The organism is Streptomyces sp. NPDC000594 (genome assembly GCF_040299965.1).
GTDB lineage: Bacteria > Actinomycetota > Actinomycetes > Streptomycetales > Streptomycetaceae > Streptomyces.
Window position 1 is genome coordinate 228,673 of the sequence record NZ_JBEPCY010000005.1, and the last position, 57,671, is coordinate 286,343.

The window sequence follows — 57,671 nt, forward strand, 5'->3', positions numbered from 1 at the left end:
GCGTACCGCTGCTGGATCGGCGGCGACAACTACGGCATGGGCCTCAACGCCGGCCGGTACATCGGCGAACGGCTCAAGGACCGGCGCGGCGCCCGTGTCATCGAACTCGCCGGGGTCGACAGCCTCGAACTCACCCGCCAGCGCACCCAGGGCTTCGACGACGCCCTCAAGAACTACCCCAACATCACCAAGGTCGCCCGCCAGGCGGCGGAGTTCACCGTCGAGTCGGGCCAGGCGAAAATGGCCCAGCTGCTCCAGGCCGAACGCCGCTTCGACGCCCTGTGGAACCACGACGACGACCAGGGCGTGGGGGCCCTGCGCGCCATCGCCCAGGCCGGGCGGAAGGACTTCCTCATGGTCGGCGGCGCCGGGGCGCGCTCCGCGATGGACGCCATCAAGGCCGACGACAGCGTCCTCAAGGCCACCGTGCTCTACCCCCCGACCATGGCCGCATCCGCCATCGACATCGCCCGCGCCCTCGCCCAGGGCAAGGGCATCGGCGGCATGTCCGAACAGGAGATCCCCGCCTCGATCACCCTCTACTCCGCCGTCGTCACCCGGGAGAACGTCGACCGGTACCTGCCCACCGGCTTCCGCTGACCGCCCCCGCCCGCCATCGAGCAGACCGACGCCAGGAACGACAAGGAGGACCGCATGGACCGTACGGAAGAGAGCGGGAGCGCGGACGGCGGCCCGCCCGCACTGGGCATCGGCATGGTCGGATACGCGTTCATGGGCGCCGCCCACTCCCAGGGCTGGCGCACCGTCTCCCGCGTCTTCGATCTGCCGCTGCGCCCGGTGCTCGCCGCCGTCGCGGGCCGGGACCGCTCCGCCGTGCGCGCCGCCGCCCACCGCCATGGCTGGGCCGCGGCGGAGACCGACTGGCGGGCCCTGGTCGCCCGGGACGATGTGCAGCTGGTGGACATCTGCGCACCGGGCGACCTCCACGCGGAGATCGCCGTCGCCGCGCTGGCGGCGGGGAAGCATGTCCTGTGCGAGAAGCCGCTCGCCAATACGGTCGCCGAGGCGGAGGCGATGTGCGCCGCGGCGGACCGCGCCCGGCGGGACGGACGGATCGCCATGGTCGGCTTCAACTACCGCCGGGTGCCCGCCGTCGCGCACGCCCGTCGGCTGATCGCCGAGGGCCGGCTGGGGGCCCTGCGGCATCTGCGGTTCACCTACCTCCAGGACTGGCTGGTCGATCCGGGTGCCCCGCTCAGCTGGCGGCTCCAGCGGGAACACGCCGGATCCGGCGCCCTGGGCGATCTGGGGGCGCACATCGTGGATCTCGCCCAGTATCTGTCGGGGGAGCGGCTCACCGGGGTGAGCGCCCTCGCCGAGACCTTTGTCCGGGAACGGCCGCTGCTCGCGGTCGCCACGGGCGGCGGCCGGGGTATCCCCTCCGGCGGTCTGGGGCCCGTGACCGTGGACGACGCGGCGCTCTTCAACGGGCGGCTGACGTCGGGGGCGCTCGCCTCCTTCGAGGCGACCCGGATGGCCTCCGGCCGGAAGAACGCGCTCAGGTTCGAGATCAACGGCGAACGCGGCTCCCTCGCCTTCGACCTGGAACGCCTCAACGAGCTGTCGTTCCACGACCACACCGAGCCTGCGGCGTCCTCGGGCTTCCGGCGCATCCTGGTCACGGAGGCGGACCATCCGTATCTTCGGGCGTGGTGGCCGCCCGGTCACGCACTCGGCTATGAGCACACCTTCACGCATCAGGCCCATGATCTGATCCAGGCCATCGCCCGGGGCGTCGATCCCGAGCCCTCCTTCGCCGACGGGCTCCAGGTGCAGCGGGTCCTCGCGGCGGTGGAGGAGAGCGCCCGCGGCAACGCCGTCTACGTTCCCGTACCGCAGGGCCGGTGAGCCCGCACCCGCACCCGTACCGCCCGCACTGTTTGCAGCGCCCGTACCGCCTGCACTGTTTGCACCGTCCGCACGGCCCGTACCGCTCGCACCGTCCGTACCGCCCGCCCCGGCGCGTCCGGGGGAGACCCGTACCGGGAGGCGACCGCCATGCCCCGTCCGTACACCCTCTTCACCGGCCAGTGGGCCGATCTGCCCCTGGAGGAGGTCTGCCGGCACGCCCGCGACTTCGGCTACGACGGCCTGGAACTCGCCTGCTGGGGCGATCACTTCGAGGTCAGCAGGGCCCTCGCCGAATCCGGCTATGTCGCGGGCCGCAGGGCCCTGCTGGCGAAGTACGGGCTCGGCTGCTGGGCCATCTCCAACCATCTGGTCGGACAGGCGGTCTGCGACCACCCCATCGACGAGCGCCACCGGGGCATCCTGCCCGCCCGGATCTGGGGCGACGGGGAGCCCGAGGGGGTGCGCCGCCGGGCCGCCGCCGAGCTGGCGGACACCGCACGGGCCGCCGCCGCCTTCGGTGTCGACACCGTCGTCGGCTTCACCGGATCCTCCATCTGGCATCTGGTCGCGCTCTTCCCGCCCGTACCCGAAGCGATGATCGAACGGGGTTACGAGGACTTCGCCGAGCGCTGGAACCCCATCCTCGATGTGTTCGACACCGAGGGGGTCCGCTTCGCCCATGAGGTCCACCCCAGCGAGATCGCCTATGACTACTGGACCACCCGGCGCGCCCTCGACGCCGTCGGGAACCGGCCCGCCTTCGGTCTGAACTTCGACCCCAGCCACTTCGTCTGGCAGGACCTCGACCCGGTCGGCTTCCTCTATGACTTCCGGGACCGGATCTACCACGTCGACTGCAAGGAGTCCCGCAAGCGCCTGGACGGGCGCAACGGCCGGCTCGGCTCCCATCTGCCCTGGGGCGACCCCCGGCGGGGCTGGGACTATGTCTCGGCCGGACATGGGGATGTGCCCTGGGAGGACGTGTTCCGGATGCTCCGCTCCATCGGCTACGGCGGTCCCATCTCCGTGGAGTGGGAGGACGCCGGGATGGACCGGATGGCCGGGGCACCCCAGGCCCTCGCCCATCTGCGCCGGTACGACTTCGAACCGCCCACCGCCTCCTTCGACGCGGCCTTCGGCAGCGGCGGCGACGACCCGTCCTGAGCCGCCCTCCCCGGCCCTCACCCACAGGAGTCGCACCAGCCGCACCAGTGCCATGAGCGTTACGCCTACCGCACGAGCCAACGGAGCCAGGAGGAACCACCTGTGCACCCACCCCTCGCCAGCCGGCCACGCCCCCGTACCGCGCTCGCCCTGCTCACCAGCGCGCTGCTCATCGCCGGGACCCTCGCCCTCACCCCCGCCGCCCCGGACGCGGCGGCCGCGTCCGCCCCGGCCCCCGGCGGGAGCGCCGCCGAGGATTTCCAGCAGATCCCCCTGGCCAAGGGCGAGGCCGAGACGGGGGAGCCGATGTCCCTCGCCGTCCTCCCCGACCGCAGTGTGCTGCACACCTCCCGCGACGGCGCGCTCCGGATGACCGACAGCTCCGGATACACCCGTGTCGTGGGCAAGGTCCCCGTCTACACCCATGACGAGGAAGGGCTCCAGGGCATCGGGCTCGACCCCGGGTTCGCCGGGAACCGCTGGATCTATCTCTACTACGCGCCCCCGCTGGACACCCCCTCCGGCGACGCCCCCCACCAGGGGACCCCCGCCGAACTCGCCCGCTGGGACGGGGTCAACCGGCTCTCCCGCTTCGCCCTGCGGCCCGACGGGACCCTGGACAACGCCAGCGAGAAGAAGATCCTCGATGTCCCCGCCACCCGGGGCATCTGCTGCCATGTCGGCGGTGACATCGACTTCGACGCGCAGGGGAACCTCTACCTCTCCACCGGGGACGACACCAACCCCTTCGCCTCCGACGGCTACAGCCCCATCGACGACCGCCCCGGGCGCAACCCGGCGTACGACGCCCGCCGTACCTCCGGCAATACCGACGACCTCCGGGGGAAGATCCTCAGGATCAAGGTCGCCGCCGACGGCTCGTACACCGTCCCCGACGGCAATCTCTTCGCGCCCGGCACCCCGAGGACCCGGCCCGAGATCTACGCCATGGGGCTGCGCAACCCCTTCCGCTTCAGCGTCGACCGCAGGACCGGACATCTGTACGCCGGTGAGTACGGGCCCGACGCCGCCACCGCCGACCCCGGGCGCGGGCCCGCCGGCAAGGTCGGCTTCACCAGGATCACCGGCCCAGGGAACTTCGGCTGGCCCTTCTGCGGTGTCGCCGGCGAGCCCTACCGTGACCATGACTTCGCCACCGGCACACCGGGTGACACCTTCGACTGCGCCGCCCCGCGCAATGACTCCCCGCACAACACCGGGCGCACCGATCTGCCCCCCGCGCAGCGGGCCTGGATACCGTACGACGGCGGCTCCGTCCCCGAGTTCGGCACCGGCTCCGAGTCGCCGATGGCCGGCCCCGTCTACCGGTACGAGCCGGACAACCCCTCCCCGGTCAAGTTCCCGGAGGCCTATGACGGGGACTTCTTCGCGGGTGAGTTCGGCCGCCGCTGGATCAAACGGGTCGAGCAGCGGGCCGACGGCTCGCCGGAACGGATCAACGCCTTCCCCTGGACCGGCACCCAGATCATGGACATGTCCTTCGGTCCGGACGGCGCCCTCTATGTCCTCGACTACGGCACCGCATGGTTCGGCGGCGACCACAACTCCGCCCTCTACCGGATCGAGAACGCCACCGGCGGACGCTCGCCCGCCGCCGAGGCCACCGCCTCCCGCACCTCCGGCAAGGCACCCCTGCGGGTCGTCTTCTCCGCCGCCGGGACCACCGACCCCGACGGCGATCCCCTCACCTACCACTGGGCCTTCGGTGACGGGGCCACCTCCACCGCCCCCGATCCCACCCACACCTACCGCACCAACGGCACCTACACCGCCACCCTCACCGCCAGGGACCCCACCGGACGGACCGGCTCCGCCAGTGTCCGGGTGGTCGTCGGCAACACCGCGCCCAAGGTCACCCTGCGACTGCCCGCCGACGGAACCCTCTTCCGCTTCGGGGACGAGATCCCCTTCCAGGTCACCGTCACCGACGCCGAGGACGGCCCCGTCGACTGCGCCAAGGTCAAGGTCAGCTATATCCTCGGCCACGACAGCCACGGCCACCCCATCACCTCGGCCCAGGGCTGCTCCGGCACCATCAAGACCTCGTCCGACGGCGGCCACGACCCCAACGCCAATATCTTCGGCGTCCTCGACGCCGAGTACACCGACGGCGGGGGCGGCGGCCAGGCCCCGCTCACCACCCATGACCAGGCCCAGCTCCAGCCCCGCCACCGCCAGGCCGAACACCACACCGGCTCGCAGGGCGTCCGCGCGTACGACAAACCCACCGCCCACGGCGGCCGGACCATCGGCGACATCGACGACGGCGACTGGATCTCCTTCAAGCCCTACCGTCTCGCCGGAGCCACCCGGCTCACCGCCCGGATCTCCTCCGGCGGCAACGGCGGCCATCTCGAGGTCCGCACCGGCTCCCCGAAGGGACGCATCCTGGGCTCCACCCCCGTCCCCGTCACCGGGGGCTGGGAGAACTTCCAGGATGTCGATGTACCGCTGCGCCGGGCCCCGGGCCGCACCACCGAACTCTTCCTGGTCTTCCGGGGCGGCCCCGGCGCCCTCTACGACCTGGACGACTTCGAGATCACGGACACCCCGCCCGACCGCACCGCCAAACGCGTCCTGGTCTTCTCCCGGACCACCGGGTACCGCCATGACTCCATCCCGGCCGCCGTCGCCGCGCTGAGGGAACTCGGCGAGGGCAGCAGCATCACCGTCGACGCCACCGAGACCGCCGCCCAGTTCACCACCGGCAACCTCGCCCGGTACGACGCGGTCGTCTTCCTCTCCACCACCGGGGACGTGCTCGACGGCGAGCAGCAGCGCGCGATGGAGCGGTACATCGGGAACGGGGGCGGTTTCGTGGGCGTCCACGCCGCCGCCGACACCGAGTACGACTGGCCCTTCTACCGGGAGCTGGTCGGCGCCCACCTCACCTCCCACCCGCCGGTCCAGGACGCGACCGTACGGGTCGAGGACCATGACCACCCCGCCACCCGGCATCTGGGCGACGAGTGGCGGCGCACCGACGAGTGGTACGACTTCACCGCCAACCCGCGCCCCGGGGTCCGGGTCCTCGCCGCCCTGGACGAGACCACCTACACCGGCGGCACCATGAAGGGCGACCACCCCATCGCCTGGTGCCGGAACCACGCGGGCGGGCGCTCCTTCTACACCGGCGGCGGCCACACCACGGCCTCCCACGCCGAGCCCGCCTTCCGGGCCCATCTCCTCGGCGGGCTCCGCTGGGCCACCGGCCAGGCCGCGGGCGACTGCGCGCCCCGTACCGGTGAACGGTCCCTCTTCAACGGCCGGACCCTCAACGGCTGGAAGCAGGCCGGGCCGGGGAGGTTCACCGTCGCCGACGGCGAACTCCGCACCGAGGGCGGCATGGGGCTGCTCTGGTACCAGGCCAAGGAGCTGGGCTCCTACCGCCTCACCCTGGACTGGAAGGTCGCCGGGGACGACAACTCCGGTGTCTTCGTCGGCTTCCCGGCCTCCAACGACCCCTGGTCCGCGGTCACCCGGGGGTACGAGGTCCAGATCGACGCCAGCGACACACCCGAGCGCACCACCGGCGCGATCTACGGGGCCAAGTCCGCCGATCTCAAGGCCCGCGACCGGGCACTGCGACCCCCGGGGCAGTGGAACACCTATGAGATCACCGTGCGGGGCGAACGCCTCCAGGTCTTCCTCAACGGGACGAAGATCAACGACTTCACCAACACCGATCCCGCCCGCAGCCTGCGGGACGGCCATATCGGCCTCCAGAACCACGGCGCCGGCGACCGGGTCTCCTTCCGGGACATCACCCTCAGGGAACTGCCCTCCTGACCCCACCGATACCGATACCGATACCGACGCCGGTCCCGGCCCAGGCCCCGGTTCTGCCCGTTTCCGGTCCCGGACTCCCACCGGGGCCGGGCCGGGGCGGGGAGCCGACTGCGGCCCAGGCCCAGGCCCAGGCGCCGCTGTCGGCTCCGGGCGGTGGCGGGGTGTTCCCGGCCCCCGCCGCCGCTCCGCCCGTCCGCCGCCCACCCGTGACGACCCTCCAGGCCAGGGAGCCGCCGTGCCACACACCACCTTGTCCACCGCCTCCCGGACCACCGCCACCCCTTCCACCACACCGAGCCACCCGGAGCCGTGGCCCGGCCGGGCCAGGACCGGGGTCCGGCCCCGCGGAGCCCTTGACTCCGGCGCCACCACCGCCCTCGCCGGATGCGCCGCCCTGAGTGCCGGACTCCATCCACCCACCGGCATGGTCACCGGGACACCCCCCTTCGCCACCTCTGGCCTCCCCGGCCTCGCCCGCGCCCATGAGGTGGGCCTCAGCAGCCCTCTGCCCGAGCCGGGCTTCTCCTTCGAGGACCCGGACCGCGGCCCGTCCGGCCCGCCCGAGCCGTTCCACCGCCTCCCCGGCTTCGCCGGCCGGCCGCGGGACCCCCGATGACCGCCCCGGCCCATCGGCCCCGGGGGACCGCCCGGGGGACCGGTGGTCTCCGCGACGGGCTGAGGGCCTGGGCGGAACTCCTGCGGGTCTCCGCCCTGCCCACCGTCCCCGGCGACGCCCTCGCCGGCGCCGCCGTCCTCGGTCGCCGCCCCGACCGGGGCACCCTGCTCGCCCTCGCCGCCTCCCTCTGCCTCTACACCGCGGGCATGGCCCTCAACGACTGGGCCGACCGGGACGAGGACGCCCGGGACCGCCCCGAGCGCCCCCTCCCCTCCGGCCGGATCCGCCCGGCCGCCGCGCTCACCGCCGCCACCGCCCTCACCGGCACCGGACTCGCCCTCGCTAGCCGTGCGGGCCGCCCCGCCCTCACCGTCGCCACCGCGCTCGCCACCACCGCCTGGGCCTACGACCTGCGCCTCAAACACACCCCTCTGGGCCCCGCCGCCATGGCCACCGTCCGCGCCCTGGACCTCCTTCTCGGCGCCGCAGCCACCCGCGATCCCGCCCCCGGCCGGCCTCCCCGGGGACTCCCGGGCGACGCCCTCTCCGCCGCCCTCGCCCTCGGCGCCCACACCTATGGCATCACCACCGTCTCCCGCCATGAGGCCCACGGGGGATCCACCCGCGCCCCGCTCACCGCGCTCACCACCACCCTCGCCCTCACCGCCTTCGCCGCCCGCACCCCCGCCGCCCCCGGCGCCCGGGTCCTGAACTCCGCCCTCGCCGCGAGCTATCTCCGCACCGCCGCCACCCCCCTCCTGCACGCCGCCCTCCACCCCACCCCGCCCCTCACCCGGCGGGCCGTCGGCGCCGGGATCCGCGCCCTCGTCCCCCTCCAGGCGGCCCTCGCCGCCCGCCGCGCCACCCCCGCCGGCACCGCCACCGCGCTCGCCGTCCTCACCCTGGCCCCCGCCGCCCGCGCCCTCGCCCGGAAAGTGAGCCCCACATGACCTCCCCTCCGTCATCCGAGCCTCCGGCACCCCCCGCCCTCCGCCTCGGCTACGGCACCAACGGGCTCACCGACCTCCGCCTGGACGACGCCCTCGCCCTCCTCGCCGACCTCGGCTACGACGGCGTCGGGCTCACCCTCGACCATATGCATCTCGACCCCCTCGCCCCCGATCTCGCCCGGCGGGTCCAGCGCACCGCCGACCGCCTCGACCGCCTCGGCCTCGCCGTCACCGTCGAGACCGGCGCCCGCTACATCCTCGACCCCCGGCACAAACACGGCCCCACCCTCCTCGACCACGACCCCGCCGCCCGCGCCCGCCGCGCCTACCTCCTCACCACCGCCGTACGGATCGCCGCCGACCTCGGCGCCCACGCCGTCCACTGCTTCAGCGGCATCGCCCCCCAGGGCACCCGGGCCGACACCGCCTGGAAACGCCTCGCGGAATCCCTCGCCCCCGTACTCCACGCCGCCGACGCCGCCGCCGTCCCCCTCGCCGTCGAACCCGAACCCGGCCATCTCCTCGCCACTTTGGGCGACTTCCACCGCCTCCGCGCCCTCCTCGGCGACCCCCACCTCCTGGGGCTCACCCTCGACATCGGCCACTGCCAGTGGGAGGGCCGGTCACCCGCCGACTGCGTCCGGGAGGCCGCCCCCTGGCTGCGCCATGTCCAGATCGAGGACATGCGCCGGGGCGTCCATGAACATCTGCCCTTCGGCGACGGTGAGATCGACTTCCCCCCGGTGCTCGCCGCCCTCGCGGACACCGGCTATCCGGGCCTCACCGTCGTGGAGCTGCCACGCCACTCCCACGCCGGTCCCGAACTCGCCCGCACCTCCCTCCGCTTTCTGCGCGCCCAGGAGGCAGCCGCGTGAACACCGGCCCCCTCGACCTCCGGCAGACGCGCGCCCGGCTCGACCCCGCCGCCCGCGCCTGGTTCGACCGCGCCCTCACCGAAGCCACCGCCACCGCCGACAGGGCCGCGGCCGGGGCAACGGACGGGACCGCCCCGGGCCAGGACCCCGGCCCCTGGGAACGCCACTTCGCCACCGCGGGCCGCCACGCCGGACACCGGCACGCCGACGCCGTCCGCACCCTGCTGCTCACCGCCGCCCGGCCCGATCCCCCCACGCTCACCCGCCTCTACCACCACGGCACCGCCGACGAGCGCCGCGCCCTTCTCCTCGCCCTGCCGTATCTGCGCCATCTCACCCCGCCCGACGCCGCCCGCCCCCTGGTCGAGGCCGCGCTGCGCACCCATGACACCCGTCTCATCGCCGCCGCCGTCGGCCCCTACGCCGCCCGCCACCTCGACCCGCACACCTGGCGGCACGCCCTTCTCACCTGCCTCTTCACCCAGGTCCCCGTCGATGCCGTCGCCGATCTCGAACACCGCGCCCGGGGCGACCGCGAACTCGCCCGGATGCTCGCGGACCACGCCGACGAACGCACCGCGGCGGGCCGTCCCGTACCCCCCGACCTGCATCGCGTACTGACCCTGACAGACGAGCCGTCCGAGGAGTCCTGATGCGCATCTTCGACCCCCATATCCATATGAGCTCCCGCACCACCGACGACTACGCGGCCATGTACTCCGCCGGGGTCCGCGCCCTGGTGGAACCCTCCTTCTGGCTCGGCCAGCCCCGCACCTCGCCCGCCAGCTTCCACGACTACTTCGACTCCCTCCTCGGCTGGGAACCCTTCCGCGCGGCCCAGTACGGCATCGCCCACCACTGCGCCATCGCCCTCAACCCCAAGGAGGCCAACGACCCCCGCTGCACCCCCCTCCTGGACGATCTGCCCCGCTATCTCGTCAAGGACTCCGTCGTCGCCGTCGGTGAGATCGGCTATGACTCCATGACCCCGGCCGAGGACACCGCGCTCGCCGCCCAGCTCCAGCTCGCCGCCGACCATGAGCTGCCCGCCCTGGTCCATACCCCGCACCGCGACAAGCGGGCCGGACTCCGCCGCACCCTCGATGTCCTCGGTGAGTCGGCGCTCCCACCCGAGCGGGTCCTCCTCGACCACCTCAACGAGACCACCGTGGCCGAGGCCCGGGACAGCGGCTGCTGGCTCGGCTTCTCCATCTATCCCGACACCAAGATGGACGAGCACCGCATGGTCGCCCTGCTGCGGACCCATGGCACCGCACGGATCCTCGTCAACTCCGCCGCCGACTGGGGCAGGAGCGACCCCCTCAGGACCCGTGCCGTCGGCGACGCCATGCTGGCCGCCGGCTTCGGCGACGACGACGTGGACCAGGTCCTGTGGCGCAACCCCGTCGCCTTCTACGGCCTCAGCGGCCGGCTCCGCCTCGACACCGACACCTCCAAAGGCACGGGCACGGGCACCGGCTCCGCTGCCGGGCCCGGCACGGACCCGGGCACAGGCGCGGGCGCCGTCCCCCTCCACCAGGGCAATTCCATCCTGCGCGGCGGAGAGTGAGAGGACGGACGGATGCGCTTCCGGCACCCCGACGGCTCCACGGTCCACCTCGCCTACTGCACCAATGTCCACCCCGCCGAGACCCTCGACGGGATCCTCGCCCAACTCCGCGACCACTGCGAACCCGTCCGCCGCCGCCTCGGCCGCGACCGGCTCGGCATCGGGCTCTGGCTCGCCCGGGACGCCGCCCACGCCCTCACCGCCGACCCCGCCGCACTCCGCCGGCTCCGCCGGGCGCTCGACCGCCGAGGGCTGGAGGTCGTCACCCTCAACGGCTTCCCCTACCAGGGCTTCGGCGCCGAACACGTCAAGTACCGCGTCTACCGGCCCGACTGGTCCGAGCCCGAGCGCCTCGCCCACACCACCGACCTCGCCCGGCTCCTCACCGGACTCCTCCCCGACGACCTCACCGACGGCACCATCTCCACCCTCCCCCTCGCCTGGCGCACCCGCTCCGATCCCCGCACCGCCGAAACCGCCCGCACCGCGCTCACCACCCTCGCCACCCGCCTCGACGCCCTCGAACACCTCACCGGCCGCTCCATCCGCATCGCCCTCGAACCCGAACCCGGCTGCACCGTCGAGACCACCGCCGACGCCATCGCCCCCCTCACCGCCATCGGCTCCCCCCGGATCGGCGTCTGTGTGGACACCTGCCATCTCGCCACCTCCTTCGAACAACCCCGCCCCGCCCTCGAAGCCCTCACCCGCGCCGGGATCACCATCCCCAAGGCCCAGCTCTCCGCCGCGCTCCACGCCGAGGAACCCCACCTCCCCGAGGTACGGGAAGCCCTCGCCGCCTTCGCCGAACCCCGCTTCCTCCACCAGACCCGCACCCGCACCGCCGCCGGGCTCCGCGGCACCGACGACCTCGGCGAGGCACTCCACGACCGGGCCCTGCCCGACAGCACCCCTTGGCGTGCCCACTTCCATGTCCCCCTGCACGCCCCACCCGCCCCGCCGCTCACCTCCACCCTCCCCGTACTCCAGGACACCCTCGCCGTGCTCATCGGCGGCCCCACCCCACTCACCCACCACCTGGAGGTCGAGACCTACACCTGGCAGGCCCTCCCACCCGCACAGCGCCCCCGCAACCGCACCCAGCTCGCCGAAGGCATCGCCGCCGAACTCGCCCTCGCCCGCGAACTACTGACGGACCTGGGGCTCAAGGAGCTGCCATGACCCGGCCCACCCCCCTCCTCGTCCTCGACATCGTCGGCCTCACCCCGCGGCTGCTCACCCATATGCCCCAACTCCGCGCCCTCGCCGGCCAGGGCTCCCGCGCACCCCTGGACACCGTGCTGCCCGCCGTCACCTGCGCCGCGCAGTCCACCTTCCTCACCGGGACCCTCCCCTCCGAACACGGCATCGTCGGCAACGGCTGGTACTTCCGCGAGCTGGGGGAGGTCCTGCTGTGGCGCCAGCACAACGGGCTGGTCTCCGGGGACAAACTCTGGGACGCCGCCCGCCGGGCCCACCCCGGCTACACCGTGGCCAATATCTGCTGGTGGTACGCGATGGGCGCGGACACCGACATCACCGTCACCCCGAGGCCCGTCTACTACGCGGACGGCCGCAAGGAACCCGACTGCTACACCCGCCCACCGGCCCTCCACTCCGAGCTGACCGACCGCTTCGGCACCTTCCCGCTCTTCCGCTTCTGGGGTCCCGGCGCCGACCTCACCTCCTCACGGTGGATCGCCGACGCGACCCGCCACATCATGGCCACCCACGATCCCGACCTCACCCTCTGCTACCTCCCCCATCTCGACTACGACCTCCAGCGCCACGGCCCCGACGACCCGCGCGCCCACCGGGCCGCCACCGAACTGGACGGAGTCGTGGCCCCTCTGCTGGACGACGCCCGGCGGCAGGGCCGGACCGTGGTCGCGCTCTCCGAATACGGCATCACCCCGGTGAGCCGCCCCGTCGACATCAACCGCGCGCTGCGCCGGGCGGGGCTGCTGGAGGTCCACACCCAGGACGGCATGGAGTATCTGGACCCGATGGCCTCCCGGGCCTTCGCCGTCGCCGACCACCAGATCGCCCATGTCCACGCACGCGACCCCGCCGACCTGACGGCCGCCCGCCGGGTCCTGGAGGAACTCCCCGGAGTCGAACGCCTGCTGGACGGCCCCGGGAAGAAGGCCGAAGGGCTCGACCACCCCCGCGCCGGCGACCTCGTCGCCGTCGCCGAACCCGATGCGTGGTTCACGTACTACTACTGGCTCGACGACACCCGCGCCCCCGACTTCGCCCGGACCGTGGAGATCCACCGCAAACCCGGCTACGACCCCGTGGAACTCTTCATGGACCCCGAAGACCCCTATGCACGGCTCCGGGCCGCCACCGCGCTCGCCCGCAAGAAACTCGGCATGCGCTACCGCATGGCGGTGGTCCCCCTGGACCCCTCACCTATCCGCGGCAGCCATGGCCGCCTTCCCCCGAGCGATGACGAAGGTCCGCTCATTCTCTGCTCCACCCCCCGCGCCCTGGGCGGCCGTGTCGCGGCCACCGATGTGAAGACCCTGCTGCTCCGACTGGCAGGACTCCACTGAACCACAGACCACCGACAGCGAGGAGTTATCCACAATGCGTCTCGTCGGCAGGGACTCCGATCCCGGACTTGTCCACAGGCTGAGCCGTCGCGGCATGCTGGGCGTCGCGGCCGGAGGGGCCGCCGCACTGCTGGGCACGGCGGCCGGTGCCGGACCCGCCCAGGCCGCCGCCCCGGTCTCGGCCGCCCGTACCGCCGCCGGATCCACTGCCGCCGGATCCGCCGCCGGGCCCGCCCCCCGCACCGGCCCCGGCCGGGAACGGGGGAGGGGCCGTCCCGTCCTCCCGCCGGGCCGTCTCGGCATCCAGCTCTACTCGCTCCGCGACAAGGTCGCCGCACTCGGCTTCGCCGCCGTCTTCGCCGAACTCGCACGGCACGGCTACGACGAGGTCGAGTTCGCCGGATACACCCAGGGCGGCGGCCCCATCACCCTCCGCCGGCTCCGCAGGCTCGCCCGCGACCACGGCCTCACCCCGATCGGCAGCCATGTCGGCTACTGGTCCACCGACCCCGCCGCGTACACCTTCGCCCAGAACCTCGACCGGGTCCTCGACGACGCCCAGGAGCTGGGCCTCACCCATATCGGCACCCCGGCACCGCCGTTCCGCCACGGCTCCACCGTCGACGCCGTCAAGCGCGCCGCGGAGGACTTCAACACCTACGGCGCGGCGGCCCGGCGGCGCGGGATGAAGTTCTACCAGCACAACCACTCCGAGGAGTTCTCCTTCGCCACCGACCGGCCGTCGGTCCGCGTCTACGATGTCCTCCTCGCCGAGACCGATCCCGACCTGGTCTTCCTGGAGCTGGACATCTACTGGGCGTATGTGGGCCGGCACCGGTTCGGCAAGCGGCCCGACGGCACCCCGGCTCCCTTCGACCCGCTCCGCTATGTCCTGGACCAGCCGGACCGCTTCCCCCTCTTCCATGTCAAGGACGGCGAGCGCGACGAGTCCGTCCGCGACGGCTACCGCATGCGGGACGTGGGCGACGGCGACATCGACTACCGGCGCTTCCTCTCCGCCGTGGGCCGCACCCACGGGGGCCGCCGTGACCACCACTGGCAGGTGGAGCACGACAACCCGGTCGAATCCTTCACCTTCGCCCGTAAGTCCAGCGCCCATCTGCACGGACTGCGCGAGCCCGGCTGCTGACCCGGCGCGGGACCCACCGGCGGCCCCGGGCCGGAACCACCCGGCGGCCCCCGGCGCGGGGACGTCCGACCGTGCCGCCTCCCGTCGGCGCGGCACGGTCGGACGCCGTCGGTACACCGATGGGCTCACCGGGATCGGGGCCACCCGCCGGGACCCGGCTCCGGCTGCTTAACCGGAGCGGCCGGCCAGTTCGGACCGCTGCTCCCCGCCGTCGGGCGCTCCCCCCTTCCGTGTCCGGCCCGCGCGGGTGGGGCTGCCGGTGGTGGGGTTGTCGGCGACGGGGCCGTCGGCGGTGGGAGCGGTGAGCGACTGCCGTGCCCCCGCCACTCCGGTACGGGCTCCCGACCGCTCCTCCGCGCCGTCCGTGACACCGTGGCCGGACTGCCCCGCCATGACGCTCACACCATGGGCCGCCTGGACGGCCCTGCGCTCCTTCCAGAGGTGGTAGAGGGCGATGGCGAGGATGGCCGTCCCGATCACATTGGCGACGAAGTGCCACCAGACCCGGTACGTGGTCAGGGCGGGCCCCGGCGCGATGGCGCCGAACCAGGTGGACGCCCCGATCGCCCGGCTCGCGCCCAGCGCCACGGACACGGTGAGCACCACATGCTCCAGCCCGTGGATGCCCTGCATCCAGACACCCATCCGCGCCCACTTGCGGGACTTCAGATCACGCGCCGCCCTGGTGGTGATGAGGGCGATGCCGGCGAGCCCGGCCAGGAAGATGAAGTTGCCGGTCAGATGCAGGATCTCCATACCGAGCGACGGCTTGGAGGTGTCGATCTGCCCCATGCCCCGCGCCAGGCTGTTGGCCCAGGGCGTCATCCAGGCCGCGTCCATCGGATTGAGGATCCAGTAGACCGCCTGGGCCACATGCTCCTGGAAGTGGCCGATCTGGCCGATGACCCCGAGTCCTATCACCCCGATCGCGGTGCGGTAGAGCCAGCTCTTCACCGGTCCTCGGTTGCCATAGGCGAGCACGATGACAGCCAGCCACATCACGGCGGCCCAGCCGATGAAGAACAGGGCACCGGCTGTGTCCAGCGATGAGACAGTCATGTCCATGCCATGTGAACCGCCGGAGGTTCCCGGTGGGTGTTGCGAGTGGTCCATCTGTTCTCCTTGTCAGAGGGTGGACCGACGCTGGTACGGCTGAAGCGGGTCATTCCGGGTAGCGGTCGGCACACCGGGACAGACGTGCAACGGCCGTTTCACGCTAGAGAGCGGCCCGTGCCGCGACCACTCCTGGCGTGCCCACCTTGTTCACGTACCGCATGGGTGTGTTCACGTAGCGCATGACCCTCGGACGCCCGACCCCGGCGTTCCGGCGCCTTGGGGGTCGCGGGTAGCCGCCTGCATGCGGAGAGTGACGTCCCGGGGTTGTCTGTGACGCCACCCCGCCCCACATCGTGGATCCTCCGGCCGCGCCCGCCCTGACCACGGGATATGTGGGTGAGGGGCACCTCCAGGCCCTGGTATTGTTGTCCTTGTCGCCGCGGGAGACCGGGGCGGTCACCTGGTCCGGGTGGCGGAATGGCAGACGCGCTAGCTTGAGGTGCTAGTGCCCTTTATCGGGCGTGGGGGTTCAAGTCCCCCCTCGGACACCAGTGGTATCCCGCGTGGATATCCAGGTCGGATTTATAGAACTCCTCGCACGGAATCGCCCGTGCGAGGAGTTCTTTTTTCTGGGGAATCCTGTCCGGTGCGGCTGGACCGGCGGTTCCGGTGGGCGGGATTTCGTGGGGTTCTACGTCAGCCTGATGGAGCTGGCCTGGTCGTTCATCGCGTCGCCGACCCAGGGCGTGGTGCGTACGTAGAACTGGCGGGTGCCTCCGAAATTGATCTCGGAGTACAGCTCGCCTTCACAGTTCTCTCGCAGTTGCAGGGAGCTGACACGGTTGTCGAACGCCAGACCCCGCCCGAGGTTGCTGTCGGTGTAGTCCCACTCCCCGTCGTTCCGGCATTGCTGAAGACCGTAGATCACGCGGGAACTGCCCTCGTAGTTCATGTGCTCAAACAAGATGCCGACGACGAGCAAGTTGTTCGCGGCCCGTGAGCCAGGAGTGCGGGCGGTGGCCGTCTCCGTGTTCAGGGTGTCCACGAACTTGTTGTTCTTGGCCGCCTTCTCCTGGGTGGCGTCGGTGACCCGGCCGCCGGTGGCGGCGGCGATGCTCTCCCGGAAGGTGTCGTAACAGGTGGACTTCGCTGTGACGGCGTTGATGACGCAGTGGACATCGGCGGCCTCGGGGGCCTGGGTCGCGGCGGCCGGGGCCGGTGACAGGAGGACGCTCGCGCACGCGGCGGCCACCAGTCCGGTCATGGCTGTTCTCGTTCTCATGGTGTTCCTCGTCTCCATCGGGTGGTTCGATCGGCGGGCGGGCGGCCCCGGCGGGACGCCGGTTCCGGTCCGTCCGCGCCCGTGGCCGCGTTCCCATCCGATCACCGGGGCCGCCGCCGTCACCAGGCGGAAGTACCGGCGGAACTACAGGCAGAAGTAGCGGCGTCCCTGCTTCCGACAGATGATCATGGCCCCCGTCCGGGGGTAGGGACATGAGGGGAACCATGACCACGACCGGGGACGGTGGATTCGGGCCGCGCCTGCGCGCCCTGCGCCTGGGTGCCGCGCTCAGTCAGGAGCAGCTCGCCCACGCGGCGGGGGTGAGCGTGCGGGCGCTCGCGGACATGGAACGGGGCAGGACCAAGGGGCCGCAGTACAGGACCGTGCAGGCGCTGGCCCGGGCGCTGGAGCTGGACCCGGACGAGACCCGGGGCCTGGAGGCGGATGCCGCTCAGGGCCGCCCGCGTTCCGGCCGGGCTCCCGGCACCGCTGCGGTCGGAGTCCTGGCGCTGCCCCGGGACGCCCATGACTTCACCGCCCGTGGCCACGCTCTCACGGTGATCACCGCCCTGGCCGACGGCGCGGAGCCCGAGTGTCCGCCCGTGGCCGTCGTCACGGGCACGCCCGGCCTGGGGAAGACGGCGTTCGCCGTCCACGCCGCCCACCACCTCGCCCCCCGCTTTCCCGACGGACAGCTCTATCTCGACCTGCGCGCCATGGACCCCGAACCCGTCCGGCCGGGCGACGCGCTCGCCCGGCTTCTGACCGCCCTCGGGGTCGCCGAAGGATCCCTGCCCCGGACCGTGGAGGACCGGGCGGCCCTGTTCCGCTCCCTCACCGCGACCCGGCGTCTGCTCCTGGTCCTCGACAACGCCGCCGACGAGAGCCGGGTACGTCCCCTCCTCCCCGGAACCGGCGCCTGTCTCACCATCGTGACCAGCCGCAACGCACTCGTCGGGCTCGAAGCCGTCCATCGCGTCGACCTCCCCCTGCTGCGCCGCGAGGAAGCCGTCGAACTCCTCACCCGGATCATCGGAACCGAACGTGTCACCCGCGAAGCACAGGCCGCCCGCGATCTGGCCGACCGGTGCGGACGGCTGCCGCTCGCCCTGCGGATCACCGGCCAGCGCCTCGCCGCCCGCCCCCAGGAGACCCTGACCAAACTCGCCACCCTCCTCGACCGTGAGGAGCGCCGGCTCGACCTCCTCCAGGCGGGCGACCTCAAGGTCCGGGCCGCCTTCGCCCTCTCCTACCGGCAACTCGACCCGGACTCCCGGCTCCTGCTGCGGCGGTGCGCGCTCGCGGCGGGTCCCGATGTGAGCCCCGAGACCGCCGCCCTCCTCGCCGGTATCCCGCTCCGCGACGCCCGGCTCCGGCTGGAGGAACTCTGCGACCGCGGCCTCCTCCAGGCCGACCCCATGGCCGAGCGGTACCGCTTCCACGACCTGCTGAGGCTCTTCGCCACCGAACAGCTGGAGGCCGAGGACGATCCGGCGGACCGTGACGGGGCCCTGGACCGTACCGCCCGCTGGATGCTCGCCCGCGCCACCACGGCCGCCCTCCACTTCGACGCCGAGCAGCACGGCACACCCGTCGGCGACCCCGACCCCGACAGCGCCCCGGCTGGCCGCGAGCGGGCCCGCGCCTGGCTGGAGGCCGAACGGGACCAGTGGCTCGCCGCCCTCGACCATGCCCGCACCACCGGCCGGCACCGGCAGATCGTCGACGCCGCCCAGGCGATGCACTGGTTCTCCGACCGCACCCAGCACTGGCAGCAATGGGTCGACGTCTTCCGGCACGCCGCCGACGCCGCCCATGCCCTCGGCAGCCGGAGCGAGGAGGCCACCCACCTCAACTACCTCGCCTGGGCCCAGAACCTCTGCGCCCACAACCCTTCGGGCGCCCTCGAAGCCGCCGACGCCGCACTCGTTGTCGCCCGCGCCTGCGACGAACCGCTCCAGACCGGCTGGGCCCTCGGCTACGGCGCCGGCGCGCTGTTCCGCCTGGGCCGGAGGGACAAGGCCGTCGCCCGGCTCCGCGAAGCGGCCGCCTGCCACCGCGACAACCCCGCCACCCAGGCCCGGCTCGCCGAGCTGACCGCCCTCAACACCCTCGGCGAGGCCCTGCGCCAGGACGGCGACGCCGGTGAGGCCCTCGAACACCACCTCCACGTCCTGGAAATCTGCCGGCGGCACCACCCCGGGCTCTCCCCCCAGCTGCTCGCCATCTACGAGGCCACCGCCCTACGGCACCTCGGCAACGACCACGCCGCCCTCGACCACTGGCAGGAAGCCGAGGCCCCGCTCCGGCAGGCCCTGACCGTCTTCGAGAAGGCGGACTTTCCGACCTGGACCGGGCTCATCCAGCTCGAACTCGGCCGCGTCCTGCGCCATCTCGACCGCCCCGACGAAGCCCGCCCCCTCCTGACCGCCGCCCTGCACACCCTCACCACCCACCACCACCCCCTCCAAACCGAAGCCGCCACCGAACTGGACGCCCTCGGCCCCACCCACCGCTGACACCCGGCCCGGCCCCGTACCGGAGGAAGCCGCATCGGGTGTGTCAGGCTTGGACGGTGAGGGCGGAACGTGACAAGGGAGCATGATGGGCCAGGAGTTCGAGCCGATGACCGTCGACTTCTGGTTCGACCCCGTCTGCCCGTACACCTGGATCACCTCACGCTGGCTGGTGGAGGTCGGCAGGGTGCGGCCGGTGGCCATCCGCTGGCGGGTGATGAGTCTCTCGGTCCTCAATGAGCACCGGGACGACAACCCCGAGGGCGAATGGGAGGAGTACATGTGGGCGCCGGTGCGGGTCTGTGCCGCGGTGGAGCAGCGGTTCGGCCGGCGGGCGCTCGGTGAACTCTTCACCGCGATGGGCACCCGCTTCCATCTCCGGGGCGACTGGGGAGACCTCGCGGGCGCCCTCGCCGACGCCGGGTTGCCGCAGGAGATCGCCGAGGTCGCCGGTTCCACCGCGTACGACGGCGTGGTCCGCGCCTCGCACGCGGAGGCGATGGCCCTGGTCGGCGATGATGTCGGCACCCCGGTGATCTCCGTCGCCGGGCCGGGGGGTGAACGGCTCGGCTTCTTCGGCCCCGTCGTCTCGCCGGCCCCGGCCGGGGAGGCGGCCGGACGGCTGTGGGACGGTCTGCTGTTGATGGCCGCAGTTCCGGGCTTCCATGAGCTGAGGCGTCCCCGTACCGAGGAGCCCTGTTTCGACTCCGAGTGAACCGAACCCGGTCAACGGGACGGGGTGAACGGGACCGAGTGAACGGGACGGCGGCGCGCGCCGTCGGCTCCGGTGCGCTCCCCGGTCGTGGGGCCTTGGCCCGTCCCTGGCGGGAACACTCTCAACGGCGCACACCGATTTCGTCGTCCATCCCCTTGTGTCCGGGTGGGGGACCGGAGCGGAGCGCGGAGAAACAGGCCAGAAGGGGAGCGGACATGTCACCGTGGATTCTGAGTGAGTGCGACCACGCCTGGGTGGGCTGGGGCGGCAAGCAGCGGTGCCGCAAGTGCGGTGTCACCCAGCAGTGATTCACCGGGCGGTGGGCACACCGGCGCGGTGCCGGTCAGCCGACGTGGACATGGGGCCGGCGCGCCGGATCGGGTTCGGCGCGCCGCAGGACCTCACGGGTGACCGGTGCCGTCTCGCCCTGGCCGAAGACGAGGAAGCTCAGCAGATGGCTGACGGGGTTTCCCTCGCTCCAGGTGAAGTAGGCGTGCGGGACGGTGCCCGTACGGTCGCGGACGGCGATCAGCACGGCGGCGATGGTGTTCGGCACCGTCGCCCCCGCGACCCGGAGCCGGTGTACCCCGTACTTCTCGTCGCCGTGCACCCACAGATCGGCGGAGAAGTCGGAGGAGTCCCGTACGAACACCTCCAGGAAGAGGACGGGCCGGCGGTCGGGGATATGGGTCTCCTGCCGCCGGCTGTACTCCTTCATCCGGTACTCGGAGGTCGAGTGCTCCGACGGTTCATTGGCGATGATCCGCAACGGCCCGGCCGCCACCGCCGCGTCCACAAACCGGGCCGCCTCGGTGTCGAGGACCACATCCCCCGCACGCAGTTCGAAGGAGCGGTGCACCCGGGAGGCGAAGGAGGTCACCAGGATGAAGAAGATGAAGATCGAAGCGATCTTGATGCCGTCCGGGCGTTCGATGACATTGGCGATCAGGGTGTAGACAAAGACCACGGTGATCACGGCGAACCCCACGGCGGCCCGGGTGTGGCCCCGGTGGCGGGCCGCGACGGTGGAGGCGAAGGCGGCCGAGAGCATCAGGACCAGCACCCCGGTGGCGTACGCGCCGCTCTGCCGGTCCACGTTCGCGTCGAAGTAGACGGTGATGACGGTCGCGATGGCGGTGAACACGAGCACCAGGGGGCGTACCGCGCGGGTCCATTCCGGGGCCATGCCGTAGCGGGGCAGAAAGCGGGGGACCAGATTGAGCAGCCCGGCGAGGGCCGAGGCGCCCGCGAACCAGAGGATGCAGATGGTGGAGATGTCGTAACAGGTCCCGAAGACCTCCCCCAGATAGCGGTGGGCCAGATAGGCGAGGGCCCGCCCGTTCGCGGGGCCGCCCGCCTTGAAGTCGTCCTGGGGGATCAGCAGGGTGGTGGCCAGGCTGGACAGCAGCAGAAAGCAGCTCATGATCAGCGCGGCGGTGGTCAGCAGCTTACGGGTGTCGCGGATCCGGCCCTCGGGCCGCTGCGGGGTGTCCGTCGGGTCGCCCTTGATCTGCGGCATCACCGCGACACCGGTCTCGAAGCCGGACATGCCGAGGGCCAGCTTGGGGAAGACCAGCAGCGCCACCCCGACCATCACCCAGGGTGAGGAGTGACTCGCGCTCAGCGCGCCCCACCAGTCGGAGACCACCACGGGTGCGCTCAGCACCTGCCAGGCCGCCGTGGCGAGCACCACCACATTGAGGGTGAGATAGACGGCGACCAGGACCACGGCGACCCCGATCGCCTCGCGGAAGCCCTTGAGGAAGACCGCGCCGAGCAGCCCGATGAGGGTGAGGGTGATCCACAGATTGGCGCCGTCGAGCCCCTGGGGGGCGTACGGGTTCTCCACGACATGCGCGGAGGCGTCCGCCGCCGACAGGGTGATGGTGATGACGAAGTCGGTCGCGGCGAACCCCAGCAGCACCAGGACCAGGATCTTCCCCGACCACCAGGGCAGCAGCCGCTCCAGCATGGCGATCGAGCCCTCGCCGTGGGGGGACTCGCGGGCCACCCGCCGGTAGACGGGGAGCGCGCCCAGCAGGGTGAGGGCCAGCAGGACCAGGGTGGCCAGCGGGGAGAGCAGCCCGGCGGCGAGGGCGGCGATACCGGGCTGGTAGCCGAGGGTGGAGAAGTAGTCGACACCGGTCAGGCACATCACCCGCCACCAGCGGTGGCCGGGGTGCTCGGTGGGGGCGGTGGCATGGGGACCGGGGTGGCGGGCCGAGGTCTCGCTGAGGCCGTCCAGCAGCCAGGCCCGCCCGCGCCGCCAGCCGCGCGGGGAGGCTTCCCCGGTGCCCCCGGTGCCCCCGGTGCCCCCGGTGCCCCCGGTGCCCCCGGTGCCTCCGGTGCCTCCGGCCGTCCCGGTGTCCCCGGCTGTCCCGCTGTCCGCGGCCGTCCCAGGATCCCCGGAGCCCCCCGCCCGCCCGGCGTCCGCGGCCCGCCCGGCGTCCCCCGTACCGCCGTCGCCGTCGCCCCTTCCACCCGTCACGGTCGCCGCACTCCCACTTCTCCTCGTACCGCCATGCCCCGTACCGCCACTCCTCGGCCACCGGCGCGGGGCTCCCCTCCGTACCCCTCCATCCGGTGATTCGTCGCCACCCGTCCCGCTTCGCGGTGGATCCTGTGCTCATGGTCACCCGTGGGCCTCTCTTCGGCAGCCCGTCATGGTTCCGTCAAGAGCGCTGACGGGGCCGTATGGGACGTGTCAACGGCGCCGGTGCACTGGCCGAAAAGGGGTTTCCTCGAACCGTCCTGCTCCGAGCAGGTCCGTGTCCGTCCCGGCGGGCGCGCATCCGGCGGGTCGAATCCGACGGTCCGAATCCGAATCCCAATCAGGAGCTCACGATGGCCGATGTGGCCTTCGTCCTCGCCACGGTCGCGGTCTTCGCGCTGGTGGCACTTGTCGCCAAGGGGGTGACGAAGCTGTGACCGCTGAGAATGTCGTCGGTCTCCTCGTCGCTGTCGCCCTTCTGGGCTACCTCGTCCTCGCTCTTCTGTACCCGGAGAGGTTCTAGCCCAGATGAGTCCCGTACTTGCCGGCGTGCTCCAGCTGCTGGCGCTCATGGCGGCGCTCGCCCTGGTCTACCGCCCCCTGGGCGACTACATGGCCCAGGTCTACTCCTCCGAGAAGCACCTCCGGGTGGAGAAGTGGATCTACAAGGCCATCGGCGCCGACCCCAACACCGAGATGCGCTGGACCGCCTATCTCCGTGGTGTCCTCGCCTTCTCCGCCGTGGGCGTGCTCTTCCTCTATCTCCTCCAGCGCGTCCAGGGTTCGCTGCCCGGCTCGCTCGGATTCGCCTCCATCGACCCCGACCAGGCGTTCAACACCGCCGCCTCGTTCGTGGCCAACACCAACTGGCAGTCGTACTACGGCGAGCAGGCCATGGGCCATGTCGTCCAGACCGCCGGTCTCGCGGTGCAGAACTTCGTCTCGGCGGCCGTCGGTATCGCGGTCGCCGTGGCCCTGGTCCGCGGCTTCGCCCGCTCCCGCACCGGTGAGCTGGGCAACTTCTGGTCCGACCTGGTGCGCGGCACCGTCCGGATCCTGGTGCCGATCTCGGTGATCGGTGCCATCCTGCTGGTCGCTTGTGGAGCGATCCAGAACTTCTCCGGGATCCACGAGGTCGGCCAGTTCGGCGGCGGCAGCCAGCAGTGGAACGGCGGCGCGGTCGCCTCCCAGGAGGCCATCAAGGAGCTGGGCACCAATGGCGGCGGCTACTTCAACGCCAACTCCGCCCACCCCTTCGAGAACCCCAACGGCCTCTCCAATCTGCTGGAGATCTTCCTCATCCTGGTCATCCCCTTCGCGCTGACCCGCACCTTCGGCCGGCTGGTGGGCAATGTCCGGCAGGGGTACGCGATCCTCGGCACGATGGTCCTGATCTGGGTCTCCTTCACCGCGCTGATGATGTGGACCGAGTTCGCCCACCCGGGTGAGGCGTTCCAGCAGGCGGGCGGCGCGATGGAGGGCAAGGAGACCCGCTTCGGCATCGGCGGCTCCGCGATCTTCGCGGTGGCCACCACCCTCACCTCCACGGGCGCGGTCAACAGCTTCCACTCCTCGTACACCGGCTTCGGCGGCGGCATCACCATGCTGGGCATGCAGCTCGGCGAGATCGCCCCCGGCGGTGTGGGCTCCGGCCTCTACGGCATGCTGATCATGGCGATCATCGCGGTCTTCCTCGCCGGTCTGATGGTCGGCCGTACCCCCGAGTACCTGGGCAAGAAGATCGGCACGCGCGAGATCAAGCTCGCCGCCTGCTACATCCTCGTCACCCCGGCACTGGTCCTCGGCTTCACCGCCGTGGCGCTCGCCCTGCCCACCCCGGGGAACTCCATGACCAACTCGGGGGCCCATGGCTTCTCCGAGATCCTGTACGCCTACACCTCCGGCGCCAACAACAACGGCTCGGCCTTCGCCGGGCTCAACGCCGACACCCAGTGGTTCAACAGCACCATCGGTCTGGCGATGCTCCTGGGCCGGTTCCTCCCGATGGTCTTCGTCCTGGCGCTGGCCGGTTCGCTGGCCGAGCAGCGGCCGGTGCCCGCCACCCTGGGCACTCTGCGTACCGAGAAGCCCCTGTTCACCGGGTTGCTGGTGGGCACGATCCTCATCCTCACCGGTCTCACCTACTTCCCGGCGCTGGCGCTGGGACCGCTCGCCGAAGGGCTCGCTTCATGAGCACGATCACACCCACCAGGGCGCCGAACTCCGAGGCGCCGCCCTCATCCGCGCCCGACGGCGGGCGGGTCGGCGGCGGTCTGTTCGACCCCGCCCAGATGCTGCGGTCCTTCCCCGACGCGCTGCGCAAGCTGGACCCCCGGGTGATGGTCAAGTCCCCGGTGATGTTCGTCGTCCTCATCGGCTCGGTCGTCACCACCGGACTGGCGCTCACCGATCCGACCGACGGCTTCGGCTGGGCCATCACCGTCTGGCTCTGGCTCACCACCATCTTCGCCAACCTCGCCGAGGCGGTCGCCGAGGGCCGGGGCAAGGCGCAGGCCGACACCCTGCGCAAGGCCAAGACCGACACCGTGGCCCGCCGTCTCGAAGGCACCACCGAACGGCGGGTGCCCGGCACCGACCTCGCCATCGGCGACCTCGTCGTCTGCGAGGCCGGCGACATCATCCCCGGCGACGGCGATGTGGTCGAGGGCGTGGCCTCGGTCGACGAGTCCGCCATCACCGGCGAGTCGGCCCCGGTCATCCGGGAGTCCGGCGGCGACCGCAGCGCGGTGACGGGCGGGACGAAGGTCCTCTCCGACCGGATCGTCGTCAAGATCACCACCCGGCCCGGTGAGACCTTCATCGACCGGATGATCAACCTCGTCGAGGGCGCCGCCCGGCAGAAGACCCCCAACGAGATCGCGCTCAACATCCTGCTCGCCTCGCTGACGATCGTCTTCCTGCTGGCGGTGGTCACCCTCAAGCCGTTCGCGGTCTACGCGGGGGCCGACGACGAGACCTCGATGATCGTGCTGACCGCGCTGCTGGTCTGCCTGATACCCACCACCATCGGCGCGCTGCTCTCGGCGATCGGCATCGCGGGCATGGACCGGCTGGTGCAGCGCAATGTCCTCGCCATGTCGGGCCGGGCGGTCGAGGCGGCGGGCGATGTCTCCACCCTGCTGCTCGACAAGACCGGCACCATCACCCACGGCAACCGCCAGGCGGCCGAGTTCGTCCCCGTCCCGGGTGTCACCGTCGCGGAACTCGCCGAGGCGGCGCAGCTCTCCTCGCTCGCCGACGAGACCCCCGAGGGCCGCTCCATCGTGGTCCTCGCGCAGGACCGGTACGAGCTGCGCGAACGCGACCGGGGCGAGTTCGCCGACGCCGTCTGGGTGCCCTTCACCGCCCAGACCCGGATGTCCGGGCTCGACGCCGACGGCCGCAAGATCCGCAAGGGCGCCACCGGTTCCGTCGCCGCCTGGGTACGGGAGCAGGGCGGCCGGGTCCCCGAGGACGCGGACACCCTCACCGACCGGATCTCCGAGGCGGGCGGTACGCCGCTGCTGGTCGCCGTCGAGGACCGCGACGGCGCCCGGGTCCTGGGCGTCGTCCACCTCAAGGACGTGGTCAAGGACGGGATGCGCGAGCGGTTCGAGGAACTGCGCCGCATGGGCATCCGTACGGTCATGATCACGGGTGACAACCCGCTGACCGCGCGGGCCATCGCCGAGGAGGCGGGGGTCGACGACTTCCTCGCCGAGGCCACCCCCGAGGACAAGATGGCCCTCATCAAGCGGGAGCAGGCGGGCGGCAAGCTGGTCGCGATGACCGGCGACGGCACCAATGACGCGCCCGCGCTCGCCCAGGCGGATGTCGGCGTGGCGATGAACACCGGTACCTCGGCCGCCAAGGAGGCCGGGAACATGGTGGACCTGGACTCCGACCCCACCAAGCTGATCGAGATCGTGGAGATCGGCAAGCAGCTCCTGATCACCCGGGGCGCCCTCACCACCTTCTCCATCGCCAACGATGTGGCGAAGTACTTCGCCATCATCCCGGCGCTGTTCGCCGCGGCCTACCCCGGTCTCGACACGCTCAACATCATGCGGCTGGACTCGCCGGACTCCGCCATCCTCTCCGCGGTCATCTTCAACGCGCTGATCATCGTGGCGCTGGTGCCGCTCGCCCTCAAGGGCGTCCGCTACCGGCCCACCAGCGCCGACCGGATGCTCCGGCGCAACCTCGGCATCTATGGACTGGGCGGACTGATCGCCCCGTTCATCGGCATCAAGCTCATCGATATGCTCATCTCCCTCATCCCTGGCATCGGGTGACGACCATGAACACCTCTGTACGCACCACCGGACGGCTGATCACGGCCGCACTGCGGGCCCTGCTCGTCCTGACCGTCGTCTGCGGCGTCCTCTATCCGCTCGCCGTGACCGGGGCCGCCCAGGTCCTCTTCCCCGACAAGGCCAACGGCTCGGAGATCGAGCACGACGGCAAGGTCGTCGGCTCCTCGCTGATCGGCCAGAGCTATCTGCTGCCGAAGAAGGACCCGGACGACCCGGAGGAGGCGGCCCGGATCGATCCGCGCTGGTTCCAGCCCCGGCCCTCCAACGGCCTCGGCTCCAACAGCGTCAACACCCAGTACTCCCTGATCCTCTCCGGCGCCACCAACCGCTCCGGGGACAACGAGGAGCTGATCCAGTGGGTGAAGGACGCCAAGGCGGCCGTGGTGAAGGACAACTCCGTCCCCGGGCACCGCGTCGACCCCGAGGATGTGCCGGCCGACGCCGTCACCTCCTCCGGCTCGGGCCTCGACCCGCATATCTCGCCCGAGTACGCCCGGCTCCAGATCCACCGCATCGCCCGCCACAACGACCTCTCCGCCGAGCGGGTACGGGAGCTGGTGCGCGAGCACACCAGCGGCCGGATCCTCGGATTCATCGGTGAGCCGCGCGTCAATGTGCTGGAACTCAACATCGCCCTGCGGGAACTGACCGGCGAGGAACCGTCGGGCTCCTGACCCCCCGTCCCGAAGCTGTGACCGGCCCCCGGTGGCCGCGGCCGGATGCGCCGCGGACACCGGGGGCCGCTGCCTGGGTGAACGGTGTGGCTCCGCTCTTCGTGCATGGTGTGGATTCCTGCGGGGGAACGTAGGGATCTAGCCAACAACGTAGGAAGGGCCTGGTGGAGACCCTATGCAGAAGACGAACACAGTGCTGCCCGACCGGAGCTGGGTGATCCAGGTGGTCGAGGAGATCCTGAGGAGCGGCCCGGTGGCCGCCGAGGAGAGCTTCTACACCTATGGCGGAACGTCCCTCCAGGCCATGCGGGTCTGCCTGAGACTGGAGCAGCGTTCCGGTGTCGCCGTCGACCCCGGTCTGCTCCTCGCCAGCGATACGGTGGGGGAGTTCGCCGATTCCGTCCTCGCCGGGTGGGACACCCAGGAGGACACCCGATGAGCGCCCGTGCGGAGACGGACGGCCCCCGGGCACAGGCACCGGCCGCCGGTGAACGGGCGCTGATCCACGGTGCCGTCGCCCACTGGGCCCGCCGGACCCCGCACGCCCCGGCGCTGATCACCCCCGCCGGGATCACCGACTACGCCCGGCTGCACCGGGCCGCCACCCACTGCGCGGCGGGGCTGCGCGCACACGGGGTCGGCCCCGGCGATCTGGTGCCCGTCCTGCTCCCCCGTACCGAGGCACTCGTCCCGGTGCTCCTCGGCGTCCTCCAGTGCGGAGCCGGGTACGCGGCCCTGGACCCCCGCTGGCCCGCGCCCCGGCTCAGCGGGCTGCTGGAAGCGCTGAACCCGCCGCTGTACGTGGCCCGTACCGACCTCGCGGGTGTCCGGCGGCCCCGCTGGTCCCCACCGGAGGACCCCTGCGCGACCGCCGGGGGGCCCGGCCCCGAGGGCCTCCCGGGCGGGGTCCTGGAGGGCCTCCCGGACGGGATCCCGGTGGCCGTCACCCCCGACGCCCCGGCGAGCGTCTTCTTCACCTCGGGCACCACCGGAACCCCCAAGGGGGTGATCTCCCCGCACCGCGCCACCACCCGGCTCGCCCCCTCGGCGAGCGCCTGGACCGGCCCCGGCCGGGTCATGGCCCAGACCGCCCCCACCCCCTGGGACGCCTACTCCCTGGAGGTGTGGACACCGCTGATCTCCGGCGGCGCCTCCGCCCTGGCCCCGGGCGACCATCTGATGCCCGGCCGGCTGCGCGCCCTCGTCCGGGAGAGCGCCGTCGACACCGTCTTCCTGACCACCGCCCTCTTCAATCTGTTCATGGACGAGGACCCCGGCGCGCTGACCGGGCTGCGGACCCTGCTCACCGGGGGTGAGCGCATGTCCGTCCGCCATGTGCGGCGCTGCCGTGCGGCCCACCCCGAGCTGGAGATCGTCAACTGCTACGGGCCGGTGGAGAGCTGTGTCTTCGCCACCACCCAGCCCGTCGGCCCGGCCGAGCTGGACCTGCCCCAGGGGGTGCCGCTGGGCACCGCCGTCTCCGGTACCCGCCTCCATGTCCTGCGCGGGGACGAACCGGCCGCACCGGGCGAGACCGGTGAGATCTGTGTCTCCGGCGACGGACTCGCCCACGGCTATCTGGACGACCCCTGGCTCACCGCCGAGCGCTTCCCCACCCTCCGGATCGACGGCGCGGACACCCGCCTCTACCGCACCGGCGACCGGGGCGCCCTGGACCACGACGGCGCCCTCCACTTCCGGGGCCGCGAGGACCGGCAGGTCAAGATAGCGGGCCACCGGGTGGAACCCCAGGAGATCGAGGAGACCGTCCGCGGCTTCCCCGGTGTCGCCCAGTGCGCCGTCCTCACCACCGACGACGGCGGGAGCGCCCTGCGGCTGGCGCTCTTCTACACCACCGAGCCCAGGAAGGGCGGCGGTACCGACACCTCCCCGGCGGCCCTGCGGCACGCCCTGGCCGCCGCGCTGCCCGCCTATCTCGTCCCCCCGCTCATCTCCCGTCAGAAGTCCTTTCCGCTCACCCCGAACGGGAAGACCGACACCCGGGCGCTGCTCGCCCGGCTCACCGACCCGGCGCCGGGCCCCCATCCGGCACCGCGCCCCCATCCGGCACCGCTCACCGATCCGGCGCCGCGGCCGGCCGCGCCCGCGCCGTACCCCGGGGCCGCGGCCCCGCGTACCGGACCCGCCGTCCCGGCCGCCCCGAGGAGCCCCCGATGACCAGGGATCCGGGCCTCCCCGAGCCCCTCGCCTCCCACCCCATGTCCCATGAACAGGAGTCGATCTGGCTCAACGACACCCTCGGCGACGGAGTCTCCCGCTATGTCGAGAACTGGGTCCACCGGCTGTACGGCCCCGTCGACCCGGCCGCCGTCGAGGCCGCGCTCACCGCCCTCGTCCACCGGCACGAGGCCCTGCGCAGCCGGCTGCGGCTGAACGGCACCGAGCCCCGCCAGGAGGTCCTGCCACCGCTGCCCGTCCCACTGGAACGGCGCCGCACCACCGCCCGGGAGCTGGACACGGAGATACGCGCGGCCGTCCGGGTACCGCTGCCGCTGGACCGCCCGCCGCTGCTGCGCGCCACCCTCGTCGACCCGGTCGACCTGCCGGAGACCGTCCTCGCCGTCGCCGTCCACCACGCCGTGGTCGACGGCTGGTCACTGCACCTCCTGGAGGAGGAGTTCAGCGCCCTCTACCGGGAGGCCGTCGGCCGGCCGGGGCCCGCGCTGCCGCCCGTACCCCTCCAGCCAGGGCCGCTCGCCCGGCTCCGGCGCACCGGACCCGACCCCCGCGAGGAATCCGCCGCCCACTGGAAGGAGACCCTCGCCGGCGCGCCCCCCGAGTCCACCTTCCCGCTCGACCGCCCCCGCCCCCGGACCCTCGGACACCGGGGCGACACGGTCCCCCTCGCCCTCGGCGCCCGCACCACCGAACGGCTCCACGCCTGCTGCCGGGAGCTGAAGGCGACCCCCTTCACCCTGCTCGCCGCCGCCCTCACGGCGCTCCTCGCCCGCCACGGAGATCAGCGTGACATCGTTATCGGCACGCCCGTCTCCCGGCGGGACAGCGCCGACACCCTGGCGATGATCGCCTGCCTCGCCGAAGTCCTGCCGCTGCGCACCCGGGTGGAGCCGGAGCACACCTTCCGTGAGCTGGTCGACGGGCTCCGGGACACCGTCCGGGGGGTCCGCGAGCACCGGGACATGCCGCTGACCGGGCTGCTGCGCGCGGCCGGAGCCCCGCGCACCCGCTCCCGCAGCCCCCTCTTCCAGGTGGTGCTGACCCTGGACGACGGACCCGCGCCGGGTCTGAGCCTGCCGGGGATACGGGCCGAGCGGCTGCGTCCCCACAACGGCACCGCGAAGTTCGATGTCCTGGTCCATCTCCACCCCTCGGACGGCCCCTCCTCGGACGGGAACCCCTCGGAGAGGCATCTCCCGGGCGGGCAGCTCGCGGACGGAGGGCTGAGCGGCACCCTGGAGTACGCCACCGACCTCTTCGACCGGGCCACCGCCCAGAGCCTCGCCGACCGCTTCCGCCGCCTGGTGGATTCCGCCGTGACCTTCCCGGACACCCCGGTCGCGGAGCTGACGGCGCTCACCCCGGAGGACCGCCACCGGGCCACCGTGACCTGGGCCCATGGCGCCGACCCCGGGCCGGGGGAACCGCTCGCCCCCGAGGCGTTCCGCCGGGCCGCCCGCCGTACCCCCGACGCCGTCGCCGTCGAACACGGCGCCGAGCGGCTGAGCTACGCCCAGGTCGACGCCGCCTCCGACGCGGTCGCCGAGCGGCTGACGGCCACCGGACATGCCCGCGCCGCCGTCGCGGTGGTGCTGGAACGTTCCATCGAACTGCCGGTCGCCGTCCTCGGGGTGCTCAAGGCGGGCGGCTGCTGTGTCCCGCTCGACCCCCGGCTCCCGCCCGAACGGCTCGCCCTCCAGCTCCGCGACAGCGGGGCGCGCGCCGTTCTCGCGGACCGGGGCACCTCCCGGCGCTGCGTCGGAGTGGTGCCGGGGGCGGACATCCTGCTGGTGGACGAGATCCATCCGGCCCGTGAGCCGCTGGGCCGGCCGGCCCAGGCGGCCCTGGAGAGCGGGACTCCGGACAGCGGAGCCCTCCAACCGGAAAGGGGGGTCCGGGGCAGTGGATCCCCGGTGACCGGCGACGGCGGTACGGGGGACACCGACTCCACCGGCTCCCCGGCAGGCGCGCCCGGCACGGCCCGTACCGAGGCGGGGACGGCCCGTACCACGGCGGGCACCACCCCCGCCGACCCGGCGGGACCCGGCCCCGAGGACCCCGCGTACCTCGTCTACACCTCCGGCTCCACCGGCCGCCCCAAGGGCGTCCTGATGCCCCACCGCGGCCTCGCCACCGTCATCGGCTGGCAGCTCCAGCGCTCCGGCGGCACCCCCCGGCGCACCGCCCAGTTCGCGACGACCGGCTTCGATGTCTCCTTCCAGGAACTCTTCGCCACCTGGGCCGCCGGCGGCACCCTCGTCGTGGTGGACGACACGGCCCGCCGCGACCCCGCCCCGCTCTGCGCCCTGCTCGCCGCCCACCGGGTGGAGCGGCTCTTCCTGCCCTGTGTGGCCCTCCAGCAGATCGCCGAGTACGCCGTCGCCACCGGCGCGCGGATCCCCACCCTCCGCGAGGTCGTCAGCGCGGGCGAACAGCTCTATGTCACCCCCGCCGTCCGGCGCTTCTTCGCCGACCACCCCGGGGCCGTCCTCGACAACCAGTACGGGCCCTCCGAGACCCATGTCGTCACCGCCGGAGCGCTCACGGGCGACCCCGCGCACTGGCCGGAGCGGCCCGACATCGGCCGGCCCGTGCCGGGGGCGACGGTACGGATCCTCGACGCCCGGCTCGCCCCCGTACCCCCCGGCGCGGTCGGTGAGATCTGTGCCGGCGGCCGCAGCCTCGCCCTCGGCTACCACCGGCTGCCCGAGATCACCCGGCAGCGGTTCGTCCCCGACCCCGGCGACGGCGGGGGAGCCCTGCTCTACCGCACCGGGGACCGGGGACGCCATCTCCCCGACGGCCGGATCGTCTTCGTCGGACGCGACGACGACCAGGTCAAGGTGCGCGGCCACCGGGTGGAGCCGGGCGAGGTCGAGGCGGCGCTCAAGAGCGTGCCCGGCATCGCAGACGCCGCCGTCACCGCCGATGTCCCGCCCGACCGGCGGGTCCGGCTGATCGCCCACTACGTCCCCTCGGGCGAGGGCGCGCCGGACGCCGAACGGCTCCGCCGGGCGCTGCGCGAGCGGCTGCCCGAACCCCTGGTGCCCGCCGTTCTCGTCCCTCTGGCCGGACTGCCGCTGACCCCCACCGGCAAGGTGGACCGGGCGGCCCTCACGGTGCCGCGCGAACCGGAGCCCCGGACCGCCGCGGCCCCCCTGCGCACCGCGACCGAGCACCGGATGGCCCAGCTCTGGGCCGAGGTGCTGGGATGCGGCCGGGTCGGGGCCGAGGAGGACCTCTTCGCCCTCGGCGGCGACTCGCTGCTCCTCGCCCGGCTGCTGCTGCGGATGGACCGGGAGTGGGGCGTCCGGCTCTCCCCGGCCGCCTTCGACGCCTCGCCCACCGTCCGCGCCCTGGCCGCCCTCGTGGACGCCGCCGGGGAGCCGGCCCCGGCCGCCGGAGCCGCCGCCGACCGCGCAGCCGACCTCACCGCCGACGCCCGGCTCGACCCCGCGATCACCCCCGCCCCGGTCGTCCTCCCCGTCGTCACCGACCCGGGCGAGGTCCTGCTCACCGGCGCCACCGGCTTCCTCGGCACCTTCCTCCTGAGCGAACTGCTGCGCACCACCGACGCCACCGTGCACTGTCTCGTCCGCGCACCCCACCGGGGCGCCGGGGCGGACCGGCTGCGCGCCGCGCTCGACGGCTACGGGCTCTGGGACGAGACCTTCACCGAACGGATCCAGGCCGTCCCCGGCGATCTGGCCCTGCCCGGACTCGGGCTCTCGGCCGATGCCTTCGACACCCTGGCGCGCCGGGCCGAAGCCGTCTTCCACGCCGGGGCCGAGGTCCATCTCACCCGCCCTTACGCACTGCTGCGGGCGGCCAATGTCCGGGGCACCGAGGAGGTGCTGCGGCTGGCCGCCCGCCATCGCTCGGTGCCGCTGCACCACATCTCCACGGTGGGTGTCTTCACCGGCGTCGCCGACGGCTCCACGGCGGTCCGCGAGGACGCCCCGCTGCCGCCCGGGGAGACGGTGCCGGGGGGTTACGCCCGCAGCAAATGGGCCGCCGAGGTGCTGCTGGAACAGGCCGGGGAACGCGGTCTGCCGGTCTCCGTGCACCGGCCGTCGAGGATCTCCGGCGCCGGGGACAGCGGGCTCTGCCAGACCTCCGACTATCTCTGGCTGCTGCTCAAGGGCTGTGTCGAGGCGGGACTCGCGCCCGCCGCCCCTGGTGAGGGCTTCGACCTGATCCCGGTGGACGCGCTCGCCCGCGCGGTGCTCGCCCTCTCCCGTAACCCCGGGGCGACGGGCGGCACCTTCCATCTGGCGGCGGGCGAACCCACCCCGCTGGGCTGGATGGTCGCCCGGCTGAGGGAGGCCGGGTACGCCATCGAGGAGGTGGCACCCGTCGAGTGGCGGCGCGCGATCGAGGCCGACCCGGCCAATACCGCCTTCCCGCTGCTGCCGCTGATCAAGGCGGCGGACCCCGAGGGGGGCTCCGGTGACGGCGGCGCGGGCGGCGAGAACGGGCTCTTCGACACCGCCGCCACCCGGACGGCGCTGCGCGGGAGCGGGGCCGGGCTGCCCCGGGTCGACGCCCCGCTCTTCGCCCGCTACGTGGAGAGCTTCGTCCGCCGGGGGTTCCTGCCGCCGCCGCCGGGACGGAGCGGCTGACCAGTGCCGGGCGGCCCGGCGACACCGGGTGGTCGCGCGGTGCCGGGCGGATCTCCGCCCGGCCCATGACACCGGCCAGGGGCCCCGGGGGGCCCGGGCCCCTGGCCGGGCCGCTCCCGCGCGGGCCTTCAGGGCGCGGTGACCGCGTCCACCAGCCGGGCCAGGGCGGCGGCGAGCGCGTCGAGCCCCGGTCCGGCCGGGCCGCCCGGCTCCCGCAGATAGCCGTCCCGGCGGATCTCCACCATCAGCGCGCCCACCGCCGGCTCCCGGCCGTGGAACCGCAGCGGGACATAGGTCCCGGCGAACGGCGTGTCGACGGCCGTGCCGAAGGGGGCGAACGCCTCCACGGCCGCCGCCCGCAGCGCCCCGGGGGTGTGGAACGGGTCGGTCCCCAGACAGACCGGCGGCCGGGGCCCGTCGCCGTGCAGCTCGTACGGCAGGGCCCGGCTCGGGTACGAGTGCACATCCACGATCACCGCCCGCCCGGTGGCCGCCAGCCGGTCCGCCACCGCCGCCGTCATGGCCTCGGCGTACGGGGTGAAGTAACGGTCGATCAGCGGCGCCGGGTCCAGCTCCGGCGCGCGCAGCGGCTCCCGGTGCGTGGTGCGGGTGTAGACCGCGCCCATGCCGACGGAGAGCATCTCCTCGCGCTCGTCGGGGAACCGCTCCGGGTCCACCACCAGCCGGGAGAGCCGGTTGACGAACCGCCAGGGCGTCCGGGCACACGCCCCCGCCGCCCGCTCGGCCAGTTCCGCCGTGTGGGCGTCGGTGATGTGGTCCAGCTCCCGTTCCAGCGCCGCGTCGTCGAGGACGATATCGGCGCGCACCTGCGGCGGGATCGTCCGCGCGGAGTGCGGTACGTGGAGGATCACGGGGGACGCCGCCGCGCCGGGCAGCAGCTCGAAGGAGGGGGCGGGGGATGCCATGGACGGATCCTTCCTGGGACGGGACGGGGCGGGACGGCCGGGAGGGGCCGGGGAGACGGCCGGGGAGACGGCCGGGGGCCGGGACCCCGGGGTGGGGTCCCGGCCCCCGGGGGTGCCGTGCGGGGTCAGCCGCCGGGCGTGCCGTGGCCCGTGGGGGAGGGGGAACCCGTCCCCGGGGCGGAATCCGGCGCGTTGTCCGGCGCGCTGTCCGGGGTCACCTGCTCCGGTACGACGGCGGAGGGCACGGCCCCCGGCGCCTCCGGGACCGCGACGGAAGGTACGGCCGGTGCCTCCGGGACCGCCGTGGCGGCGATCGGGGCGGCCCCGCCCATCCGCCGCTGGAGCAGCGGCAGCACCAACGGCTCGGTCCAGCGCGCCGCCAGCGGACCCAGGATCACCAGGATCAGCACATACGCCGTGGCGATCGGACCGATCCTCGGCTCGGTGGCCACCGCGAGCCCCGCGATGACGATGGAGAACTCGCCCCGGGCGACCAGCGTTCCGCCGGCCCGCAGCCGGCCCTTGGGCCCGATGCCCGCGCGACTCGCCGCGTACCAGCCGGTCAGCACCTTGGTGACGACCGTGACCACGGCGAGCAGCAGCGCCGGCAGCAGCACCGGCGGGATCTCCGTGGGGTCGGTCGACAGTCCGAAGAAGACGAAGAAGACCGCCGCGAAGAGGTCCCGCAGCGGTGTCAGCAGCTTCCGCGCGCCCTCGGCGACCTCGCCGGAGAGGGCTATGCCCACCAGGAAGGCGCCCACCGCGGCCGACACCTGGAGCTCCTGGGCGATGCCCGCCACCAGCAGGGTCAGCCCCAGGACCACCAGGAGCAGCATCTCCGGGTTGTCGGAGGAGACCGCGCGGCTGATGACCCGTCCATGGCGCAGCGCGAGATAGAGCACGATGCCGACGGTGCCCAGGGCGATCAGCAGGGTGATGCTGCCGCCCGCGAGGCCGACCCCCGCCACCAGCGCGGTCAGCAGCGGCAGATACACCGCCATCGCCAGATCCTCGATCACCAGGATGCCGAGGATCACCGGGGTCTCCCGGTTGCCCAGCCGTCCCAGATCGGTGAGGACCTTGGCGATCACACCGGAGGAGGAGATCCAGGTGACGCCCGCCAGCGCGACCGCGGCCACCGGGCCCCAGCCGAGCAGCAGCGCCGCCACCGCACCGGGCAGGGCGTTGAGGGCGAAGTCGACCAGACCGGAGGGGTACTGCGTCTTGAGGTTGCCGACGAGTTCGGAGGCGCTGTACTCCAGGCCCAGCAGAAGCAGCAGCAGGATGACGCCGATCTCGGCGCCGACGGCGATGAAGTCCTCGCTCGCGCTCAGCGGCAGCAGACCGCCGGTGCCGAAGGCGAGACCGACCAGAAGGTAGAGCGGGATGGGGGAGAGGCCGACGCGGCCCGCGAACCGTCCGATGAGCCCGAGGCCCAGGATGATCGCGCCCAGCTCGATGAGGAGCGCGGTGGTGTGGTGCACCTCAGCCTCCGGAGATGATCTCGGCGAGGGCGTCGACGCCCTCACGGGTGCCGACGGCGACCAGGGTGTCGCCGATGCCGAACCGGAAGTCCGGGCCCGGTGACGGGTGCGCCCCGGTGCGCCGCAGGACGGCGACGATCGAGGCACCGGTACGGCTCCGGGCGGCGGTGTCGCCGAGCAGGCGGCCCGCGAAGGGGGAGCGGGAGCCCACCGGGATGTGCTCGGTGACCAGGTCGATCCCGTCGGTGCGGACGGCGTCGATGGGTTCCGGGTCGATGAGGTGCGCCAGCGCGGTGGCCTCCTCGGAGGAGAGCGGCACCTCCAGCTGACAGGCGTCGGGGTCGTCGGAGGCGTAGAAGCCGAGGAAGCGCCGTCCGTCGTGGTGGACCACGACGGAGATGTGCCGGCCTTCCTCGGTGGTGAAGTCGAACTGCGTGCCGACTCCGGGCAGGGGGGTGCGGCGGGTGCCCATGCTCGCCTCCCGAGGCGTGGGTCGTCCCGCTCACCGTGGCGGGTGAGCGGTGAATGGGTGTGAGGTGTACGCAACAGTCTACGGAGAAGATCACTCCTGGTCACCGCAGGGGCGGTCACCGGGGCGGATCCGATGCCGGAGCGTGAGCATCGGCCGGGTGACACCGGGGTGTTGGGGGTACGGGCGGCCTGCGCGACCCGAAGGTCCGGCTCCGGCCCGAGGCCAGAGCGTCCGGCCCGAGGTCAGAACGTCCGGCCGGAGGTCAGAGCGTGGCGTGCGACAGCGGGTCGGTCAGCACATCCCGTACCACCAGGGCGGCCGCCCCCCGTGCCGCGTCGGCCGCCGCGGACGACGGCCGTAACCGCATCCCCGCGCGCGGCCACAGCCCGGAGACCACCCGCGCGGACAGCTCACCGGCGGCGCGGGGCACCAGCCAGGGGGAGAGCGGCCGGTAGATCCCGCCGAGGACCACCGCGGCCGGGTCGAAGAGATTGACCGCGCCCGCCAGCACCCGGCCCAGCATCAGACCGGCGCGCTCCAGCGCGGCCACCGCCCGCTCGTCGCCGCCCCGGGCCCGCCGCTCCAGCTCGGCGACGGCCGCGTTCCCCGCGCCGTACGCCTCGTCCACCCCCGCCGCGCGCAGCAGCGCGAGCTGACCGGCGTACTGCTCCAGACAGCCGCGGGCGCCGCAGCGGCACTCGGGCCCGTCGGGGGCGACGGCGGTGTGCCCGATCTCCCCCGCGAAGCCATGGGCGCCCCGGAGCAGTTCGCCGCCGAGGACCAGCGCGCCGCCGATGCCGATCTCCCCGCTGATGTAGAGGAAGGTACGGACGGGGCCGAGGCCCCCGAACCACAGCTCGGCGAGGGCGGCGAGATTGGCCTCGTTCTCGGAGCGGACCGGCAGCACGGGGCGCCGGGGCCGCAGCGCGGCGAGCGCGGTGGCGAAGGACTCCTCGGCGGGGACCCGCGCCCAGCCCAGATGGGGCGCCTGCCGTACGGTGCCGGCCGCCACCAGACCGGGCAGCGCCAGCGCGGTGCCGACCGGGCGCAGCTCCTGCTCCTCGGCGCTGACCAGGGCGCGGGCGGCGATCTGGGCGGCCCGCCGCAGCACCTGGGCGGGCGGGGTGCCCCGGTTGTCGAGATGCTCGACCAGCCGGACCCGGTCGGTGCCGGCGAGGTCCACCACACAGACGGTGACCGAGCCCACATCGATCTCGACCCCGATCCCGGCGATCCCGGTACGGGCCACCTTGAGCACGGTGCCGGGGCGTCCGGCCTGGCCGCTGAAGGTCTTCCCGGACTCGGAGAGGAACTCCAGCTCCAGGAGCTGTTCCACCAGGGAGGAGATGGCGGCGCGGGTGAGGCCCACCCGGGCGGCCACCCCGGCGCGGGTGATCTCCCCGGCGTCCCGGACGGCCCGCAGGACCAGGCTCAGATTGTGCCGCCGCACGGTGTCCCGGCCCGCCTTGGGCTCCAGCGGGTCACGGCAGACGGGGACGGGGGGCCGGACGTGTACGGGTCTTTCCGCCACCGGCTCAGCCCTGGGGCCCGCGGTATCCCAGGGACGCCTCGATCCGTCCGGCCAGCCCCTCCCGGCGGCGGGTGCCGCGCCCGGTGGAGCCCGCCAGCCAGGAGCGGCATTTGCTGCCGAGGAGCAGGCCGAAGCTCTCCGCCTCGTTCTCCTCGTTCCGGTCGAAGCGGGTCCGGGCCAGCACCTTGAGCACGGTGTCCTGGAGGTCGGCCTCGTCCGACAGCAGCCGGGCGGCGACGGCCGCGCCCTCGATGTGGTGGGAGCAGTGTCCGGCGTTCATGTGCCACAGCTCATGGCCGAGGATGACGAGCTGGTGGTCGGGGGCGGTCCGCTCCTCGATGACGATCAGGTCCTGGTCGGTCATGTCCAGCCAGAGCCCGCTGGCGGTACCGGGGGGAAAGGTCGCCACGCGGTAGCGGACGGGCCGCCCGCGCCGGGCGCTCATCTGCTGGCAGAGGGCGGCATAGAGATCGGCGGGCTCCGCCGGGGCGGGCAGGTCGAGCCCGGCCACCAGCTCACCGCAGAGCCGTCGCATCTCCTTGCCCATGCCCACCGTTCTCCTCTCCCCCACAGCGACCGCGTCCCGGCTTCCGCGCGTGCGGCCTCAACCCTGCACCCGTGTCAGGGGTTTTCTGAAGTCATGTTTCCGTCGCCTTTGGGGAATCGGCCGGATCCACGGGCTTGACGCTCTCCAGCAGCATGTCGAGCCATTCGGTCACCTTGTCACGGTGCTTGTCGGTGGGCAGCTGGGCGGCCCGCCAGGCGATGCCGCGCACCCCGTGGTCCTGGAGCAGCCGTTCCAGCGGATCGTGGTCGACGGGGTGCTCCTGGTGGAGCCGCTGCTCGGTACGGAGGAGGGCGCTGTTGAGGGCGTCGGCGTCATCCGCGGTCAGAAAGCCCGCGTGCACCCCGAAGAAGCGCTGGATCGCGTCACAGTGCTCCATGGTGGGGCGGCGGTCGCCATTGATCAGCGCGCCCGCCTGCTGCCGGGACATGGCCGCGCCGTCGGCGATCTCCTGCTGGGTGTACCGCCGGCCATTGGACTTCAGGCGGGTACGGCGCAGCAGGTCGAGACGTTGCAGAAAGCGGGCCTGGAGGTCGGGCTCGCCGGCGGGGCGGCCGTCCAGCAGGGCGGCGACCACATCGGCGGGCACGCCCGACTCTTCGGAGAGGCGCTCCACGTCGAGGACCCCGCCGGGACTCAGTCCGCGTCTGTTCGCCAGTTCGGTGACGCGGGCAACCGACGCCGCGAGGGCGCCTGCGGCTGCCGGCCCCGGAACCAAGAAGCCGTCTGTCACCAGTGGGTCTCCTAGATCACGCGAGATGGCTCCGCACACAGTTGGCTGCCCGGAGACTAACCCTTCCGCGACCGCACAGCCAGGTCTTGCCACATCTGTGGCGCGTTCTCGGCGTTCAGCGACGCGGAATGCCACGATAGTTGACATGGCTACTCCTCCGGTAGCAGGATCGCGGAGCGGGGTGAAGATCCAAAGGGCGCTGCCGCAGCGGGACTTCGAGAAGGGTGGCGTTCTCGATGACACATGACACAGGCTCCGGCCGGTCAGGTCTCCTCGGGCGTCGGGCGTGCACGGCGGGGGGCGGGCGCGGTTCGCTGCGCTCCAGGCGGCTGTCGGACATTCTGCGCGGGCGCAGGGAGGAGCTGGGCCTGACGGTCGACGAGGTCGCCGCCCGGCTCGACATCAGCGTCGGCACCTATACCGACTGGGAGGCCACACCCTCCGAGGAGTGGACCGAGGACAAGCTCTACGCGCTGGTCAAGGCGTTGGAGATGACCGATCAGCAGGGCGGCTGGCTGTTCCGCCTCGCGGTGGACCGCGAGCCCAGCCTGCCGCTGGGCGCACCCCAGGCACTGACCCCCTCGTCGATGGGGCCCGCCCGGCCCTCCGGACCGGCCTTCCCGGCGGTACGGGTGCGTCCGCACGCCCCGGTGGCACCGCCCGTGCAGTCGGCCGCCGGTGCCGCCCGCTCCGGCACACCCCTCGCCCAGGACCCCGGCACCCTGGAGTATCTGCGGGATTACGCGGCGATGATGGACGCCGTCCCGCTGCCCTCGGTCCTCTTCGACCGCCGCTGGGACGTGACGCATGTCAACCCGGCGTTCCAGGCGCTCTTCCAGGGCATGGGCCCGCACCCGACGGCCATGCCCGACCAGAACTTCCTGCGCTTCGTGCTCTTCCACCCGGACGCCGGCTCGGTCCTCGGCGACCGTGAGACCAGCTGGTGTCTGCCGCTCCTCGCCCAGCTGGAGTCCGCCCTGGAGCGGTACGAGGACGACGGTGTGCTTCAGGCCATTCGCGGGGAGATCGCCGACGACCCCATCATGGACGCCGCCTACCGCTGCGGCCTGCCGCACTGGATGCGGGCGACCGGTGCCGCCGCCGTCCACCACGACGGGGCCGTGCGCCCCCTGCACCACCCGGATCCGCGCTGGGGCCGGTCCGAGTGCCGGATCGTGGACGAGACCCCCGCGACCCTCCAGGACCGCGGCTTCACCCGGATGACCCTGGTGCTGCGGGAGCACCAGGAGAACACCACACCCAAGGTCCGCCGGGGCAAGGCCCATCTGCGGGCCGTCTCCGGGAGTTGATCCCGGTCGGGAGGTGTGCCGGGCCCCTCGGGGGGAGGGCCGGCGCCACCGTCCCCGGCCGGTGAGCCGTACGGGCCCGCGCACGGGGGCGGGCCCGTACGGCCGTTCCGCGTGGCGGTCACACTCTTGTCAGCTCCGCTCCGGCGCAGCAGGATGACGGTCATGCCGCAGCCGCCCCCGGAAGACCCAGGCCCCCCGGACGCCTCCCGCGCCGGACGCACAGCGGCCCGTGCGGGGCCGTGCGGCCCCCCGCCCCGGCGCTGACGGGGCGGCGAAAGCGGGCGGCACGCCGGAGCCCCCAACTCCGGCGTGCCGCCGATCACGGCCCGCGTACGACGGCCGCCTCCCCCATCGGGCAGCCGGACGCGGGCCGGATTCCGAGACCAGGCCCCCGGCTTCCCCCGCGCGGGGGCCTGGTCTCTCCCCCCAGTGAACTGGCTCTTGTTGTTTCCTCTCGGTTCCTCTGGGTTCCGCTCCGTGCGGTTCTGTGCTGTTCCGTGCCGCTCGGTTCTGTTCCGTGCTGTCCGGTTCCCCGGCTCCCCGCCGTACGGTCACCCGTCCGGCGGACCTCCGTACCGCGGTCTCAGTTGGGCGCCGCGGCGGCGGTCCACCGGGGCGCGACCCCGGTCAGCTGGCAGGCGTTCAGATAGAGCGGCAGGGGCGGGGTGTACGGGCTGCCGTCCTCGGGCCAGCTGATCAGCTGAGGACGCCATCCCGGGACCCGTGCCCCGGGTGCGTAGTGCGCGGGCAGTGGCCACAGCAGCTCCTCGTCGGAGCCGGTGGGCACGATCCACCACCACCAGTCGTCGTCGGCGTAGACACAGCCGCTGCGCGGCAGCCGTGCCAGCAGCCCCAGACCGTACCGGGCCGGAACCCCGACGGCGTCGCTGCCCAGGGTGGGCACCAGACCCGGCGGAAGCTCCAGACCGACCAGCGAGTGGACCGGGCCGGGACGTCCGCTCCAGGAGACCCGGGCACCCCACCCCCTCAGCACGGTCGCTCCGCGGGCGGGGCGGACCGCTGCCGGGCCATCGCCGACCCGGCCATCCCGGACGGTGTCCGGCCGGCGGGCGGCGTGACCCGCCCCGCCGTCGCGAAACCCGTACCCGGGAAGTCCGTACCCGGGAAGTCCGCCCCGAACGGGACCGCCGTGTGGGCGACCTCCGCCCAGACGGTCCTGCCCGTCCCCCGATGGGTCTCGTGCGCCCCCCAGGCCGCCGAGACCGCCTCGACGAGCAGGAGGCCCCTGCCCCGTTCCTCGGCGGCCTGGGTGTGGCAGACATGCGGCCCCAGGGGCGCACACCCCTGGTCCCGCACGCTCACCCGCAGCCGCTCCGCGCCGTTCAGCAGTTCGCAGGCGACCAGATGGCTGCCGCTGTGCACCACGGCATTGGTCACCAGCTCGGACAGGATCAGCATCACGGTGTCGTGCACATCACCGTCGATGCCCCAGCACTCCAGTCGCACACGGGCCAGCCGACGGGCTCTGGAGACGTACTCGACGCGCGCCGGCAGCTCGAAGCCGTACCTGTGGTGGTCGACCCCCGAGCATGGGTCCAGGAGTGGTGCGTGGAGCGCGTCACGATTCACCTGACCACTGTCGCCCTGAAACGGACACGTTGGCAAGGCCCACTCTGAATTTTTCAGAGTGGGCATATTCATCGATGCGGGCCCATGGCAGACTTTCCCGCAACAGCACGTGGGGAGGTCGTCGAAGTGAGTGAACCGCGGTCCGCCCCCACCGTGGGGCAGGTCGTCCTCGGAAAGCGCCTGCAGGACCTGCGGGAGCGGGCCGGGCTCAAGCGCGAGGAGGCCGCCAAGGTCCTTCGCGTCGCCGCGGGCACCATCCGGCGCATGGAGACCGCAGAGGTCGCCCTGAAGATCCCGTACGTCCAGCTGCTGCTGGGCGCGTACGGGATAGGCGACGAGGAGGCCCGCGGCTTCATCGAGCTGGCCGAGGAGGCGAACAAGCCGGGCTGGTGGCAGCGGTTCCACGATGTGCTGCCGGGCTGGTTCAGCATGTACGTCAGCCTGGAGGGGGCCGCGAGCCTCATCCGCTCCTACGAGCCCCACTTCGTCCCCGGACTGCTCCAGACGGAGGGCTACGCGCGGGCGATCATGCTCAGCGGGGCCGTCGGGCAGACCGACCCCGAGGACATCGAGCGCCATGTGGCGCTGAGGATGCAGCGCCAGGCGCTGCTGACCCAGCCCGAGGCGCCCCGGCTGTGGGTGATCATGGACGAGACGGTCCTCCGCAGGCCCGTCGGCAGTGCCGAGGTCATGAGGGGCCAGATCGACCGGCTCCTCGACGGCATGGAACTGCCCCATGTCACCCTGCAGATCGCGGAGTTCGCGACCGGACACCACCCGGGCACCTACGGCCCGTTCGTGCTGTTCCGGTTCGCCGTCCCCGAGCTCCCGGACATGGTCTACAGCGAGTACCTCACCGGTGCGGTCTATCTCGACGCCCGGCCCGAGGTGGCCTCGCACCTTGAGGTCCTGGACCGCATGGCGGCTCAGGCCGCGACTGCACAACGCACGAAGGAGATCCTGATGGGTCTTCGCAAGGAGCTGTGAATGGATCACATATACAACGGCATGCCGGCCACCGACCTCGGTGAGATCGGCTGGCACAAGCCGTGGAGCGGCGGCAACGGCGGCAACTGCTTCGAGACCATGAAGCTCGCCGACGGCCGGGTGGCGATACGTCAGTCGGCCGATCCGGGGGGCCCCGCGCTGATCTACACACCCGGTGAGATCGCGGCCTTCATTCAGGGCGCGAAGTCCGGAAAGGCGGACTTCCTGCTCACCTGAGCCCTGGGCTCCCCGGGGTCACCCATGGATGATCACCCGGTGATGGCGGTCGCTCCGGAACGACCGTGATGACTGCACCAGCCACACCGTCCGGGATCCACACCATCCACGAGCGATGGCATTTCAGTACCCATTACGGCGTGCGGGCACGGCTGCCCGCACGCCGTCGGCGTATGCGGACAGGACCCTATGGCCGCACGAGGGTGGCCAGGAAGGACCGTGCGAGAGATATATTACCCGCCGCATCGATCGTTCGGTACTCGATCGCATGCGTTCCGTAGTCGGGAGTCGCGTCGTCCCAGGGCACGGCCCGATGGGTGCCGAGCTTGCCGTGGACCAGACCGTCGATGACCGTTCCGCTCGGGGTGAAGAGGTAGGGGGCACGGGCGTCGGTGGGCCAGCCGTAGTACGTCTGCCAGCCGTCGCCGTTCACCCGGAACTGGGTGACCACCGCCCCCTCCCGGTCGTCCCGGCCGGTCAGCCGCAGGGTGAACGGGCCGTCGTACACATACTCCACCGGCCGCCCCGGCCGCTCCACGGTCCGCAGCGGCGTGGACAGCTCGTACCGGGCCTCGGCGGGGGTCGCGTCCACCTCCCAGCTCAGCGAGGTCTCCGTACCGGCGATCGTGGCGGTGAGCCGATGGCCGCCCGGGGACAGCCGCAGCGCCCCCAGATCGAGATCGCGGTCGTTGCCGGGGTTGGCCACCGGGCGGCCGTCCAGCTCCCACCGCACCACCGGGGTGCGGTCGTCCGGGTGGGTGGTGTCCGCGTGGACCACCGTGCGCGCGCCCACCGGGGACGCGGTGTCGGTATGGGTGGTGAAGACGGCCGGGACCTGGCGGTACGGGGTGGTGAGCGCGGTGTCCACGGTCCAGGAGACGGTACGGGTCAGCGCGGCCGACCCCCGGATCGCCGGATCGCGGACGAAGGGCGTCGGATCCGAGACCGTCGCCGTCACCGTATGTCTGCCGGGTCGCAGCCCCAGGGCCCGCAGATCGAGGGTGCGGGCGTTGCCGGTGCCCGCCACCGTACGGCCGTCGACCCGCCAGACGGTGGTCAGCTCCCCGCCGTTCGGATGCAGGGTGTCCACCCAGACCACCCGGTCGTCGCCGATCGGCGCCCCGTTCGGGGTGTGGCCCTGGACCAGCTGGACCTTCCCGGAGATCCGCTGGACCAGGATCTCCCTGCTGACCTGGTCGAAGGGGTAGCCCAGCGTCTTCATCATCGAGTGCCTGCTGGGCCGCCAGACGCCCCGGGTGCGATAGAGACCGGCCTCGTACCGGCCGATGACCCCGCCCGCCTCGCTCGGTTCGCCCAGCCAGCGCCACCACTTGGCCTTCTGGCGGCGCATCTCGTCCTCGGTGAGCAGGGTGTGGTGGGCGGAGGCCGGCTCGCCGCCGCTGTGGGCGCCGCCGGGCACTCCCCGGGAGTAGTAGTCGTACTCGTCCTGGAGCCCGCCCAGGGTGTGCCCCAGCTCATGCGGGGTGATCAGGGCGGAGAGGGCGTTGCCGCCGGAGGCGGTGGCATGCCGGCCGCCGGTGCCGCCGTAGGTGGTGCTGTTGGCCAGTGCGAGGAGCTGGCGGTTGGCGGCGGTCGTCCCCGGCACCAGATCGGCGACCGCGTCCGCCGCCCGGCCGTCCACCACCAGGGCGCGCTGGACCCCGGCGGGGTCGCAGCCGGACCAGAAGGCCATGCCGAGGGCGGTGTTCCGGCGCGGTGAGTCCAGGCCCGGGTCGCAGTCCACGCCGGACTCGGCCGACGCCACCTCCACCGCCCAGACATTGATGTACGAGCGATAGGAGGCGAAGGGCTCGAAGGACCAGAGCGTCTGGAGGTGCCGTTCCATGTCGGCACGGAAGTCCGGCAGTTCGGCCGAGGTGTAGCCGTCGCCGGTGACGATCAGGTTGTAGCGCTGTTCGGCGGGGCCGGTGATCTGGACCGGGACGACCGAGGCGGCCCGCTGCGGCCGGTCGGTGCCCGAGGCGGCGGCCGGGGGAGCGGCGTTCATCTGGAGGGAGCCCACCAGCAGGGCGCCCGCGACGAGCAGCGGGGCTCCGCGGTGGCGTCGTGCACGGGTCGGGAACATGGCCCTGGAGAGTAGGAGCCGCCCCCGGGGCCGTAAAGACGGCGGATCAGGATCCGGCCGCCGGTGCCGGGGGCGGCCGGGCGGGGGGAACGGGCCCGGGCCCGGGTCCCCTACGGTGGAACGATCATCGGATTCCGGCGGGGAGAAGGAGGCGGCCATGGCCGAGGCGGGTCCACAGGGCGGTTCGGGGGAGGCATCCGGGGGCTTTGTCCGTGCGGGGGTCTGGATCCCGGCGCCGTACCGCGAACGGGTCGCTCCCGCGCACGCCCTGATCCTGGTCGACGTCCAGCGCGCCTTTCTGGCCGGAACGGAGGCGGTGCCCGGCGCGGCCCTGTTGACCGACCGGCTCACCGTGCTGCTGGCGCGGGCGAGGGCGGCGGGCGCGCCCGTGGCCCATCTGCGCAACGACGGGGAGCCGGGCGCGGTCGACGAGCCCGGCACACCCGGGTGGGAACTCCACTTCCCGGTACGGGAGTCGGCGGATGAACGGGTGGTGGCCAAGGCGGCGGAGGACGGCTTCACCGGGACCGGTCTGGGCGCCTTCCTCGACGGGTACGGGGTGCGGCGGGTCGTGGTCGCCGGGGTGCTCTCGGAGATGTGTGTCAGCGCGACGGCCGTAGGCGCCGTCGAGCGGGGGTACGAGGTGGTACTGCCGCATGACGCGCATGCCACCTATGGGCTGGACGACATCCCGGCGGGGGTGGTCGCCCGGGTGGCGGAGCACGCCCTGGGCTCCGACCCGGAGCTGGTGCGCACGGTCGGCGCGGTGGAGTTCACCGCGCCGGGGCGTGCTCACCGGCCTCGGGAGGGCGGGTGAGGGCGCGGCGCTGGCCCGGGGTCAGCAGACCTGGGGCCGCCGCGGTGGTCCACCGCTCGGAGGGGGTACGGCGGAGGGCGACCGGGCCGCCGAGATGGGGCCGGCGGGTGGCCCGCGCCAGCGCGCCGGCCACCCGGTGCGGGGGCCAGCCCAGCGCCTCCGCCAGCTCCCCGGTGGTCAGGGCCGCCCCGCTCTGCGCCAGCGCGGCCACCACGGTGACGGCGTCGGCCGCCGTCTCCTCCCAGGTCGCTGTGGACCCCGGGGCCGCCGTGCCGCTCCCGGGCGCCGTGCCGTCTCCGGCCGGAGCTTCGCCCCCGGCCGGAGCGGACTCCCCGGTGGCTGTGGGCTCCCCGGTGGCCGGGGAGAGACCGCCCGCCATGTCGTCGCCGAGCCGGGCGAAGAACTCCCGCATCAGCTCCATCCGGTCCCCGGCGGGAGTGCCGGGGCCCAGCAGGGCGACACCCCGCGCGGCCGTCCGGGCCCAGCGGACGTTCTTGCGGGCGCTGGCCAGCCAGGCCCGCAGCCATACGTCGTCACCGACGGTGTAGCGCTCCCGCCGCTGGCCCGGCACCCGCTCCCGGCGCACCAGGTCCAGCTCCTCCAGGACGCCGATGGCCTGGGAGACCGAGGCGGGGCTCACCCCCAGCTCCGCGACCAGCCCGGCGGCGGTCAGCGACGCGGAGTCGGTGGCGAAGAGGCGGGTCAGCACCCGGGTGGCCATCGGGGGCATCCCCGAGCGGGCCATCAGCGCGGCGAACTCCTCCACGAACTCCCGTACCGCGACCGTGTCCCGTCCATAGGGGTCGGTGGCCGGGGCCGGGGCCGGGGGAGCGGCGGGGCGCCGCCGGCGGGCGCGTCCCGCCGTCGCGAGATGGGCGTGCTCGGGACGGTAGCCGCCGGGTCCGCCGTTACGGGCGACCTCGCGGCTGACGGTCGAGGTCGGCCGCCCCAGCCGCCGCGCGATCTCGGCATAGCCGATCCCCTCCCCGAGCCAGCCGCCGATGCTGGACCGCTCCTCCTGGGTCAGTCTGCCGCCCGGCATCCGCCCGCCCCTCCCCGTCGCCCGTCGCTTGTCGTCCGCAGTCCGCTGTCCGTCGTGGCCCAGTATCCGTTCACCGCCAGCCCATTGCAACGGCCTGGTGTCTTCGGAGCCTTCACCCTCAGAGTCATTGCACCAAAGGTCAAGTAACGCTGGTAAAAGGGCGATTGAGTCGCCGGAAAGTCTTCAGTCAGACAAAAACGCAACGTAGCTTCATCGCTGACTGAAGACACCGAGCGAGACCGGGGGAGCAGCCTTGCCCACAGACCGCCTCACACTGGAGACCGAGGGACTGAGCATGCGGTACGGCCCGAAGGAGGTGTTGCGCGAGGTCTCCTTCCGGGCCCACCGGGGCGAGGTCCTCGCCCTGCTCGGACCCAATGGCGCGGGCAAGAGCACCACCGTCGAGATCCTGGAGGGCTTCCGTATCCGCTCGGCGGGGCATGTTCGGGTCCTCGGCACCGACCCCGCCCACGGCGGCGAACGCTGGCGCGCCCGGCTCGGCATCGTCCTCCAATCCTGGCGCGACCACGGCAACTGGCGGGTCCGGGAACTCCTCGCCCACCTCCGTACGTATTACCTTCCGTACGCCACCGGCCCGGCCCGCCCGCCCTGGCCCACCGACGAGCTGATCGAGGCCGTCGGCCTCACCTCCCACGCCGACCGCAGGATCAGGACCCTCTCCGGCGGACAGCGCCGCCGTCTCGATGTCGCGATCGGCATCGTGGGCCGCCCCGATGTGCTCTTCCTGGACGAACCCACCACCGGCTTCGACCCCGAGGCCCGCCACGCCTTCCACGCACTCGTCCGCACCCTGGTCGCGGGCGACGCCACCACCGTGCTGCTCACCACCCATGACCTGGACGAGGCCGCCTTCCTCGCCGACCGGGTGGTGATCCTGGCCCGGGGCCGGATCGTCGCCGACGGCACGCCCGCCGAACTCGCCCGCGCCGCCGCCGTCGAGGACCGGGTGAGCTGGACCCAGGACGGCCGCCGCCACACCGTCTCCGCACCCGGCGCCACCGCCTTCGTCCACGCCCTCCTCCAGCGCCACGGGGAGGCCGTCACCGGCCTGGAGGTACGCCCCGCCTCGCTGGCCGATACCTATCTCGCCTGGGTGCGCCAGGCCGAGCGGGACGCCACGGCCGGTACGGGGGAACCCCGATGAATCCCACGAGCCCCCGAAGCCTCAAGAGCCCCATGGGCACCGTCCTGCGCGCCGGCTGGTCCCGGGGACTCACCGAACTGCGCCACTCCTTCACCAACCCCGCCGAGCTGATCTCCCATCTGCTCTGGCCCACCCTCATGCTGATCGCCCTGTACTTCCTGCGGGACCGGTCCTACGGCGAGGAGGGGCTGCTCCTCGGCACCCTCGCCCTCCCCGGCATCCTCGGGATGAATGCCGCCCTCGGCATGATCACCATGAGCCAGCTCCTCACCGTCGAACGCGAGGACGGCACCCTGCTGCGCGCCCGCGCGACCCCCGGCGGGATCCGGGCCCATCTGCTCGGCAAGGTCGTCACGGTCTCCGGCGGGCTCCTCGCCGACCTCGCCCTGCTGCTGATCCCCGGGCTGCTGCTGATCGAGGGGCTGGCCACCCATGACCCGGGCGCCTGGGCCACCCTCGCCTGGGTGCTGCCGCTCGGCATGGCGGCCACCCTGCCCTTCGGGGCGATCCTCGGCTCCCTGGTCACCACCGCCCGCGCCCATGGGCTGATCCAGCTGCCGATGCTGGCGGTGATCGCCGTCTCCGGGATCTTCCACCCGGTGACCGCGCTGCCGGAGTGGACCCAGACCCTCGCCCAGCTGACCCCCGTCTACTGGCTCGCCCTGGGCACCCGCTCGGCGCTGCTGCCCGACAGCGCCGCCGCCGTGGAGATCGGCGCCGACTGGCGGCAGCTGGAGACCGCGGCCGTCCTCGGATGCTGGGCGGCCGTGGGGCTGGCCCTCGCCCCGGTGGTGCTGCGGCGGATGGCCCGGCGGCAGTCGGGCTCCGTGGTGGCGGACCGCCGCGAGCGGGCGCTGCGCCGGGCCGGCTGAGCCCCACCCGTACCCACCCGTGCAGGGGCCACCCGTACCGTCCGCGCGGGGATGCCCGTACCGCCCGCCGCGTCGGGGCGGGCCGGACCACCCGCTCGGACGCACCCGCTCAACCTCCCCGCGGGAGCTGCCGATAGGGACGCCGGACCGGTACCCCGACAGAGAGGCATCCCATGGCAAGGGACAGAGCACGCGGCACAGCACGCGATACGACACGCGACAGGGCGCGGGACACGGCACCCCGCCGCCCCGCACATCGGCTCGCGAGGCGGCTCCGCTCGGGCTCGGCGTGGTCGCGCACGCTGCTCACCGCGGCGGCGACGCTGCTGACGGCCGCGGTCACCGCCCTGGTGCCCGCCCCCACCGCCGCGGCCTCCGACACCCCCGGCACCTATACGAACTACCGGTTCCCGGCGGGCACGGCGGGGTTCTCGGACATCACCTTCCGTACCACCGTCACCCAGGACCCCGGCCGCACCGCGAATGTCTTCTGGAGCCACCAGTTCGCCTTCACCGGCGGGTACACCGCGTACACCGGGATGCAGGCCAACGGGCCCGGACAGGAACGCACCTTCCTCTTCTCGGTCTGGGACGCCAAGGAGGCCCGGGCGGGCTCCACCGGGAGCTACTGCGTCGACTTCGGCGGCGAGGGCGAGGGCAAGAGCTGCCGGCTGCGACGCGACTGGCAGCAGGGGCACACGTACCGCACCACCGTCGCCCATGAGGGCGAGAACTGGTTCGGGGTGACGGTGACCGACGAGACCACCCGGGAGAGCTTCACCCTGGGCAGCATCCGGGCCGCCGCCGCCACGGTATCGCCCCAGGGGATGGTCGACTGGACCGAGTACTTCGAGTGGAACGACCCCCGGGCCTCCTGCTACGACCAGCCCTACTCCCGGGCGGAGTTCGGGCTGCCGCAGGGCGACGGGGAGAGCGTCGCCGCCGCCGTCTCCACCACCAGTACCAGTACGAGCTGCGCCAAGATGAGCGCGGTCACCACCACCGCGACGGGCAGTGCGCAGACCAACGCCATCGGCAACTCCCTGCGCGGAACGATCGGCGGGCCCGGCGGGAAGGTGGTCGACGCCTCGGGCGGCTCGGTCCACGGCACCCCCGCGATCCTCTACCGCGCCACCGGCGGCTCCAACCAGAGCTGGGTCCTCGGCGCCGACGGCGCGGCCCATCTGATGAAGAGCGGACTGTGTCTGGAGGCCACCGGGGGCGCGACCCAGGCCGGTACCGCCGTACGGGTCGCCACCTGCGACGGCGGCCCCGGGCAGCAGTGGCGGGCGGCGAAGGGCGCCCTGACCAACCCGGCCTCGGGCCGCTGTCTCGCCCCCCGGGGCGGCGCCACCACCGACAGCACCCGGCTGGAGCTGGCCGACTGCGACGGGAGCGCCGCCCAGCGCTGGACCGTCCCGGCCACCCCGCGCCCCTGACCCATACCGCCCCCTGACCCGTACCGCCCTGTGATCCGTGCGGACCGGCCGCCGCGCCCGTGCCCCGGGTGCCCCGGTCCGGGTCCGCCGATCCGCGCGGCCGTCCGTGTCCCCGGATCCGCGCCCGCCGCCGGGCGCGCGGGCGCGTCCGGGCTCTTGCCTGGCCCCGCCCCGCTTTGTAGCTTGGCGAAAGCGCTTTCCGAAAGCGCTTTCTCCGTTCTCCCGTGTTCCTCCGCGCTCTCTGTGCCCTCCGTGTACGCCCGCCCCGCTCCGCCCGCCGCACCATCCGTACGACCCCGTGGCGTCCGTACGACCAGCGGCACCGGTGCCCGTGCACCGGCCCGCGCCGCCGCGGCCCCCACCCGGACCGCACTCCCAACCGATGAGGTGAACGGGATGCCCAAGCCACGAAGAGCCCTGCTGGCGATAGCAGCCGGAGCCCTGCTCGCCGCGCTTGTCGCGCCCTCCGCGCAGGCGCGGGTGGAGACCCCGATAGCCGATCCGCTCCCCGACCCGACCCCGTCCCGCCAGGCACTGGTGCTCACCGAGTTCGCCACCCTCCCGAAGTCCGAATCGGTCCCCCCGCCCACGGACGCCCGGCTCAAGCGCTGGGCCCGCGTCAACTACCTGGGAGAAGTCCCCGACCGCTCCGGCCGGCTCTTCGTCCCCGACCTCAATGGCACCCTCCACTTCCTGGACCGGGCCGGCGCCTCCCGCCCCTATCTCGATGTGGCCGCCGCCGTCGGCCCGGACTTCTGGTCCCACCAGGGGCTCGGCAGCGGCTTCGGCTTCGCCGCCTTCCACCCCGCCTTCGCCCGTAACGGAATCTTCTACACCGCGCACACCGAGGGCCGGTCCGCGCTCACCACGAGAACCCCCGATCTGCCCTCCCCGACCGGCGCCCGGCTGCACAGTGTCATCACCGAGTGGACCGCCGACGACCCCGCCGCCCGTACCTTCGCCGGCAGCCGCCGTGAGGTGCTCCGGCTGGGCTTCGCCAACACGTACCACAACATCCAGGAAATCGGTTTCAACCCCAACGCGACCCCCCTCAGCCGGGAGTACGGGCTGCTCTATGTCGCCGTCGGGGACGGCGCGGCGGGCGCGGGCGGCACCGTGCCCCAGGATCTCGCCGTCCCCCAGGGCAAGATCCTGCGCATCGACCCGGCGGGCACCGACGGCCCCGGCGGCAAGTACGGCGTCCCCCGCTCGAACCCCTTCGCCACCGACCCGCCGGGGGCGGGCACCCTCGGGGAGATCTACGCGTACGGGCTGCGCAACCCGCACCGGATCAGCTGGGACACCCAGGGCACCCGGCAGATGTTCACCGGCCATATCGGTGAGCACCGGATCGACTCCGTGTACGAGGTCCGGCCCGGTGACAACTTCGGCTGGAGCAACCGCGAGGGGCCCTTCACCTACCGCAAGGCCGACAATCCGACCTGCGGTGTCTTCCCGCTGCCCGAGGACGACCAGCGGTACGGCTACACCTATCCCGTCGCCGCCTTCGACCACACCCCCCGGGCCGACCGGCCCTGCGGCGACAGCGGCAACGCGCTGATCGGCGGCTTCGTCTACCGGGGCCGGGAGATCCCCGCACTCCAGGGCAAGTACGTCTACGCCGAGGGGGTGGGCGGGCGGATCTTCGCCTCCGATGTCCGGGACATGCGACGCGGCCGGCCGATGGCGACCACGTATCAGCTGCCGCTGGTCGACGCGGCCACCGGAGCGGCCACCACCATGCGCGATCTGGCCGGCCACGCCCGGGTCGACCTCCGTTTCGGGACCGACCGCGCCGGCGCGCTCTATGTGCTCTCCAAGGCCAACGGGCGGGTCTGGAAGGTCACCGATGTCGTCACCGCGCCCTGAACCCGGCCGCCGCCGGGCCGGGGTGCTCACGGCGGCGCTCGCCCTGCTCGTGCTGCCCCTGGCGCCCGTCCCCGCCGCCGCCGGGGCTGACAGCCTGGAGCGGGGACCCGGCCGCCATCTCGTCGCGTACTACGACTTCGCCCACCCGCTCCCGGGCGACCCCTCCCGGGAGCGGGACCTCGGCCGCTCCGGCACCGTCCTCACCCTGGTCAACGGCGGGGAGCGGATGCGGGTACGGGACCGGGAGCGCGGCCTGGTCCTGGAGACCCGGCAGCTGACCCCTGCCGAACGCGGCAACGACGACTGGAAGGCGGGCCTGTACGGACCCCAGGGCGTCCCCTCGCTGCACGCCTTCAACGCCGCCCGCGCCGCCACCGTCATGGGCTGGTTCAAGACGGTCGGCGAGAACCCCGGCCTCAACTCCAACTCCGCCGACCCGGCCGACCGCTATGGCGCCGTGGGCCTGGCCGGGGTGCTCTCCGGCACCTCCCAGGGCCATGATGTCCGCGCCCTGCTGGAGCTGATCACCGTCGACGGGGTGCTGAAGGTGGTGGCCCTCGGCCGCCGGGTCGACGGCGGCCGCTCCCAGACCTTCGCCGCCGACGCCGACTGGCGGCAGGTGCTGCCGCCCGGCCGCTGGGTCCATCTCGCCGCCACCTTCGACTTCGACACCGGCGCGATGGCCCTGTACCGCAATGGTTCCCCGCTGACCGGCTCCGCTGTCCTGACCGGCGACCCCTGGGGGGTGGTGGGACCGCCCGAGCCGGACACCGCGTCCGCCAGCGACCCCCGGGGGATCAAGATCGGCGGCAGCTATCCGCAGAACACCCGGGAGGGCAACCCCTGCTCCTGCCGGATGGACGATCTGATGTTCCTCGACCGGGCGCTCACCCCCGGCGGGATACGGGCACGGTACCGATCGACCCGATAGAGAGGGTATGTATGCGTGCGACTCTCCGGCCCCTGGTGGGGTTACTGGGGCTTGCGCTGGTCTCCACCCCGCTCGCCGCCCCCGCACAGGCGGCCCCCGGGGCCGGCCCGCCGCGCCCCGCCCCCGCCGCGGCCCCGGCTGTCCCGGCGGCGGACACCGCCCCGAGACTCCCGGACGGACTGGCGCTCACCCCGCCCATGGGCTTCAACAACTGGAACTCCACCGGCTGCGCCATCGACGAGAAGATGATCCGCGACACCGCCGATCTGTTCGTCTCGACCGGCCTCAAGGACGCGGGGTACGAGTACGTCAATGTGGACGACTGCTGGGCGGCGGAGAAGCGCGACGCCGACGGCCGTCTCACCCACCACCCGGTCCGCTTCCCCAGCGGGATCAAGGCGCTCGCCGACTATGTGCACGCCAAGGGGCTCAAGTTCGGCATCTACACCAGCGCGGGCACTCTGACCTGCGCCAGGACCATGCCCGGCTCGCTCGACCACGAGGTGATCGACGCACAGACCTTCGCCGACTGGGGCGTGGACTACCTCAAGTACGACAACTGCAACAACCAGGGCCGTCCGGCGCTGGAGCGGTACACGAGGATGCGGGACGCGCTGCGGGCCACCGGCCGCCCCATCGTCTACTCGCTCTGTGAATGGGGCCAGAACAAGCCCTGGGAGTGGGGCAAGGACGTCGGCCATCTCTGGCGCACCACCGGGGACATCAACGACAGCTGGCAGTCCATGCTGGGACTGTTCAAGGCCAACGCCCCGCTCGACCGGTACGCCGGGCCCGGCCGCTGGAACGACCCCGACATGCTGGAGGTCGGCAACGGCGGGATGACGGACACCGAGTACCGCTCCCACTTCTCCCTCTGGTCGATGATGGCCGCGCCCCTGCTGATCGGCACCGATCTGCGCAAGGCGACCCCGGAGGCGCTGCGGATCCTCGCCAACCGTGAGGTCATCGCCGTCGACCAGGACCCGCTGGGGGTCCAGGCACGGGTGGTGCGCGCCCAGAACGGTCTGTGGGTGCTGGCCAAGCCGCTGCGGAACGGGGACACCGCGGTGGCCCTCTTCAACGAGACCGACCAGTCGGCCCAGCTCTCCACCACCGCCGCCGAACTGGGCCTGCCGGAGCGGGCCGCCTATGTGGTCCGCGATCTGTGGCAACGGCACACCTCCCACACCACCGGGACGATCGGCGCCACCCTCCCGGCGCACGCGACCGCGATGTTCCGGGTCACCCCGGGCGGCGACTGGTGGCGGACCCCGCCGGCCGCCTCGCTCACCCTCGATCTCCCCGCCGAGGCCGAGGGGGTGCCCAACACCATCATCCGGGCGGGGCGCGTCCTGCCGGTGAAGGTCACCGTCCGCAACCACGGGCTGCTGCCGGTGAAGCGGGCCCAGCTGGCGCTGGCCCTGCCCGCCGGGTGGCAGGTCCGGGCGCTCGACGCGGCGGACGCCGAGGTGATCAAGCCCGGCGGCAGACCGCTGACCACCCGCTGGCGGGTCCAGGCGCCCACGGACGCACCGCCGGGGCAGGCCGATCTCTCCGTCGCCCTCTCCTATCGGGCACTGGGCCACGGCACCCTGCGGCGTACGGTCGGGGACACCCTGACCGTCCCGGCACGGGTCCCCGCCGGGGTCTCCCATCTGGGCGACCTGGCCTGGGCCTGGGCGAGCAACGGCTACGGCCCGGTGGAACGGGACATGTCCAACGGCGGGCCCAAGGCGCGTGACGGCCGGCCGCTGACCATCAACGGGGTCCGTTACGAGAAGGGGATCGGCACCCACGCCCCGGTCCAGCTGGTCTACTTCCTCGACGGCCGGTGCTCCGGGCTCACCACGGAGGTGGGGATCGACGACGAGCGCGACCCGAGGGAGCCGGAACAGGCCACCGCCACGGCGGAGATCTGGGCCGACGGGGCCAAGCGGGCCGACAGCGGAGTACGCACCTGGCGGGATCCGGCCGTATCGCTCAGCGCCGATCTGACGGGTGCGCGGTATCTGCGGCTGGTGGGCACCATCGGACCCGACACCAATCGGTACGACCGGATCGACTGGGCGTCGCCCGTGCTGACCTGCGACCCCTGACAGAACCCGCCGGCCCGCCGGTCCGGCCCGCCCCGGTGACGGCCGGCGGCGGGCCGGGGGCGGGGTGCGACGACCGGCGGGGGTCCCGGTCGTCGCACCCCGCCCTGCCCCGTCCGCTGCCCCCGTCCACCGCTCCCGCCCCGCTCCGTACGTCCCGTTCCGCGCGCCCCACCACCGCCGCGCGGGGCCTCAACAGCCGCTCTGCCAGGGCTCATTGCCCGCACGACAGGTTCCGACCGCCCCGTACTCTGCTACGTTCCTGGAGCGGGAAACCGGTTTCTCACCGGCCCGCCAGCCGTGCGCAAGCAGTGTGCCCCGAAGGAGAGCGGTCCTGATGGTTGCCTCTAAGCGTGCGAAACGCATCACGATCGCCGATGTCGCGCGGGAGGCGGGGGCCTCCGTGGCGACCGTCTCACGGGTGCTCAACGGCGTGGACACCGTGGCCCCCAACCTCGCCGAGCGGGTCCGCTCGGCCATGGACGACCTCGGCTACCGGCCCAGCGCCGCCGCCCAGGGACTGGCCCGCGGCCGGTCCGGCACGATCGGCGTCCTGGCGCCCGATCTGGCCAATCCCTACTTCCACGACATCATCAAGGCGGTCTCGGCCGTCGCCCGGGAGGCGGGCGGCCGGGTCCTGGTGATGGACTCCAACGAGGACCCCGCCGTCGAGCGGGAGCTGACCGAGGATCTGCTGCGCTACGCCGACGGACTGCTGCTCTGCTCGCCCCGGATGCCCCGGGCCGACCTGGCCGCCATGGCGGGCCGGGGCACCCCCATGCTGGTGACCAACCGCCAGGTGCCGGGGCTCGCGCTGCACTCCATCACGGTGGACTTCTTCCGGGGGATCATGGCGCTCTGCGGCCATCTGGCCCGGCTCGGCCACCGCCGGGTGGCCTATCTGGAGGGCCCCCGGCACGCCTGGGCCAACAGCGAGCGGCTGCGGGCGCTCTCCGGCGCGGAGGCGTTCGGGCTGGATGTCGTCACCCTGCCGTGCGGCTCCACCACCGACGAGGGGTACGCGGGCGCGCCCGCCGCCCTGGAGACCGGGGCGAGCGCGGTCATCGCCTACAACGACTTCGTGGC

46 protein-coding genes and 1 tRNA gene (2 of these 47 only partly in view) are annotated in these 57,671 nt (G+C 73.0%); 34 read left to right on the top strand and 13 right to left on the bottom strand.

Features of this window, described 5'->3' with window-relative positions; translation table 11 throughout:
- From ABT354_RS10270 to ABT354_RS10325, 12 genes are all read left to right on the top strand, one after another.
- On the top strand, window positions 1-600 hold the 3' portion of the coding sequence (locus tag ABT354_RS10270; RefSeq protein ID WP_351491545.1) for a substrate-binding domain-containing protein. 465 nt of this gene lie to the left of the window's left edge; only the last 600 of its 1,065 coding nucleotides appear in the window; its start codon lies beyond the left edge, outside the window; its stop codon occupies window positions 598-600.
- Between the two features lie 54 nt (window positions 601-654).
- Window positions 655-1,869: a Gfo/Idh/MocA family protein gene (locus ABT354_RS10275; RefSeq protein WP_351491547.1), complete on the top strand. Its 1,215-nt coding sequence runs from the start codon at window positions 655-657 to the stop codon at window positions 1,867-1,869.
- Window positions 1,870-2,019: 150 nt separating this feature from the next.
- Window positions 2,020-3,036, top strand: coding sequence for a sugar phosphate isomerase/epimerase family protein (locus tag ABT354_RS10280; RefSeq protein WP_351491549.1), 1,017 nt, complete (start codon window positions 2,020-2,022; stop codon window positions 3,034-3,036).
- 102 nt (window positions 3,037-3,138) lie between these two features.
- Entirely contained in the window at window positions 3,139-6,846 is a 3,708-nt protein-coding gene (locus ABT354_RS10285; protein WP_351491551.1) for a ThuA domain-containing protein, read from the top strand.
- A 235-nt stretch (window positions 6,847-7,081) separates the two neighbouring features.
- The gene (locus ABT354_RS10290) at window positions 7,082-7,462 is read left to right on the top strand and encodes a hypothetical protein (protein ID WP_351491553.1); all 381 of its coding nucleotides are present in this window, start codon (window positions 7,082-7,084) and stop codon (window positions 7,460-7,462) included.
- Window positions 7,459-8,412, top strand: coding sequence for an SCO3242 family prenyltransferase (locus tag ABT354_RS10295; RefSeq protein ID WP_351491555.1), 954 nt, complete (start codon window positions 7,459-7,461; stop codon window positions 8,410-8,412). The genes ABT354_RS10290 and ABT354_RS10295 overlap by 4 nt, the downstream gene beginning before the upstream one ends.
- Window positions 8,409-9,287 carry a sugar phosphate isomerase/epimerase family protein gene (locus ABT354_RS10300; RefSeq protein ID WP_351491557.1) on the top strand — a complete coding sequence of 293 codons (879 nt, stop codon included), beginning with the start codon at window positions 8,409-8,411 and terminating at the stop codon, window positions 9,285-9,287. Before ABT354_RS10295 ends, ABT354_RS10300 begins: the two co-directional genes overlap by 4 nt.
- Entirely contained in the window at window positions 9,284-9,940 is a 657-nt protein-coding gene (locus ABT354_RS10305) for an EboA domain-containing protein (RefSeq protein WP_351491559.1), read from the top strand. Before ABT354_RS10300 ends, ABT354_RS10305 begins: the two co-directional genes overlap by 4 nt.
- Window positions 9,940-10,857, top strand: coding sequence for a TatD family hydrolase (locus ABT354_RS10310; protein ID WP_351491561.1), 918 nt, complete (start codon window positions 9,940-9,942; stop codon window positions 10,855-10,857). The genes ABT354_RS10305 and ABT354_RS10310 overlap by 1 nt, the downstream gene beginning before the upstream one ends.
- Before the next feature lie 12 nt (window positions 10,858-10,869).
- Window positions 10,870-12,039 (top strand): metabolite traffic protein EboE, encoded by a 1,170-nt coding sequence (eboE, locus tag ABT354_RS10315; RefSeq protein ID WP_351491563.1) that lies wholly within the window; start codon window positions 10,870-10,872, stop codon window positions 12,037-12,039.
- Window positions 12,036-13,415 (top strand): alkaline phosphatase family protein, encoded by a 1,380-nt coding sequence (locus ABT354_RS10320; protein WP_351491565.1) that lies wholly within the window; start codon window positions 12,036-12,038, stop codon window positions 13,413-13,415. Before eboE ends, ABT354_RS10320 begins: the two co-directional genes overlap by 4 nt.
- A 94-nt stretch (window positions 13,416-13,509) precedes the next feature.
- Window positions 13,510-14,565, top strand: a complete 1,056-nt coding sequence (locus tag ABT354_RS10325) for a sugar phosphate isomerase/epimerase family protein (protein ID WP_502983379.1) — start codon at window positions 13,510-13,512, stop codon at window positions 14,563-14,565.
- Window positions 14,566-14,733: 168 nt separating this feature from the next.
- On the opposite strand, the gene ABT354_RS10330 is transcribed toward ABT354_RS10325, so the two are convergent.
- Window positions 14,734-15,624, bottom strand: a complete 891-nt coding sequence (locus ABT354_RS10330) for a DUF6008 family protein (protein WP_502983380.1) — start codon at window positions 15,622-15,624, stop codon at window positions 14,734-14,736.
- A 460-nt stretch (window positions 15,625-16,084) separates the two neighbouring features.
- Between ABT354_RS10330 and ABT354_RS10335 the strand changes: the two genes are divergently transcribed.
- Window positions 16,085-16,172, top strand: a tRNA-Leu gene (locus tag ABT354_RS10335).
- A 140-nt stretch (window positions 16,173-16,312) separates the two neighbouring features.
- Here ABT354_RS10335 and ABT354_RS10340 read toward each other — a convergent pair.
- A complete protein-coding gene (locus ABT354_RS10340; RefSeq protein ID WP_351491569.1) occupies window positions 16,313-16,903 on the bottom strand; it encodes a hypothetical protein in 591 nt (196 codons plus the stop codon).
- 224 nt (window positions 16,904-17,127) lie between these two features.
- Here ABT354_RS10340 and ABT354_RS10345 point away from each other — a divergent pair, with 224 nt between their 5' ends.
- Window positions 17,128-19,422, top strand: coding sequence for an ATP-binding protein (locus ABT354_RS10345; protein ID WP_351491571.1), 2,295 nt, complete (start codon window positions 17,128-17,130; stop codon window positions 19,420-19,422).
- A gap of 82 nt (window positions 19,423-19,504) precedes the next feature.
- Window positions 19,505-20,134, top strand: a complete 630-nt coding sequence (locus ABT354_RS10350) for a mycothiol-dependent nitroreductase Rv2466c family protein (protein ID WP_351491573.1) — start codon at window positions 19,505-19,507, stop codon at window positions 20,132-20,134.
- Between the two features lie 343 nt (window positions 20,135-20,477).
- Here ABT354_RS10350 and ABT354_RS10355 read toward each other — a convergent pair whose 3' ends face one another.
- Entirely contained in the window at window positions 20,478-22,382 is a 1,905-nt protein-coding gene (locus tag ABT354_RS10355; RefSeq protein ID WP_351492037.1) for an amino acid transporter, read from the bottom strand.
- Between the two features lie 446 nt (window positions 22,383-22,828).
- Between ABT354_RS10355 and ABT354_RS10360 the strand changes: the two genes are divergently transcribed.
- From ABT354_RS10360 to ABT354_RS10395, 8 genes are all read left to right on the top strand, one after another.
- Window positions 22,829-23,062 (top strand): hypothetical protein, encoded by a 234-nt coding sequence (locus ABT354_RS10360; protein ID WP_351491575.1) that lies wholly within the window; start codon window positions 22,829-22,831, stop codon window positions 23,060-23,062.
- Entirely contained in the window at window positions 23,059-23,148 is a 90-nt protein-coding gene (gene kdpF, locus ABT354_RS10365) for a K(+)-transporting ATPase subunit F (protein WP_044956010.1), read from the top strand. Before ABT354_RS10360 ends, kdpF begins: the two co-directional genes overlap by 4 nt.
- A 5-nt stretch (window positions 23,149-23,153) precedes the next feature.
- Window positions 23,154-24,818, top strand: a complete 1,665-nt coding sequence (kdpA, locus tag ABT354_RS10370; protein WP_351491578.1) for a potassium-transporting ATPase subunit KdpA — start codon at window positions 23,154-23,156, stop codon at window positions 24,816-24,818.
- Window positions 24,815-26,920, top strand: coding sequence for a potassium-transporting ATPase subunit KdpB (kdpB, locus tag ABT354_RS10375; protein ID WP_351491580.1), 2,106 nt, complete (start codon window positions 24,815-24,817; stop codon window positions 26,918-26,920). The genes kdpA and kdpB overlap by 4 nt, the downstream gene beginning before the upstream one ends.
- A 5-nt stretch (window positions 26,921-26,925) precedes the next feature.
- Entirely contained in the window at window positions 26,926-27,615 is a 690-nt protein-coding gene (locus ABT354_RS10380) for a potassium-transporting ATPase subunit C (protein ID WP_351491582.1), read from the top strand.
- Window positions 27,616-27,790: 175 nt separating this feature from the next.
- The gene (locus tag ABT354_RS10385; RefSeq protein WP_351491584.1) at window positions 27,791-28,054 is read left to right on the top strand and encodes an acyl carrier protein; all 264 of its coding nucleotides are present in this window, start codon (window positions 27,791-27,793) and stop codon (window positions 28,052-28,054) included.
- Window positions 28,051-29,793 (top strand): AMP-binding protein, encoded by a 1,743-nt coding sequence (locus ABT354_RS10390; protein WP_351491586.1) that lies wholly within the window; start codon window positions 28,051-28,053, stop codon window positions 29,791-29,793. The genes ABT354_RS10385 and ABT354_RS10390 overlap by 4 nt, the downstream gene beginning before the upstream one ends.
- Window positions 29,790-34,436, top strand: a complete 4,647-nt coding sequence (locus ABT354_RS10395; RefSeq protein WP_351491588.1) for a non-ribosomal peptide synthetase — start codon at window positions 29,790-29,792, stop codon at window positions 34,434-34,436. Before ABT354_RS10390 ends, ABT354_RS10395 begins: the two co-directional genes overlap by 4 nt.
- 128 nt (window positions 34,437-34,564) lie before the next feature.
- On the opposite strand, the gene ABT354_RS10400 is transcribed toward ABT354_RS10395, so the two are convergent.
- From ABT354_RS10400 to ABT354_RS10425, 6 genes are all read right to left on the bottom strand, one after another.
- Window positions 34,565-35,362, bottom strand: coding sequence for an N-formylglutamate amidohydrolase (locus tag ABT354_RS10400; RefSeq protein WP_351491591.1), 798 nt, complete (start codon window positions 35,360-35,362; stop codon window positions 34,565-34,567).
- A 125-nt stretch (window positions 35,363-35,487) separates the two neighbouring features.
- Complete coding sequence (locus ABT354_RS10405; RefSeq protein ID WP_351491594.1) at window positions 35,488-36,846, bottom strand: cation:proton antiporter; 1,359 nt, start codon at window positions 36,844-36,846, stop codon at window positions 35,488-35,490.
- Window position 36,847: 1 nt separating this feature from the next.
- A complete protein-coding gene (locus tag ABT354_RS10410) occupies window positions 36,848-37,318 on the bottom strand; it encodes a cation:proton antiporter regulatory subunit (protein WP_351491596.1) in 471 nt (156 codons plus the stop codon).
- A 262-nt stretch (window positions 37,319-37,580) separates the two neighbouring features.
- Complete coding sequence (locus tag ABT354_RS10415) at window positions 37,581-38,849, bottom strand: ROK family protein (RefSeq protein WP_351491598.1); 1,269 nt, start codon at window positions 38,847-38,849, stop codon at window positions 37,581-37,583.
- Between the two features lie 4 nt (window positions 38,850-38,853).
- Complete coding sequence (locus ABT354_RS10420) at window positions 38,854-39,384, bottom strand: toxin-antitoxin system, toxin component (RefSeq protein ID WP_351492040.1); 531 nt, start codon at window positions 39,382-39,384, stop codon at window positions 38,854-38,856.
- 103 nt (window positions 39,385-39,487) lie between these two features.
- Entirely contained in the window at window positions 39,488-40,147 is a 660-nt protein-coding gene (locus ABT354_RS10425) for a helix-turn-helix domain-containing protein (protein ID WP_351491601.1), read from the bottom strand.
- A 236-nt stretch (window positions 40,148-40,383) separates the two neighbouring features.
- On the opposite strand from ABT354_RS10425, the gene ABT354_RS10430 reads away from it, so the two are divergent.
- The gene (locus tag ABT354_RS10430) at window positions 40,384-41,457 is read left to right on the top strand and encodes a helix-turn-helix domain-containing protein (protein WP_351491603.1); all 1,074 of its coding nucleotides are present in this window, start codon (window positions 40,384-40,386) and stop codon (window positions 41,455-41,457) included.
- 583 nt (window positions 41,458-42,040) lie between these two features.
- On the opposite strand, the gene ABT354_RS10435 is transcribed toward ABT354_RS10430, so the two are convergent.
- Window positions 42,041-42,448 carry a hypothetical protein gene (locus ABT354_RS10435; protein ID WP_351492042.1) on the bottom strand — a complete coding sequence of 136 codons (408 nt, stop codon included), beginning with the start codon at window positions 42,446-42,448 and terminating at the stop codon, window positions 42,041-42,043.
- Entirely contained in the window at window positions 42,445-43,047 is a 603-nt protein-coding gene (locus tag ABT354_RS10440) for an ATP-binding protein (RefSeq protein WP_351491605.1), read from the bottom strand. The genes ABT354_RS10435 and ABT354_RS10440 overlap by 4 nt, the downstream gene beginning before the upstream one ends.
- A 126-nt stretch (window positions 43,048-43,173) precedes the next feature.
- On the opposite strand from ABT354_RS10440, the gene ABT354_RS10445 reads away from it, so the two are divergent.
- Entirely contained in the window at window positions 43,174-44,034 is an 861-nt protein-coding gene (locus tag ABT354_RS10445) for a Sco1979 family transcriptional regulator (RefSeq protein WP_351491607.1), read from the top strand.
- Entirely contained in the window at window positions 44,035-44,271 is a 237-nt protein-coding gene (locus ABT354_RS10450) for a DUF397 domain-containing protein (protein ID WP_351491608.1), read from the top strand.
- A gap of 187 nt (window positions 44,272-44,458) precedes the next feature.
- Here ABT354_RS10450 and ABT354_RS10455 read toward each other — a convergent pair whose 3' ends face one another.
- Window positions 44,459-46,357 carry a M64 family metallopeptidase gene (locus ABT354_RS10455; protein ID WP_351491610.1) on the bottom strand — a complete coding sequence of 633 codons (1,899 nt, stop codon included), beginning with the start codon at window positions 46,355-46,357 and terminating at the stop codon, window positions 44,459-44,461.
- A gap of 157 nt (window positions 46,358-46,514) precedes the next feature.
- On the opposite strand from ABT354_RS10455, the gene ABT354_RS10460 reads away from it, so the two are divergent.
- Complete coding sequence (locus tag ABT354_RS10460) at window positions 46,515-47,174, top strand: isochorismatase family protein (RefSeq protein WP_351491612.1); 660 nt, start codon at window positions 46,515-46,517, stop codon at window positions 47,172-47,174.
- Here ABT354_RS10460 and ABT354_RS10465 read toward each other — a convergent pair.
- Complete coding sequence (locus ABT354_RS10465) at window positions 47,131-48,216, bottom strand: GbsR/MarR family transcriptional regulator (protein ID WP_351491614.1); 1,086 nt, start codon at window positions 48,214-48,216, stop codon at window positions 47,131-47,133. The two genes, ABT354_RS10460 and ABT354_RS10465, sit on opposite strands and share 44 nt — an antisense overlap.
- 295 nt (window positions 48,217-48,511) lie before the next feature.
- Between ABT354_RS10465 and ABT354_RS10470 the strand changes: the two genes are divergently transcribed.
- The 7 genes from ABT354_RS10470 to ABT354_RS10500 all read left to right on the top strand — a co-directional run.
- A complete protein-coding gene (locus tag ABT354_RS10470) occupies window positions 48,512-49,381 on the top strand; it encodes an ABC transporter ATP-binding protein (RefSeq protein ID WP_351492044.1) in 870 nt (289 codons plus the stop codon).
- Window positions 49,378-50,253, top strand: coding sequence for an ABC transporter permease (locus tag ABT354_RS10475; protein ID WP_351491617.1), 876 nt, complete (start codon window positions 49,378-49,380; stop codon window positions 50,251-50,253). The genes ABT354_RS10470 and ABT354_RS10475 overlap by 4 nt, the downstream gene beginning before the upstream one ends.
- A gap of 173 nt (window positions 50,254-50,426) precedes the next feature.
- Window positions 50,427-51,692 carry a ricin-type beta-trefoil lectin domain protein gene (locus ABT354_RS10480; protein ID WP_351491619.1) on the top strand — a complete coding sequence of 422 codons (1,266 nt, stop codon included), beginning with the start codon at window positions 50,427-50,429 and terminating at the stop codon, window positions 51,690-51,692.
- A 396-nt stretch (window positions 51,693-52,088) separates the two neighbouring features.
- A complete protein-coding gene (locus tag ABT354_RS10485; RefSeq protein ID WP_351491621.1) occupies window positions 52,089-53,561 on the top strand; it encodes a PQQ-dependent sugar dehydrogenase in 1,473 nt (490 codons plus the stop codon).
- Entirely contained in the window at window positions 53,542-54,492 is a 951-nt protein-coding gene (locus ABT354_RS10490) for a LamG-like jellyroll fold domain-containing protein (protein WP_351491623.1), read from the top strand. The genes ABT354_RS10485 and ABT354_RS10490 overlap by 20 nt, the downstream gene beginning before the upstream one ends.
- 11 nt (window positions 54,493-54,503) lie before the next feature.
- Window positions 54,504-56,588 (top strand): NPCBM/NEW2 domain-containing protein, encoded by a 2,085-nt coding sequence (locus tag ABT354_RS10495; RefSeq protein ID WP_351491625.1) that lies wholly within the window; start codon window positions 54,504-54,506, stop codon window positions 56,586-56,588.
- Between the two features lie 334 nt (window positions 56,589-56,922).
- Window positions 56,923-57,671, top strand: partial view of a LacI family DNA-binding transcriptional regulator gene (locus ABT354_RS10500; RefSeq protein ID WP_351491627.1) — the 5' portion only. It continues 253 nt past the right edge of the window; 749 of the gene's 1,002 nt are visible here — the first part of the coding sequence; it begins with the start codon at window positions 56,923-56,925; the stop codon falls past the right edge of the window.

Excerpts from the sequence above, each read along its gene's own strand:
- ABT354_RS10275 (WP_351491547.1), top strand. The coding sequence starts at position 655 with ATGGACCGTACGGAAGAGAGCGGGAGCGCGGACGGCGGCCCGCCCGCA.
- ABT354_RS10280 (WP_351491549.1), top strand. The coding sequence starts at position 2,020 with ATGCCCCGTCCGTACACCCTCTTCACCGGCCAGTGGGCCGATCTGCCC.
- ABT354_RS10295 (WP_351491555.1), top strand. The coding sequence starts at position 7,459 with ATGACCGCCCCGGCCCATCGGCCCCGGGGGACCGCCCGGGGGACCGGT.
- ABT354_RS10300 (WP_351491557.1), top strand. The coding sequence starts at position 8,409 with ATGACCTCCCCTCCGTCATCCGAGCCTCCGGCACCCCCCGCCCTCCGC.
- ABT354_RS10310 (WP_351491561.1), top strand. The coding sequence starts at position 9,940 with ATGCGCATCTTCGACCCCCATATCCATATGAGCTCCCGCACCACCGAC.
- eboE (WP_351491563.1), top strand. The coding sequence starts at position 10,870 with ATGCGCTTCCGGCACCCCGACGGCTCCACGGTCCACCTCGCCTACTGC.
- ABT354_RS10320 (WP_351491565.1), top strand. The coding sequence starts at position 12,036 with ATGACCCGGCCCACCCCCCTCCTCGTCCTCGACATCGTCGGCCTCACC.
- ABT354_RS10325 (WP_502983379.1), top strand. The coding sequence starts at position 13,510 with ATGCTGGGCGTCGCGGCCGGAGGGGCCGCCGCACTGCTGGGCACGGCG.
- ABT354_RS10330 (WP_502983380.1), bottom strand. The coding sequence starts at position 15,624 with ATGACTGTCTCATCGCTGGACACAGCCGGTGCCCTGTTCTTCATCGGC.
- ABT354_RS10340 (WP_351491569.1), bottom strand. The coding sequence starts at position 16,903 with ATGAGAACGAGAACAGCCATGACCGGACTGGTGGCCGCCGCGTGCGCG.
- ABT354_RS10345 (WP_351491571.1), top strand. The coding sequence starts at position 17,128 with ATGACCACGACCGGGGACGGTGGATTCGGGCCGCGCCTGCGCGCCCTG.
- ABT354_RS10350 (WP_351491573.1), top strand. The coding sequence starts at position 19,505 with ATGATGGGCCAGGAGTTCGAGCCGATGACCGTCGACTTCTGGTTCGAC.
- ABT354_RS10360 (WP_351491575.1), top strand. The coding sequence starts at position 22,829 with ATGGGACGTGTCAACGGCGCCGGTGCACTGGCCGAAAAGGGGTTTCCT.
- kdpA (WP_351491578.1), top strand. The coding sequence starts at position 23,154 with ATGAGTCCCGTACTTGCCGGCGTGCTCCAGCTGCTGGCGCTCATGGCG.
- kdpB (WP_351491580.1), top strand. The coding sequence starts at position 24,815 with ATGAGCACGATCACACCCACCAGGGCGCCGAACTCCGAGGCGCCGCCC.
- ABT354_RS10380 (WP_351491582.1), top strand. The coding sequence starts at position 26,926 with ATGAACACCTCTGTACGCACCACCGGACGGCTGATCACGGCCGCACTG.
- ABT354_RS10385 (WP_351491584.1), top strand. The coding sequence starts at position 27,791 with ATGCAGAAGACGAACACAGTGCTGCCCGACCGGAGCTGGGTGATCCAG.
- ABT354_RS10390 (WP_351491586.1), top strand. The coding sequence starts at position 28,051 with ATGAGCGCCCGTGCGGAGACGGACGGCCCCCGGGCACAGGCACCGGCC.
- ABT354_RS10395 (WP_351491588.1), top strand. The coding sequence starts at position 29,790 with ATGACCAGGGATCCGGGCCTCCCCGAGCCCCTCGCCTCCCACCCCATG.
- ABT354_RS10400 (WP_351491591.1), bottom strand. The coding sequence starts at position 35,362 with ATGGCATCCCCCGCCCCCTCCTTCGAGCTGCTGCCCGGCGCGGCGGCG.
- ABT354_RS10410 (WP_351491596.1), bottom strand. The coding sequence starts at position 37,318 with ATGGGCACCCGCCGCACCCCCCTGCCCGGAGTCGGCACGCAGTTCGAC.
- ABT354_RS10420 (WP_351492040.1), bottom strand. The coding sequence starts at position 39,384 with ATGCGACGGCTCTGCGGTGAGCTGGTGGCCGGGCTCGACCTGCCCGCC.
- ABT354_RS10430 (WP_351491603.1), top strand. The coding sequence starts at position 40,384 with ATGACACATGACACAGGCTCCGGCCGGTCAGGTCTCCTCGGGCGTCGG.
- ABT354_RS10450 (WP_351491608.1), top strand. The coding sequence starts at position 44,035 with ATGGATCACATATACAACGGCATGCCGGCCACCGACCTCGGTGAGATC.
- ABT354_RS10455 (WP_351491610.1), bottom strand. The coding sequence starts at position 46,357 with ATGTTCCCGACCCGTGCACGACGCCACCGCGGAGCCCCGCTGCTCGTC.
- ABT354_RS10460 (WP_351491612.1), top strand. The coding sequence starts at position 46,515 with ATGGCCGAGGCGGGTCCACAGGGCGGTTCGGGGGAGGCATCCGGGGGC.
- ABT354_RS10465 (WP_351491614.1), bottom strand. The coding sequence starts at position 48,216 with ATGCCGGGCGGCAGACTGACCCAGGAGGAGCGGTCCAGCATCGGCGGC.
- ABT354_RS10470 (WP_351492044.1), top strand. The coding sequence starts at position 48,512 with ATGCGGTACGGCCCGAAGGAGGTGTTGCGCGAGGTCTCCTTCCGGGCC.
- ABT354_RS10475 (WP_351491617.1), top strand. The coding sequence starts at position 49,378 with ATGAATCCCACGAGCCCCCGAAGCCTCAAGAGCCCCATGGGCACCGTC.
- ABT354_RS10480 (WP_351491619.1), top strand. The coding sequence starts at position 50,427 with ATGGCAAGGGACAGAGCACGCGGCACAGCACGCGATACGACACGCGAC.
- ABT354_RS10485 (WP_351491621.1), top strand. The coding sequence starts at position 52,089 with ATGCCCAAGCCACGAAGAGCCCTGCTGGCGATAGCAGCCGGAGCCCTG.
- ABT354_RS10490 (WP_351491623.1), top strand. The coding sequence starts at position 53,542 with ATGTCGTCACCGCGCCCTGAACCCGGCCGCCGCCGGGCCGGGGTGCTC.
- ABT354_RS10495 (WP_351491625.1), top strand. The coding sequence starts at position 54,504 with ATGCGTGCGACTCTCCGGCCCCTGGTGGGGTTACTGGGGCTTGCGCTG.